Consider the following 57,671-nt stretch of genomic DNA (forward strand, 5'->3'; position numbering starts at 1 on the left):
TTCGGCATCGCGCCATATCATTATAATGAGGGCGGCAACGCCGATGTCGTATTCGAAGCCGCCGGTATTGCGCTCACCATCAGGCAATCGCTGGAGATGGTTCGTCCCGGCGGCACGATCTGCATCGTCGGCTTGCCCGAACATGCGGCGGAAATCGATACCACCAAAATCGTCCACAAAATGCCCAAGATCGTCGGCTCGCTGGGTGGGGATTTCGTACCTGCCATTGCCAAGCTGGCTTCGGGAGCGATCAAGGTGAAGCATCTCATGACGCACAGCTTTCCGCTTGAGGAGGCGGCCGAGGCGTTCGCCGTTCAGCTCAGGGCAGGCGAAGCGGTGAAGGTTATGATCACTGCCGGGGAGGAGCAGGCAACGCCCCGCGCGGCCTGATCATTTCCAATCAGATTATTGTTCTGGCGAAGGGGTTCAGAGTCATGGGGCTCTGAACGCCCCGAGTGATCCTTATCATCGCGAACGGCAGCGGAATGGCGGGCAAGGGTTTGCGATGACGCCGCGAAGTACCGGCTGGGGCCGTGCCTGGCGCCTTGGGCCGATCGCTACCTTTCCTTCATTCCGTACGGCGATGCCGGCCACGCATGGGCCGCACCCAAAAACGCAAACATCCTTCAAGATTGCGCTACAATATTGTTGTGTAAAAGCTTGACAGCGCCGCTGCTTCGGTGCGAAAAGATCGGCACAGAAGATGAGCGTCTCGAGCGAAAGTCGAGCAGCGGGCGAGGGAATGATGGCAAGATTGCATATTGATCGCGATCGTTATGGAGGAGCGCCGGCCTCGTTGCTCGTCGAGGCGGTGCACAATGCAGTGCAGGATCTGGTTCGCACGCGATTGCGCGAGGGCGGCGAAAGCTGGTCCGACTTCGTGTTCGGTTCGTCCGACAAGCTGGTGACGAAAGCCGATATTGAAGCCATCGAAAAAAGGATTCTCGATACCGGCTATCGTTTCGCCTGGTCCTCCACGCTTTCCCTGCGGGACAGGCCGGATATCTATGTCGCCGGCAACGGCGCCGCCGACGATCCCGATTTCAGCTTCGAGCATCCGGACGCGATCGTCGCGTCGGCCGATGCCGAAGGCCGCGAACAGCGTGGCATAGGCGATAATGTCGTCCGCTGCCCAGGCGATACCAGCGGGATCGCCCGCTACATTCGCACCAGCGAGCGCGTGATCGACTTCATGAAGAATGGCGTTCCCGAAGATACAATTGCCATCATCGACGACAGCGGCGGAACGCTCACCGCTCCGATCATCGAGGGTTTCAAGGGCGTGATCTGCGCCGGCGGAACGGTTCGGTCGCACCTTGGCATCCTGACCCGCGAATATGGCATTCCTTGCCTGATGAATGCCAGGATCAGCGGCATTCGCGAAGGCGATCGCGTTCTGATCGAGACCAGCGCCGCGGCGCGCACCGCTGAATCCTACCAGAGCGGTGTAGAGATGCACGCGCGGGTGTGGAGGCTCTCATGACGGCCCATTCCAAACCGCTTTCCTATGTCCAGTTGCTCGAGGCGAACAACCTCATGCAGAATGTGGGCGACGAAACCTATTGGCTGTGCGTGACGCGAACGGTGCAGGGGTCGAAGCTCTTCCCGGTCTCGGCCTATATCATGTTCTCCTATTTGAATGCGTTCTATCGCTATCCGGCGCTGCTCAGGAAGATCGAAGCGCGGATGCCGGCGGAAGAAATCGCCGATCGCAGCCGCAACATGGGCATCAAGATCCAGAATTCCCATATGGGCTGGTGCCTTCCCGCCTTTTACCTGCTTGGTCGCGAATGGCTGATCTCGCTGGGCATGCTGCGGCCGCAGGATGCGGCCGAGGACATCGTCTATGTGCTGGACTTCTGGAAGCGTTTCCAACTCGCGTGGCATCGCAACGACGGGCATATCACCAACCGCGAATATAAGCATCGCGCGCAAATCCTGCCCGACCGCAGGCTCGAGATATTCAAGGGGGATATGTTCGAGTGCGAGCCCGGCGATGCGTTGCACGGCGCAGCGCAGGCGTTCATGGCAACCGCCTCGCAATATGGCTTCCTCGTTTCTTGCGAGAGCCGGATCAGCCTGACGAATTCGGGGCCGTACCGGCTCGACGACAGGCACCAGCTGCTGGTCCGCGACTTCATGGATCTTGCCGAATGCTCGCTGCCCTGGCTGGACGGCGTCGCCGCCGATGTGCCGCATAATAATTTCACCGTCACGATGTCGGTCCGCGATTGCCACTTTCATCTGGTCGATGACTGGGGGAGCTTCGAATCGACCCCTGAGTTCACCGCCGACAAGCTCGCCGGCGTTGGTCTCTACACCTCCGATCCGCTTACCGAGGGCTATGTGCCCCTTGGCATGGCCTCGCGCGAAGAACTCACCGCCACCTTTCGCGAACTCAACGAGGTGATGAAGGATGCGACCAACAAATTGTGGGTCCGCATGGCCGAATGGACACGCGATCAGCTCCTCGACGCCGGTGCTCTCACCTATTTTGCGGTGATCAAGGATCTGGCCCATGTCGCCGGCGTATTCGAGGTCGAAGATTGGCTCGAGATCGATCCGCGCGCCGAACGCTTCCGGCCGCTGCTCAATGACGAATATGGCAATAGCGTGCTGGGCGAACTGGTCGGCGGCCTTACTCTTCCCAGCCAGCAGATTTCTCCCTTTGCGATGATGCAGCACAGCGATGCTGCAACACGCATGTTCACGCCGCTGCCTCTCTCGATCCTGAACGGCGAGGATTATGTGCCGAGCGCGGGGCCGCCCCAGCCCGGTACCAGCAACCTCGACCCGAAGGTCGATCGCTATCAGACCAGCCGCGGCAGGCTGACGCTGGCCGAATACAACCGGCTCGCGCGCGAGCACACGCCGGAAATCTGCTCCGATCGTTACCGTTTCCTCTGCGAGACCTGGGTCAAATACAACGCCGGGACCCCCTTGGCCGAGGAACTTTACAAGGTGGAGCAGCGCCAGTCGCGGACGCGGCAAGACCGCGGCACGCGAAGCGGAGAAAATTGATGCAGATCGGTTCCATCATTCGGCGCGCCGCGCTTCACTACAAGGATGCGCCTTGCCTCGTCGAGGACGACCGGATCGTCAGCTTCCGCGAGTTTGATGCCCTGACCGACCGGCTCGGCAATGCGTTGCTCGCGACCGGGCTCCAGCCCGGCGACCGCATCGGCGTTCTGCTTCCCAACGGCATCGACTGCCTCGTCGCTTATTATGCGCTCGCCAAATCGGGCTTGGTTCGCGTTTCGCTCAACACCCGGGAGACGCCGGATAATCACGCTTACAAGCTCGCCGACAGCGGCAGCCGGGCCGTGATCTGCGGCGTCGACGACATCGTCCCCGACACGCTCGATTTCTGCTTGCGTCCCGATGTCATCGCCGAAATGACCGATGATGGGGCCTCGACCGCCTGTGCGGTCGACCGTGATCTCGATGCGCCCTATCGTCTCGGCTACACCGGCGGCACGACCGGGAAGCCCAAGGGCGTGACTTTGACAATGCGCGGCGAGACGGCCGAGCTGTCCGCGTTCCTCATCGACCTGATGCCGGAGATGCACGAGGGCGACACCTTCCTTCATGCCGCGCCAATCGCGCATGCGTCGGGCGCCTTCTTCCTGCCCGCGCTCGTGCGCGGGGTGCGCTCGGTGGTGATGAAGAAGTTCGATCCGGGAGCGTTTCTTGCCCTCGCCGAGTCAGAGAAGGCCTCGATGACCTTCCTCGTGCCGACAATGCTCGCGATGATACTCGAGCAGCCCGGCTGCGCCGAAGCGCGGCTCGATCTGCGTCGGATCGCTTATGGCGCGTCGCCGATCGCGGACAGTCTGCTCCGGCGCGGCGAGGCTCGCTTCGGCAAGATCTTCGCCCAGACCTATGGCCAGGCCGAAAGCCCGATGGTGATTACCTGTCTGAAGCCCGAGGACCATGATCGTGTCGGCTCGTGCGGGCGGCCCTTTTCCACCGCTGAAGTCGCCATCGTCGACGAGCAGGACAATTTCCTGGCGGCGGGCGAGGTCGGCGAGATCGTGTGTCGCGGCACCCAGCTCATGGCCTATTACTGGAACCGGCCGGAAGCGACCGCGGAGGCATTTCGCAACGGCTGGCTGCACACCGGCGATATCGGCCGGATGGATGAGGATGGTTTCTTCTACATCCTCGATCGCAAGAACGACATGCTGATTTCGGGCGGCTACAACGTTTATCCGCGCGAAATCGAGGATGTGCTGCTGGGCTATGACGGCGTTGTCGAAGCGGCCGTCGTCGGTCTGCCCGACGAGAAATGGGGCGACCGTGTCCATGCGGTGATTGCCGGGCGCGCCGGTCTTGATGATCAGGCCGTGCTTGCTTTCGCCAAGGAGCGGTTGGCCAACTACAAACAGCCCAAGTCGATCGAGATCTGGCCCGAATTGCCGAAGAGCGGGGCGAACAAGATTTTGCGCCGCGAGGTCCGCGATACGGTGACGGCGCGGCTTCCCGGAGAAGTGGCATGAGCCCCATGCACCTGGTTCTCCACGGACTTGCCATCAAGAAGCATGCAGGGCCGGACGAGATTGCCGGCCTCATCGGGCTGGCCCCGGAGGATACGGCCCGATATCTGCTGACGGCCACGGCGGGCGGCCGCGCGGTCGAAGCGAACGGCAAATATTTGCTCAGCCCGCTCGCCCGCGTCGCGCTCGAAAGCGACTATTCGCGGCACTATGGCGAACTGCGCGAAAATGCCGACTTCTTTGCCGCCTACGAGGCGTTCGAACGGATCAACGTCCAGCTCAAGGCGCTGATCACCGATTGGCAGACGATGGAAGTCGGCGGCGAACGGGTCGCCAACGACCATGGCAATGCGGAATATGACGCGAAGCTGATCGATCGCCTGGGCGACATGCACGAGCGTGCCGATGCAATATTGAAGCGGCTGGCGGCCGGCCTGCCGCGGCTCGATTATTATCGCAGGCATCTGCTCGCCGCGCTTGAGCGGGCGGAGGACGGCGCCATCGAATGGGTCAGCGACGCCAAGATCGAGAGCTATCATACGCTGTGGTTTGAACTGCACGAGGATCTGTTGCGGATCGTCGGCCGGACGAGGGTCGAGTAATCGTGGCGCTTCCTCTCGGAGAATGGACCCTCGCGCTCGACGGATCGAGTCTGCCGGACAAAGCGCTGATCGGCGGCAAGGCATGGTCGGTAGCGCGGATGAGCGCGCTGGGTCTCAGCGTGCCGCCGGCGTTCGTGATCACCACCCGTGCCTGCGCGCATTTCCTGGCGGAAGGCACCGAGCCGCCAAGCCTGGCCGATGAGATCGATGCCGGGATTACCTGGCTCGAAACTCACACGGGCCGGACGTTCGGCAAGGGGCCGCGCCCGCTGCTCGTCTCGGTGCGTTCGGGCGCGCCGATCTCGATGCCGGGCATGATGGACACCGTGCTCAACCTCGGCATCAACGACGCCGCGGAGATCGAGCTGGCCGCCGATTTCGGCGACGCCGACTTCGCGCGCGATACCCACCGCCGTTTCCTCGATCTCTATGCGCATATCGTCCTGAAGGGCGAACTCGAAATCGATGCCGGCGCCGAACCTCGCGCGTGGCGCGCTGCAATCGAGCGCGAGACCGGCGAGAGCGTCCCCGCCGATGTCCGCATCCAGCTCCGTTCCGCCGTCCGCGCTGTGTTCGAATCGTGGAACTCGCGTCGGGCGCGGCGGTATCGCGAGCATCACGGCATCGCCCATGATCTCGGCACGGCGGTCGCGGTGCAGGCCATGGTGTTCGGCAACGAAGGCGAGCGTTCGGGGACCGGCGTGCTGTTCAGCCGCAATCCGCTATCCGGTACTCCGGAAGCCTATGGCGAATATCTCGGCGGCGCACAGGGCGAAGATATTGTGTCGGGCAAGCATACTCCGAAGCCCCTCGCGGCGATGCGGGAAACCATGCCCGAGGTGCACGACGAACTTCTCGCGGCGGCGCGAAGGCTCGAGCAGGAGCACCGCGAGGTTCAGGATATCGAGTTCACCGTCCAGCGCGGCAAACTCTATCTCCTGCAGACCCGCGCCGCGAAGCGATCGCCGCGCGCGGCCGCCCGGATCGCGGTTGACATGGTCGCTGAAGGCATGATCGATGCCGACGAGGCGCTGTCGCGCGTGTCGAGCGAGCAGGTGCGGATCCTCCTGAGCCCGCAACTTGCCGAGGGATCGGTCGACATGATCAGCCCGGCGCTGACCGGCGAAGCCGCTTCGCCCGGGGTCGGCGTTGGCGTCGTCGTCATGGATTCGGACGAGGCCGAGCAACGCGCCAAACAGGGCGAAAAGGTGGTTCTCGCCCGCGCGACAACGAGCCCCAACGATCTGCACGGCATGATTGCCGCCTGTGCGATACTGACCGAACATGGCGGATCGACCAGCCACGCCGCGGTTGTCGGCCGTGCGCTCGGGCGGCCCTGTGTCGTCGGATGCGGCGAGGGCACATTGGCGGCGCTCGAAGGCAAGACGGTCACCGTCGACGGCCAAACCGGCAGAATCTATTCGGGACATCTTCCCGTGGTCACACCGAGCGAGCTCGACGACGCGACCCTGCGTCAATTGTCGGCCTGGGCCAGCGAGAGAGCATCGATTGTCATCACCTCCGCTCCGGCGACGGAGAGTGTGGTCGATTTCGACGAAAATATCGAGGACGCCGACGCTTTGTTCGCATCGCTCCCCAGCGGCGCGACGGTATCGGGCGCCTTGTTCGCCAACGACGCGAACGCCGTTCGCGCAGCAATCGCCGCAGGGGCCGCGACCATCATAACAAAGCCGGTCTTGCCCGCGCTGCTGATTGCAGCCGAGTGCGCCAGTGAAGCTTGAAAGGACAAGCGTGAGCGGAATTTCGACCCAGGATATCGAAGCGCTGATGGCGCTGTTCGAACGCACGGAGTGGAAGGCGATGCACCTGACGCTCGGTGATTTCGACCTCTTCCTCAGCAAGGACGGCAGCAGTCCGGATCGAGCCGTCGCTCCTTTCGCTCACGCTCTCCCGGTCGCTTCCGCTCCGGTTCCCCCGGCCGACGCGCCCGCCCCCGCGACGCCGTCTTCGGGCAGAGCGGACGCACCTGTCGTGCCTGCCGGATGGACGCTGGTCACGGCAACCAGCCTCGGCACCTTCTACCGGGCGCCGAAGCCCGGCGCGCCCGTTTTCACCGAACTGGGCGCGAGTGTCGCGGAAGATTCGGAACTCTGTCTGATCGAGGTGATGAAGCTGTTCACGACATTGCGTGCAACCACGACCGGCACCGTGCGCGAAATCTATGCCGAGGATGGCCAGTTGGTTGAATTCGGCCAGCCGCTGTTCCTCATCGAACCCCATGGTTGATCAGGTCATCTCGAACGGACGGCTGTTTGTGGCCAATCGCGGCGAGATCGCGCTGCGAGCGATCCGCGCCGCGCAGGCGCTCGGCATGGAGGCGGTGCTCGGCGTCTCGGCGGCCGATCGCGACGGCCTCGGTGCGCGGACGGCCGATCGCGTCGTGGTGCTCGGCCCGGCACCGGCGCGCGATTCCTATCTCAATGCGGACCTGATCGTCCATGCCGCCAGGGCGACAGGCTGCACAGCGCTGCATCCCGGTTACGGCTTCCTCTCGGAACGTGCGGAACTTGCCCAGCTTTGTGCCGACGAAGGCATCGCCTTCGTGGGTCCCACGCCGGAGTCGATCCGGCAGGTCGGCGACAAGCTGTCTGCCAGGGCAATGGCCAAGCAGGCGAGGGTGCCAATGACCAGCGGCAGCGATGCCGTCGACGACGTGGCCCATGCCCTCCGTATCGCAGAGCAAATCGGCTATCCTGTCATCACCAAGGCATCGGCCGGCGGCGGCGGGCGGGGCATGGTCGTCGCCCGCTCGGCCGAAGAGCTTGCCGCGGCTTTCGATCAGGCTGTGACGACCGCCCGCGAGGCGTTCGGTGACGGCACCTTGTTCATCGAGCGCTATGTCGAGGTGGCTCGGCATATCGAAGTTCAGGTCGTCGGCGACGGCAAGGGCGGCGTGGTCCATTTCGGCGAACGCGACTGCTCGATCCAGCGTCGCTATCAGAAGATGATCGAGGAGGCACCCGCCGCCATCCTTTCGCCCGATGTCCGCAAGCGGCTACACGCCGCGGCGGTCGAGCTGCTCTCGTCGATCGACTATCGCAACGCCGGTACGGTCGAATTTCTTTACGACAGCGCGAGCGAGGAATTCTTCTTCATGGAGGTGAACGCCCGTATCCAGGTCGAACACCCCGTCTCCGAAGCGATCACCGGAACCGATCTGGTCCAGGCGCAGATCCGCCTTGCGACCGGCGCCATGGACGGTTTCGAGCAGGATGATATCGAGACGCAAGGTCATGCGATCGAGGCGCGCATCATCGCCGAGGATTCGGACCGCGACTTCATGCCCTGTCCGGGGCGCGTCACCTGCTGGTCGCCGCCCGTCGGCCCCGGAGTCCGCGTCGACAGCGCGATGGAATCGGGTGCGATGGTCCCGCCCTATTATGACAGCATGATCGCCAAGTTGATCGTGCACGGCGCCAACCGGGAAGAAGCGGTCGATAAGCTCGCCAAGGCACTTGACGACTTTGAGATTGAAGGCATCGCCACGAATATTCCGCTGCTTAAATGCATCGTTGCGCATCCGGATTTCCGCACCAACTCCATCAATACGCGCTGGCTGGAGACAGTGTTGCTCCCCGCCTTTCGCGCGCGACAAGGACGCTGACCTCATGGCGCATGTGGAATTTCTCGACCAGACCATCCGGGACGGACAGCAGAGCCTGTGGGGCATGCGGTTGCAGGCGGGCATGGCGCTGCCGGCCGCATCGTGGCTCGACCGCTCAGGCTTCCGCGTCATCGATCTGACCGGTTCGAACCATTTCGAGGTGCTGATCCGCCATTGCCGGGAAAATCCCTGGGCGATGATGGATGCGCTTGTCGAGGCGATGCCCAATTCGGTGCTTCGCTCGGGCATGCGCTCCAACGCCAGCGTCACCTTTCGCACGACCCCCGACGCGCTGATGGATGCCTGGATGCGGCAGCTCAACCGGCACGGTGCGCGCAGCTTCTGGATTTACGATGTGCTGTTCAACATCGACAAGATGTTACGGCTTGCCAAGGTCGCGAAGGAATTCGGTTCGGAGGTCGCGGGCGCGATCATGTTCACGCTCTCTCCCGTTCATGACGACGCCTATTATGCCGACAAGGTCGACAAGCTTGCGGCATCGGACGATATCGATACGATCCTCCTCTACGATACGGCCGGCGTGCTTGAGAAGGAGCGGCTGACGACGCTGCTCCCCGCGATCGTGTCGAAGGCGCGCGGCAAGCCGATCGAGTTCCATGCGAACAACATCCTCGGCCAGTCGGGCAAGGCCTATCTCGACTCGATCCCGCTCGGCGTCACCATTCTGCACACCGCGAGCCGGCCGATGTCCAACGGCCCCTCGGTGCCGTCGACCGAAAGCGTGGTCGATAATATCGAACTGCTGGGTCACACCCACAGCCTCGACAAGAGCCTGTTCGCACCGGTCGCCAATCATTTCGAAAAGGTCGGCAAGACGGCGGGCTTCCTGGTCAACCAGCATCATGAATATAATGTGCTCTCGACCCTGCATCAGATTCCCGGCGGCATGATCGGAACGCTCAAGGCGCAGTTGGCCCAGCACAGGATGTCCGAGCGTTTCGAAGAGGTGCTCAAGGAAGTCGCGGTCGTGCGCCGTGAGCTGGGCTATCCGGGCATGGCGACGCCCTTCAGCCAGCTGGTCGGCATCCAGGCGGTGCTGAATGTGGTGAAGGGTGAGCGCTATGCCATCATCCCTGATGAAATCGTCGAATATGCGGCGGGCTATTATGGCGAGCCCGTTGCGCCGATCGACGCCAATGTGCTCGACCGGATCATGGCGAGTGCGCGCGCGAAGCATGTCCTCGATCATCCGCCCGAACAGCCGACCATCGAGGAATTGCGCAAGCGTTACGGCACTGAAGACGATGACGAACTTATTCTGCGCGCGCTGATGCCGGAGTCGGATCTGCAGAAAATGCGCGAGGCAGGGCCGCTCAAGCGATCCTATCCGACGCTGTCGTCGCCCGAATTGGATCAGGCGGCCAAGCTGATGAAAACCGCGACTTCGCCCTATGTGCAGTTCCGCAGCGCCGGCCTGTCATTGAAGCTGAGCCGTTGACCATGCGCCGGGCCGTCATTGTCGATGCCGTGCGGTCGCCCTTTAGCCGCGGCCGCGCGGGAGGGGCGCTCGATGGCCTCCATCCGGTCGATCTCTATGCGCAGATACTGTGCGGCCTGGTCGAGCGCACGGGTATCGATCCGGCGCTGGTCGAGGAGGTCATCACCGGCTGCGTCATTCAGGTCGGAGAGCAGGCGGGCAATATCGGCCGGCAGGCGGCACTGGCGGCGGGCTTCCCGGAAAGCGTGCCTGCTGTGACCTTGGACCGCAAATGCGGATCCGCCCAGCAGGCGTTCGATTTCGCGGCGCAGGGCGTCATGGCGGGCGCCTATGACATCGTGATCGCGGGCGGCGTCGAGATGATGAGCCTTGTTCCGATGCGCGCCAACCGGCTTGGCAAGGACACCGATGGGGTGCGGCTCAAGGCGCGTTATCCGGACGGGTTCATACGCCAGGGCGTCTCCGCCGAACTCATCGCGGCACGCTGGAATGTTTCGCGGGCGGAGATGGACGCCTTCTCGTTGCGTTCGCATCAGCTTGCCGCGGCCGCGGAGGACAGCGGGCTTACGGCGCGCAGCATAGTTCCCGTCGAGGTTCCGGGCCCCGAAGGCGCTCGCTGGGTGACCCATGATGAAGGGCTGCGGCGCGAAACGTCGCTGGAACGGCTGGGCATGCTCCAACCAGCGTTCGAGGATGCGGCCATGTCCGCCCGCTTTCCCGAAATCCGCTGGAGCGTGACCGCGGGGAGTGCAAGCCAGGTCACTGACGGTGCCGCGGCCGCCCTCATCATGGAAGAAGGCATGGCCGCGCGGCTGGGGTTGAAGCCGCGCGCCGCGATCACGCATTTTGCGGTCGCGGGCGACGATCCGCTCCTCATGCTTACGGCGGTCATGCCCGCCACGCGTCGGCTGCTCGACCGTGCCGGGCTGTCGATCGGCGATATTGCGGCTTTCGAAGTCAACGAGGCCTTCGCCTCCGTTCCGCTCGCATGGATCAAGGATCTGGGCGTCTCACCGGACCGCGTCAATCGCTATGGCGGTGCGATTGCACTGGGCCATCCCGCCGGTGCGTCCGGTGGCCGTCTGCTCATCAACCTGCTCACTGCGCTCGAGGAAAGCGGCGGTCGGTTCGGTCTTCAGACAATGTGCGAATCCGGCGGCATGGCCAATGCCACGCTCATCGAGAAGGTGTAGGGGGCTATTGAAATGACCGCGATGAATGACGCGATCCATAAAGCGCTTTCGTTCGAGGAGGCTGCCGGAGCAGCCGACGCGACGATAAGGACCGACTGCACCCGCGCCGAAATCTCTGCGCTGTTCGATCTCCCGTTCAACGATCTACTCTGGCAGGCGCAGAATGTGCATCGCGCACATCATGATCCGAACGCAGTCCAGCTTTCCACGCTACTTTCAATCAAGACTGGCGGTTGTGCCGAGAATTGCGGCTATTGCAGCCAGTCGGCGTCTTTTGAAACCGGCGTAAAGGCCGAAAAGCTGCTGCCCGTGGACAAGGTGTTGGAAGCGGCGCGAGCGGCCAAGGCAAGCGGTTCCGAGCGCTTCTGCATGGGCGCGGCGTGGCGCAGCCCAAAGGATCGCGACATGAATGCCATCGTCGCGATGATCGCGGGCGTCCGGGCGATGGGGCTGGAGACCTGCATGACTCTCGGTATGCTCTCTGACGAGCAGACCGAGCGGCTGGCGGAAGCGGGACTCGATTATTATAACCACAACATCGACAGCTCGCCCGAATATTATGAGCAAGTGGTTTCGACGCGGACCTTCGACGACCGGCTCCATACGCTGGCGCGGGTCCGCAAAAACGGCATCAATGTCTGTTCGGGCGGCATCGTCGGCATGGGCGAGAGCCGGGCCGATCGGATCGGTTTCATCCATGCGCTGGCGACCTTGCCCGAGCATCCGGCCAGCGTGCCGATAAATGCCTTGGTGCCGATAGAGGGTACGCCGCTGGGCGACATGTTGAAGGATGTTCCCGCCTCCATCGACGACATCGAATTCATCCGCATTGTCGCCGTCGCGCGGATCACGATGCCCGGCGCGGTCGTGCGCTTGTCGGCGGGGCGTGAAAGCATGAGCGAGACCACGCAGGCGCTCTGCTTCCTGGCCGGGGCAAATTCCATTTTCACTGGGGATCGGCTGTTGACGACCGGCAATGCCGGGACAGATGCCGATGCCGGTCTTTTTCGTAAATTGGGCCTCGTGACGTCGGTGAACGGGTCGAAGGGCAGGGGCTGACTCTTCTGCCGCGCTGGCGAGAGAGGCGAGGGGATATTCCCGCCGGATCCCGGATTTCATGGGTCACGAAGCGCTGGCCGCGATGCGGAATGCAAGTCCGCCATGTAAGTAGGGAGACGGGCATGTCCACGATCAAGGCTATCGGCAGATTGGGCGCGGTGATCGTCCTGATCGCCGTTTTTTTCGCGCTCGCCGGTGCGGTCGGGCTGCGTGAACCGTGGGCGGCTCTACTGTTCCTGTTCCAGTGGAGCATGATGGAGGAGATGAAGCTCGATCGATTGCCGCGATCCGTGTTGGGGGCCGCGACGGGGGTGGCCATCGCGTCGCTGCCGGCCTGGCTGACACCGTCGATCGGCGCCGGAGCTGGGCTGGCCGTGATGCTTATGGCGGTGCTCGTCGCTGTCTTCCTGCTGATCCGCGGCATGGCCGGGGTTGTCATCAACCCGGCGACGATGGCCTTCCTCACGGTCGCCACCATTCCGCACATCACGCAGGCGGCCAGGCCGGTCGACCTTTTTCTGGGGATTGTCGCGGGCGTCATTTATTTCGGCGGGCTGGCGGCGATCCCGGCGGCGCTTGCGAAGCGGCGGGCGGGAGTCAGCGAGGGTGCTGCGCCATAGGGCCGAAGTCCCGGCGAGGGATAGGGGCTGACCGGTGCATCGGACCATCTCTCCTGATCCGATGCACCTCACATTAGCCTTGCACGGATTTCATCATGAGCCGGGGTTCAGCGTCGATTGTGCCAGTGCCGTGTCGAAATAGGAACGAACGGACGAAATCTTGTCGCCGTCGATCGAAAAAACATAGTGATATTGATTGAAATATTCCTTGCCGGATTTCAGCTTTGCGCGCGTCTCGGCTTCCACCGCCACCCGGTCGTTTTCCGAAGTCGTGCCTATGATCTTGAGGGTTTCGCTTCCCTTTTCGATCAGGGATTGAAAATAGGCATTTGCCGCTTCGGCATGTTCCTGGATTTCTCCGGTCCCTGTCATCCAATATGTGAAATCAGCGCCACAATGTCTCTCCATCGCGACAGGAAGTCCCTCGCTGGCCATCGTCGCCAGGAATGAATGCGCCAATTGCGTGTTCTTGTTCATATATATATCTCCGGGTTGTTGTCATATCAGCCATGCCCTCGCTGCGACGAAAAGGCGGAGCAAAGGGGTGAAGTCATGCCGTGACGATGGAATATCCCGGCATCAGCGCCCCACCCATAGGGGCGGGCGTTTCTCGATAAAGGCGCGCGGTCCTTCCGCGAAATCGTCGGTGTTCATGATGACCGCCTGAGCCCTGAGGCTCAATTGGTTGAGATCGGAATCGCTCCTGTCGAAGGCGAGCCGCGCGACTTTCAGGCTCTCTCGCACGGCGATCGGCGCATTTTCGCGGATCTGTCGAGCCAGAGTGAGGGTCGCGTCGAACAGCTCGGCCTTCGGGACCATCCGATTGATCAATCCCATCTCCAGCGCCCGGCTGGCGGGCAGGGCTTCTCCGGTCGCGACGAGCTCAAGCGCGATCGCGCGCGGAAGCGCTCGCGGAAGGCGATAAATGCCGCCCGCCGCGGCAACCAGGCCCCGCTTGACTTCGGGCAGGGCGAAGCGTGCGTCGTCGGAGGCGACGATCAGGTCGCAGGCCAGTGCGAGTTCAAATCCTCCGGCCATCGCGACCCCATCGACAGCGGCAATCCATGCCTTTGCCCGGTCCGCGTGGACGAAGGCAGCGAAGCCGGCCACAGGATCGATCAGATCGTTCATTCCGCCCGCCGACACTTCTTTGAGATCGGCGCCCGCGCAAAAGGCCTTGCCCCCTTCGCCAGTCAGAATCGCCACCCAGATATCGGGGTCCTTTTCCACCTTGTCGACAATTCGGCGTAGCGCGCGGGTGGCCGCGCCGTTGATTGCGTTGCGTGCTTCGGGCCGGCGCAGCGTAACAAGTGCGATATGATCTTCGATCATCTCAAAGCCAACGACGTCCGCGTCGATATCGGTCATTTGATCCCTCCTTCTCGCGCATTTCCGGCTTTCGCCAGAATCAACTTGCATCGTCATCTGTCGCAATAGTACATAGCGCGATATTGTAACACAATATGGTAGTATAATTATGCAAGATAAAAATAGGGTGAGCGGCGTCGTCGGCGCTGGCCTGATGGGAGCCGAAATCGCTCTGGTGCAGGCGCTGGCGGGCTATGACGTACTCCTTCTGGATCGCGACCAGGCCGCTCTGGACCGCGCGATGGCGCGTCTGAATGCGCTGTTGGACAAGGGGGTCGGGCGAGGATTTTACGAGGCGGCCGCGGCTTCCCAAGCGCTTTCCCGTATCCGCCCGACCATCGATATCGCCGACTTCTCCGCTTGCGGCGTCGCGACGGAGGCGGTGTTTGAGGACGCTGGCGTCAAGGCCCTTGTGCTGCGTCAGCTCGACGAGGTGCTGCCCCCGGGCGCGATGATTGCGACCAATACGTCGACGATTCCGATTTCGGTGCTGGCCTCGCACGTCGCAGAGGCGCGGCGACCGGATTTTATCGGCATGCATTACTTCTCGCCGGTGAGCCGGATGAAGCTGGTGGAAGTGGTTCCCGCGATCTTTACCAGCGAGGCATGTGTGGCGCGGGCTTATGCGCTTGCCGAAGTCACGGGCAAGGTCCCGATCCGGGTGAAGGATGTGCCGGGCTTCGCGATAAACCGCGTGCTGCACATGTTCATGATCGAGGCCGTCCGCCTGATCGAGGAGGATGTGGTCAGTGTCGAGGATCTCGATACCGCCTGCCGTCTGGGTCTGGGCCATCCCATGGGTCCCTTCGAGTTGATGGACGCGACCACATCCAGCCTTTGCCTGTCGGCGCAGCAGATCATGTTTGAGGCCTATGGCGAGCGTTTCCGTCCCCGCCCCCTGCTCAAGCAACGGGTCGCGGCAGGCCTTGCCGGTGGCAAGGGGCGCAAGGGCTGGCGATGACAGGTTCACGATAGCGGTGGGAAAAGGTCGGAAATATCGTGACCATCATCGGCGCGAAATGTGGGTGGCAGCCTCTGCGCAGGCCGTTTCATAGCGGCATGTGATTTTCCCCCACGCCATGGGGACGCTGCTGAATTATAGATACCCGCCGGATGATTCCTATTGTGGTCCTATAAGATTATAGTACAATCTTCTGCAGAAACAAAAATGGAGTTGGAGAGAAGCATGAACGATAATGCCCTTGAGCTCGACGATCTCACTGTCCGGCATCGCGACGATCTGATCGCGAATGGATATTCGATCATGCCGAATGCGATCGATTCCGCTCTCTGTGACGAACTGGTGACTGAGTTCGGGCGCATGAAGGGAAAGTGGCGGCGCGCTCATGTCCAGGATTTCCATGGCCACAGGACAGCCCGCTATTTTGACCTTCTGAACGCGGCGCCAATTTTCCAGCAGATCCCCATCGCCTCAAAGATGCTGCCCGTGGTGCGTGCGACCATAGGCGAAGACTGCCTTTTGAGCAGCTACGGCTCGGTATCGATCGGACCGGGTGAACCGGCCCAGATCATTCACACTGACGATTATACCCACTTGTTGCCGCGGGATCATCCGACCTACTTCGTCAATATAATCCTGGCGTTGAGCGATTTTACCGAAGAAAATGGCGCCACCAGGCTCGTTCCCGGCAGCCATCTGTTCGATCAATATCCCGACTTTGCGAAGTCTGCTTCCTATGAAACCATAGCAGCCGAAATGTCCAAGGGGAGTGCGCTCTTCACCTTGGGTTCCATTTATCACGGCGGCGGAGCGAATAGGACGGCGGATGAGGTCCGTCACGGCATGACCATCGCTTATGTTGCGAACTGGGCGCGACCGCAGGAGAATTTCACGGTCGCGGTGTCGCAAGAGCGGGCCGCCACCTTCGACCCGGAACTGCAGGCTTTGATGGGTTGGCGTCCAAGCAAGATCCCGGTCGGCCGCATCTATACCGCGCCCGAACATTATAGTGGCCCCATGGCTGACAAGATCGCGCTGAAGGACGAATTCCAACTGTAGCGCGCGCGGTCCGCGCCCGCGATCGGATGCCCTTCGACCGATTTCGACGGGGCGAGCGCGGATCAGGACAGTACTCGGTCGGCTAGCGGTTCCAGTCGAGTGGAGTCCAGCCCGGCCGGGCCGATGCCGCATTGAGAAGTTGCGGCTGTATGGGAATTTTCCGCCTGTGGCCGTTCATTCGGCTTGCGAGGTTTCGTGGGTGGCGTCGCCTCCAGTGGGCGTGCGGCCAAGGCCGGGCATTTCGATTTGCTATTGTGATCCTATAAAATTATAGTACAATATTATCCGATAAAACGGTAAAAATCTCTGGGAGGGATTCTGACATGGCTACTCATTTATTCTCCACGACTTCCATCGCAGCGGCGATGTTGCTGGCGGCCGAACCCGCGTCGGCGGCCGAGCCCGCGCCCCCAGCCGAGTCTGCTACGTCTGACGCTCAGGCCGCAGGGCAGGGCGATGATGGCATCAGCGACATCATCGTTACCGCACGGCGTAAAGAGGAGAGAATGCAGACCGTTCCGGTCGCGGTCAGCGCGGTTACGCAGGAGCAAATCGCCGGCCGCGGCAACTTCGAGGTGACGGACCTCAAATATACGGTGCCGGGCCTCAATGCTTCCGAGGGCTTCGGCGGCTCTCGCAACCAGTTTATTTTCACCCTGAGGGGGCAGAGCCAGGCCGGCGGGACCCTCTTTCCCGCAGTAGTAACCTATTTTGCGGAAGTCCCCGTCCTCAAGTTGAACCGCGGGCAATTCTTCGACCTGGAGAGCGTCCAGGTGCTGCGAGGCCCTCAGGGGACGTTGTTCGGCCGCGTCACCGATGGCGGCAACGTCATGGTTGCGCCGCAGCGGCCCGTCGATCGCTTCGAGGGCTATGTCGAGGCAAAGACCGGTAGCTATGATCTGCGAGGCGTTGCCGGCGCGATCAACATACCACTTGTTCCTGAGAAATTGCTGTTGCGCGGAGCCTTTGACGTCAACAGGCGCGATGGCTACACGAGAAATGTGGGCTCCGGGCAGAAGCTCGACGACGTGCATTATGACTCTGCCCGTATCAGCTTGCTCTTCAAGCCGACGGACGAGTTCGAGAACACGCTCATCTACAATTACAACTCTGTCGATGAGAATGGGACCTCGAATAAGCTTAACGGCTTTAACCCGTTGGGCCTTCTCGCGATTCTTAACGGCCCGGCGTTCTCCGCTCAGATGCAGGCAGACCTCGCGGCGCAGCAGGCCCTGGGGCCGCGCGCTGTAAATATTGGGTCACCTGTGTGGGGTGATAATTATGGCCTATATTCAAAGGCAAAAAATCATTACGTAATAAATAAAACCATATTTAATATAAATGACAATCTTCAGATTAAAAATGTCTTGGCATATGTTTATTTCAAAAATCACTATGGATCGGACTTTGACGGAAGCTCCCTTGTAGTTGTAGATGTTCCTAATCTGTACCATCCTGATCCGGAATTTTATAAAGAGCAGTGGAGCGAGGATTTACAAATCCAAGGTACCGCTTTCGATGGTACGCTGAACTATACCCTGGGAACCTATTGGGATTGGCAGAAGGTGCCAGGAGAAGCGGAAAACTTCAGCGTCAGCCAACTGGGCATACCGCTGCAAAGACTTGTCATCAGCTATCCCAAGACGCGCAGCAGAGCGGTTTATGGACAAATCGGCTATGATCTCTCCAGCCTCCTGCCGGGTCTGAAGCTCGACGCCGGGCTGCGCTATACCAAGGATTCAGTGAAGGCATCGTTCGCGAACTATTTGGGTTTTGCATTCACCGACGCAGATCTCAGTGCGGATGCCATGCCGCACGGGCAGTGCGTCACCAATCTTGCCGACTATCCGACCATGATCGCCGTGGCGAGTGTGCCCTGCACCAGGGCCGAACAGAGTTCGAGTGCGGTGACGGGCACGTTCGGTTTCAGCTATCAGATCGATCCGCGAAAGCTCATCTATGCGAAGGTCAGCCGCGGCTATCGGCCCGGAGGCATCAACACGGTCTCGACCGGGGGTGTGGTTCCCACCTACAGCCCGGAGTATGATTTGAGCTTCGAAGTCGGCGCCAAGCTTGACTATAACATCGGCTCCATGCGGGCGCGCACCAACATCGCTGCCTACACCGATCGCTTCACCGACATTCAGGCGAATGTTAATCAGATCGGTCCCGGCGGCGTGGCGGCCGTGATCATAACCAATGCCGCTGAAGCCCGGATCAAGGGTATCGAGCTCGAGCAAACGCTCGTGCCATTTGAAGGCATGACGCTCAACGCAACCTGGGCCTATACGAATGCTCGCTACCTGAACAAGCTCAGTCCGAGTGAATTGGAAACGGCATGTCCGAGCAATCCTCTGACAAATCCGATTGCCGGAATCGGGTTCTGCCCGCTCAACCCGCTGCCGAGCACGCCCAAGCACATGGTCAATCTGGCCGCGCAATATAGCTTGCCGCTGCCGGAGAGCGTCGGTGAGGTGACCATCGGCGGAAGCTTGTATTACCGTTCTGAATTTCCTGAATTTTTTACGCTGCCTGGCCAGCGGGTCGCGCCTCTGACGTTGCTCAACCTCGACGTGACATGGAAGCGGGTTTTCGGGTCCAGGGTCGATGCGACGCTTTTCGCCACCAATGTCACGAACAAGACGTATATCGTGCAGCCAAGCGCGCTTTTGGCGGCATCCTCCTATGGCATTTCCACCGCAACCTATGGCGAACCGCGGATGTGGGGCCTGAAACTTCGCTACAGCTTCGGGGCGGAATAGACTCAAGGGGGCGGTTGTCATTGTCCAGGAAATCACGAGTTTCTTGAGACGGCCCTGACTTCCGCCCCACCCTGTATAGGCCCGGGTGGTTCACTCGGCCTCGCCATCTAAACGTCAGGAATAGGATTGAGATATGGATCGAGAGGCATTTGACGGTTTGGAGATCGAAGTAGATCCCGATGCTCTCCGTCGAAAATACCGGGAGGAGCGCGACAAGCGCCTCCGGCCAGACGGCGCCACTCAATATCTCAGCGCAGAAGGTGACCTGGCGCATTTCAAAGACGATATTTATGCTGAACCCGTAGCGCGCGCTCCGGTCTCGGTCGATGTTGGCGTGGTCATCATTGGCGGCGGCTTCTCGGGATTGCTCGCCAGCGCGGATCTTGAAAAGCGGGGTGTCGAGGACTTCTGCATCATCGAGGAAGCGAGCGATTTCGGCGGCACCTGGTATTGGAATCGTTATCCGGGCCTCGCGTGCGACGTCGAATCCTATTGCTATATGCCGTTGCTGGAAGAGGTCGGCTATATCCCGACCCGCAAATATGCGAGCGGCCAGGAGATTTTCGAACATTGCCAGCGCCTCGGCCACCATTATGATCTTTATCGTCGCGCCTATTTCCAGACGACCGTGACGAGCGTCGCGTGGGATGATGAAAGTGCCCGCTGGATCATCAGGACCAATCGCGACGACGTCTTCAGGGCCAGGTTCCTCATTCGCGCGGGCGGCGGGTTGAACAAGCCCAAGCTTCCGGGCGTGCCGGGGATTGCCCGGTTCAAGGGCCATTCGTTTCATACGGTCCGCTGGGACTATGACTATACAGGCGGTGGGCCGACGGCGGATCTTGTCGGGCTGAAGGACAAGAAAGTCGCGATCATCGGCACGGGCGCGACGGCAATCCAGTGCATTCCGCATCTCGGGGCGTGGGCCAAACAGCTCTATGTTTTCCAGCGCACGCCATCCTCGATCAATGTTCGCGCCAACCGGCCGACCGATCACGAGTGGGCCGGCTCTCTCTCGCATGGCTGGCAGAAGCAGCGCATGACGAATTTCGAGTCCACGGTCAGCGGAATCTACCAGGAAGAGGATTTGGTCGCCGATGGGTGGACCGATATCTTCACGACGGTGTTCAACTTCGCGTCGCCGGACAAGAGCAAGCTTACGCCGGGGGACGTCCTTCAGATGGCGGACTTCAAGAAGATGGAGGCCAATCGAAGGAGAATAGACGAGATCGTCAAGGATCCCGAAACGGCCGAAGCGCTCAAGCCATGGTATAATATGATGTGCAAGAGACCCTGCTTCAGCGATGAATATCTGCAGACATTCAACAGAGAGAATGTGAAGCTGGTCGACACAAAAGGCAAGGGCGTGTCGGAAATCACCGAGAATGCGGTGGTCGTCGATGGTCAGGCCTATGAAGTCGACTGCATCGTCTATGCGACGGGATTCGGCTTCGGCGTCTCAAGCGAAGACCAGATGGGTTATGAAATCTATGGTCGCAATGGTCTGTCGATAACGGAATATTGGGCGAAGGGGCTGAAGACGCTACACGGGATTCACACCAACCAGTTTCCCAACTATTTTGTTACCTTCGGGCCGCAGGGGCCGCTTTCCATCAACATTCCGTTCGCCCTCCAGGCGCAAACCGAGGTGATTGCGGAGATCATTGCGGATTGCGTCAGAAACAAGGTCCGCACGTTCGAAGCGACGCCCGAGGCAGAGACGCGTTGGCAGGAGAAACTCCAGGACAAGGCATTTTCCAGAGCGAAATTCTACGAAGAATGCACACCGTCCTATTATAATGCCGAGGGAACATCGATCGGATTTCTGGATCTGTTCTACTTTGGCGGACCGGTGGATTACACCGAAGTCGTGCGCGATTGGCTGAAGACCGGCGGAATTGAACGGGACATCGAGCGGACATATCTGGAATGACATGCCGTCCGGGCTGCGTCTATCCATTTTGGGATCGTGTGATCCCGCTACGGAATCGCACGGCACATTCCTGAAATCGGGCTTGGTATCCCGGGTTTGTGGTGTCGGCGGGTGATCGGAAGGAAGACATTGAGATGGCGAGATACAGGCTGATCGCATTCACCGATCCGGTCGCAGGCGGGGATCAGGACTATAATGACTGGTATAACGAGGTGCATCTGTCGGATGTCGTCGCGATCCCCGGATTCATCTCCGCCCAGCGCTTCGTTCTGAAAGCCGCCACCGCCGGTGAGATCAGGAACCGGTATGTCGCGATCTACGATATGGAGACCGACGATCCCATGGCGGTGATGGCCGAAATCGGCCGCCGTGCCGGGACCGAACAGATGTTTGTATCCCCGGCGCTGGATGCCGCGTCCGAAAACAGCGGTATCTTTGAGCCCTGTTCGGAAATCGTCCATGCCCCCGGCCATTCGCCGGGCGTGTCGGGTTGATGGCGCCAGTCATGACCGGGCGGGTTTCAGGCAGCCGGTTTCATGGCCAGCGCCTGCTTCTGCGCGGAAGCGAACAAGGCGGGGAGAATATATCATGACCGGGTCCGTTACGACGCCGTCCGCCGACGTGGCGCTCGCGCGGAAGTTCTTCGACGCCATCGAGACGGGCGATATCCAGGCTGTGGTCGACTGTTATGTCGATGATCCAGTGATCTGGCACAACACGGATGGCAAGGAGATGGCGTTGGCCGATCAACTCGCCGCTCTGGGCTTCCTGGATACGCAATATCCCGAGCGTCGTTTCCGGAACCGCCGGGTGAGCGCGTTCGAGGGCGGATTCGTGCAGCAACACATCTTCTGGGGTCGCCATCTGGATGGCCACGACATCGAGTTTCCCGCTTGTGTTGTCTGTCGGACACGGGACGGCCGGATTGAACGTCTGGACGAATATCTGGATTCCGCGCCGTTCAGGGCGCCGGGAGAAAGTCAAAATTGACCGATGCAGCGGCCGGACGAGGTGGCTGTGTCATCGGCAAGAGAGAAATGACGCGCTTTTGACGGCGCCTGCATTGGAGAGGTGAGGTCATGGCAAGGGTAGCCAACAAAGTCGCGATTATTACCGGGGCTGGAACCGGTGTCGGCCGCGCGTGCATGATGTTGCTCGCCGCCGAAGGCGCTCGGGTCGTGGGCGTAGGCCGCACCCGCGCAAGCCTGGATGAGACTATGGCTCACGTGACGGAGGCAGGCGGTGAGGGTCGTGTCGTCGCGGCGGACCTTAGCCTCGATCATGGCGCGCAGGAGGTGGTCGATGCGACGCTCGAGGCTTATGGCCGGATCGACATCCTCATCCATGCCGCAGGCGTGGGCTATAGCTGGCAAGAGAAAAGCCCGGGCAGCATGAACGATGTGGTGAACACGACGCCCGACAAGTGGCGCGAGGTGATCGGCATCAATCTTGACGCATGCTATCTGATGAATCGCGCCGTGCTGACGCACATGATCGGGAATGGCGGGGGCGCGATCGTCAATGTCGCGAGTATCTCCGGTTCTCAGGGTCTGGCCGCGGCACATGCCTATACGGCCGCCAAAGCGGGGATGATCAACCTGACGCGCTCGCTGTGCGTCACCTATGCGAAGCACAATATCCGCGCCAACTGTGTCGCGCCGGGCTTCATCGACACCCCCATGGTCGCCTCGGTGATGAATGTTTTCGAGGATGAGGCCGCCGCCGAGCAGATCGCCCCCATGCGCCGCGCCGCCCGGCCTGAGGAAATCGCCTATGGATGCCTGTATCTCGCATCCGATGAAGCTTCCTATTGTAACGGCTCGGTGCTGGTCATCGACGGGGGCACTTCGGCCCGGCAGTAGGTTCGTGTGGCCAATTGTCGGGGCGCCGCAAGGCCGCGGTCCCGTCGCTGGTCGGCAAGATGGAACATAATCCACGGGAGAGGAGAGGGCATGGCTATCGATTTGACGGGGCCGTCAGGTTTTTCAATGCCGATGGGGGCGTCGCTTTATCCGCCGCCGCCGCATCACTTCCACGGCGCCAAGCTGGCATGGGCAACCTATGAAGCCGATGCTGAGGCGGTCGCGCGGATGCTTCCTCCTGGCGTCAAGCCCGACAGCAGCCCGCCCGTCTGCGAGCTTTGGGTCTGCGACTATCCCTCGACCACCTTCGGACCCTATCTGGAAGCCTATGTCCATGTTCGCGTGGAGCTCGACGGGGTGCGTTATTGGTATCAACCGGTGATCTTCACCAATCGCGAGCCTGCTCTGGCCGCCGGCCGGGAGATCTGGGGCTACGCCAAGAAGCTTGCGACGATGGCATGGCGCGAAGAAGCCGAGCAGATCATCTTCACCATTGAACGGCCGGTGGGCAAACGGCTGGTTACCTTCTCCCTTTCGCGCGACCGGCTCGCCAGCCCGGACGAAGTGGAGGCGCTGCCCATCCTGTCGCTGCGCTATATTCCGCCATCCGATCCGGAGCGTAGTCCGGCCGCCGCCGAACTCGTCAGGTTGGATGTCGAGGCCGGGCTGCATCAGACGCCGGTGCTGGGCGACGTGCTCTGGGCGGGACGCGCCTCGGTCGCATTCGATTCTCCGAGCGAGGTGGACCCCTGGCACCTGTTCAAACCGACGCGGATGCTCGCCGGTCATGTCCAGACCGCCAATTTCTCACTTCCCCTTGGCAAGGTCGTGAAGGATTATCTTGCCGAGGGATTGGCCGATGGAAAAAATGGCTGAAATCAACCGCCAATGGCTGCTGCGTCGCCGTCCGACGAGCAATGTCACCGCGGATGATTTCGAATATTCCGAGACGTCGATACCTGACAGTTCATCGCTGCGGCCGGGGGAACTGATCTTGCGCAACCTGCTGTTCCTCTGTGCGCCGACGATGCGGAACTGGATGGAGCCGCCAGGGAACAGTCTCTACCCCTCCATTGCCATCGGAGACCCCGTCATGGCGCCCGCCGCCTGCGAGGTCGTGGCTTCGGCGCGGGAGGGCGTGCCGGTCGGGATGCGCGTCACCGCCTTTACGAGCTGGCAGGACTATCAGCGCATCGCCGCCGACCATCCCGTGACGCCCGTTCCCGATGGGTTGAGCGTCACCGATATCATGACGACCTATGGGCTCAACGCCCGCACGGCCTATTTCGGGCTCCTCAAAGTGGGCAAGCCGAGGGCGGGCGACACTCTGGTCGTGTCGGGTGCAGCGGGATCGACGGGCTCGGTCGCGGCCCAGATCGGCAAAATCATGGGATGCCGGGTGATCGGCATTGCCGGCGGCGCGCGGAAATGCGCGTGGTTGACCGGGGAATGCGGGCTGGACGCGGCCGTGGATTATCGAAGCGGCGATTTTGAGGGGAAGCTGCGCGAACTGTGCCCGGACGGAATAGACATTTTCTATGACAATGTCGGCGGCGACATATTGCAGGCGGCAATCGAAAATATGGCGAAGTTCGGGCGCATCATACTCTGCGGTCAGATCGCGACCTATACCGAAGGCGGGCCGGCCCGCGGCCCCAACAATATGATGCGGCTGATCTATGGAAGCGTGACGATGCAGGGCTTCCTGCAAGCTGACTATGCAGACGAGACGGACGCCGCGCTCAAGCAATTGCGCCAATGGGTGGATCAGGGACTGATCGTTCACCGCGCCGACATAAGGCCCGGCTTCGAGCGCATTCCGCAAACCTTCGCGGCGTTGTTCGAAGGGGGGAATGAGGGCACCCTGCTGGCGGCGGTCAACTGAGGGAATATTGCCCGGTGGCGCATCCATGGCCATGGGCCGTCCGCGACGCTTCACCGGAATGCTTAGAGTATAGAAGATCGATTGGAGCCGAAACGTCATGCCGTCCCGCCATCTCGTCGACCCCCAAATCCTGCCCATGGTCGAGCAGGCGCCCGCTGTGGTGCTCGATGCCGAACATCTCGCGGAATCCCGAGCCGCGTTGGTGGCCATGGCCGAGATGCTTCCGCAGCCCGCACCGCTGGCGGCCGATCTGACGATGTATGAGGAGCGTGTGCCGGGTCTCGACGGTGCGCCGGATGTGCGTCTGATCATCACCGCTCCCAAAGCGAGCGGTTCCGGAAGGCCCGGGATCCTGCACATCCATGGGGGCGGCTATATCATGGGTTCGGCGGATATGACCGCGCAGATCGACGCGGCCTATGCCGGGGCGTTCGGGGCGGTGTGCGTTTCGGTCGACTATCGGCTCGCGCCGGAAACGCCGCATCCGGGACCCGTCAACGACTGCTATGCGGCGCTCAAATGGCTGCACGAAAATGCCCCGGCGCTTGGCGTCAATCCCGATACCATCGCTGTCACCGGCGAGAGTGCAGGCGGCGGACTGGCCGCCGCGCTTGTACTTTTGGCACGCGACCGTGCTGAGGTGCCCGTCGCCTTCCAGCATCTTATATATCCCATGTTGGACGACCGCACCGCGACCCGCGACGATCCCTCGCCTTTCATCGGCCAGTTCATCTGGACAGAGGATAATAACCGTTTCGGCTGGCGTTCGCTGATCGGCGGGGAACCGGGCGGGGCGGATGTTTCACCCTATGCCGCGCCTGCAAGGGCGGAAGACCTTTCCAGCCTGCCACCGACTTTCATCGCCTGTGGCGCGCTCGATCTCTTTCTGGAGGAGAATCTGGAATATGCGCGGCGGCTGATCCTCGCAGGTGTCTCGACCGAACTGCACATCTATCCCGGCGGGCCGCATGCTTTCAATCTCGTGCCGGATGCGGACATCACCATCGCCCTCGATCGTGACTCCATGGGCGCATTGAAGCGTGCCCTCACGAAGCCATAGGTCGGCGACTGCCAGAAAAAGGATAATCCGATCGATCGGATCGGGACATTGGAAGAAGTGGAAACATGAGCATGTTTGATCTCACGGGCAGGGTCGCGCTCGTCACGGGTGCGGGCCAGAATGTTGGCGCGGGAATCGCCAAGGCGCTCGCCAGCAGGGGCGCTGTGGTGGCTGTAAACGATTATCACGCCGACCGCGCCGAGCGGGTCGTGCAAGAGATAACGGATGCAGGCGGGCGTTCCGTTCCGGCCATATTCGACGTGACCGACCTCGAAGCCGCGACGCGGGTGGTGCAGTCCGTCGCAGAGACTGAGGGGCCGATTGGCATTCTTGTCAACAATGCGGGCAATGCCGGTGCGGCGGCGGTCAAGATGGAACAATTCGTCGATATGGACCCCAAGGACTGGCATGCCACATTCGATGTCAACATCTTCGGCGTGCTCAATTGTTGCAAGGCGACGCTGCCCGCCATGATCGATCAGGGTTGGGGGCGGATCATTACAATCTCGTCGGCTTCCGGGTTAAGGGGAACTGACATCGGGGTGTCGGTTTATTCGGCGGCAAAGGCAGGGGCTCTGGGCTTCACCCGGGCGCTCGCCGCCGAAGTCGGCAAATCGGGAGTTACGGTCAACGCGATCGCCTTGGGCATGATCCCTCCCTACGAGATCAAGGCGTCCGATCCGGTGCTTGGAGAACGCATCGCATCGATCGTCGTCGGCCGGGCCGGGACGCCGGACGATCCGGCGGCGCTCGCCGTCTATCTTGCCTCCTCCGAAGCGTCGTGGATGACCGGCGATACCATCCTTCTGAATGGTGGCAGTTATATGCGGTAAGCGCGGCGCCGCGCCTGTCGATGCGGATCAGGTCCGGCGGCTGCGCCGGTCCTGTGAGGCTCGGTCGGGAGCAATGCCTCCTCAGGAGAGGGGTTGGAAAGCGCCATAGGATCCGCGCAAGAACAGAAGCGGCTGGTCGGCACGCTCGATCTCCAGCGCGGCGATCCGCCCCAGAACCAGTTTATGATCTCCTGTCGCAACCTCATCGTGAAGCGCACAGTCGATCCACATGACGCAGTCGTCGAGGATAGGATGCCCCGCCGGGGAAAGGCGATGTGTCACGCCCTCGAACTTGTTGCCGCCGCGCGCGGCAAATTGGCGGCAAAGATTCAATTGGTGGCTGCCGATGACATTCACGCAAAAGCTGCCACAGGCGCGGATCCTGGGCCAGCTTGTCGAACCATTGTCGGGAAAGAAACCGACCAGGGCCGGATTCAGCGATACCGAAGTGAATGATCCGACGGCTAGGCCGAACAGCTCGCCTTCGGCGTTACGCGCCGTAACAATGCAAACGCCCGTCGGATAATGTCCAAGCACGTGCCGAAAATGTGCCGCATCTATCGTTACTTCGTTTGCAATCATTTCATTCTCCTGTCGATTGCTTCCGCGCTCGGGCGACAGCCTTTTTAGAGGTCCGGTAAATTCCCGCTTTGATATCAGCGGTCCGCCGGGCCATGTTGCGATAGGGGTCAGGTCTTTTGCAGGGAGCCGAAGAAGTTCGGCGCGCGCTTTTCGCGAAATGCTTCGACGCCCTCTTTGTAATCGGGTGACATGAAGGCCATCGTTTGCGCATATCCTTCATATTCGAGCATTTGCTCCAGTGAAGAACTGCTGGACATATTGAGCAAGGTCTTGGTCATGGCGTTGGCCGTCGGCGAGGCATTCGCAATTTCAAGCGCAAGCTGGCGTGCGACAGGAAGAACGTCGTCATGCGGCACCACACGATTGGCCAGCCCGATACGGCTGGCTTCCTCTGCATCGACTTTCCGACCCGTGAGACACAGTTCCTTTGCCATGTTGGGCCCGACCGCTCGCGTCAGGAAATAAAGCCCGCCGAGGTCCGGTACCAGTCCAAGCCTGGTAAAGGACTGGTGGAACGATGCCCTTTCGCTCGCCACGATGAAGTCGCATGCGAGGGCAAGGTTGCACCCGGCGCCGACCGCGACTCCATTGACCGCGGCGATGACGGGTTTTTCGAGTCTGTGCAGCGGTTCGAGAACCTCCTTCAGGATCCATCGATGTCGTGTCCTCCGGTCGACGGGCGTCATGTGGTCGCGCGGCACCTTCAGGTCGGCGCCGGCGCAAAACGCCCGCCCGGCACCGGACAGGATCATGCATGCGGCTTCCTTGTCTGACCGGATACGATCCAGCGCGTCACTCAACTCGCGATATAGCTCGTCCGTCAGCGCGTTCATCGCGGCGGGCCGATTGAGGGTCACGGTGACGATCCGATCCTCGACATCATAGGTGATGAAATGATAATCCATTCGTTCCTCCAAGCTCGAAAACCCGCCAGGCTGCTGGTTTGAAATCAGGTGCCTGGGACATAGGGCTGTATTTGGCCTAGCGTCCCTTCCATTGCGGATTGCGCTTTTCGGCGAAGGCGCGCGGCCCTTCTTTGGCATCGTCGCTTGCCATCACGACCTGCATGCGTTCGCGCGACAGACGCCTTAGTTCCGCGTCGGAGCGATCGCCCGCCAGACGTCCGATGGAGAGCGATTCGCGAACGGACAGCGGAGCATTGGCCTGGATAGTGCGCGCCAGCTCCAGTGCCGCTTCAATGACATCGCTAGAGTCGACCAAGCGATTGACCATGCCATGCCGTTCCGCGAATTCCGCGCCGAACTTTTCTCCGGTCGCCAGCAATTCCAGCGCGATATTGCGCGGCAGGGTGCGGACCAGACGCGAGGCTCCACCGCCATTCGCCATAAGCCCCCGCCTGACCTCGGGCAGTCCGAATGCGGAACCTCGACTGGCGACGATCATGTCGCAAGCGAGGCAAAGTTCCGTCCCGCCCCCCAAGGCGGCTCCATCGACTGCGGCGATCCATGGTTTTTGCCTGATGGCATCAACGAATCCGCCAAAGCCACTGTCGTTCGGCCGCAGTTCAGCCACCCGGCCCGCCGCCACGACCTTGAGGTCGGCGCCGGCGCAGAACATCCCGGGGGTCGAGGACGCGAGGATCGCCACTCTGAGGGCCGGTTCCGCTTCGATGCGTGCCGTCGCCGCCGAAAGGGCGAGGGCGGTCGCGCCATCGATGGCATTGCGTACCTGCGGACGGTTGAACCGCACGAGCGCGATGTGGTCGTCGATGACGTCGAAAAGCAACGGCTCGTCTGTCTCTATATCGCTCATATCAGCCTCATTGGGGTGTGTATGCCGACAGGCCGAGAATGGCGCGGCGTCGGAGCCATAGGCTGGGACGATAGCGGTCGGAGCCGGTGATCGCCTGCAACTGGACAAGAATGGCGTGACATGTGGCCACGCCGAGCTTCTCCGCCCATTCCAGCGGGCCGAGGGGATAGTTCTGGGCCAGCTTCATGGCGGTGTCGATATCGGCGGGACTGCCGACGCCGATCTGCGCCAGTTCGCAACCGAGATTGGCCACCATCGCCAGGACGCGCTGGAGCACAAATCCTGGCGAGTCCTGAATGATTTCGACCGTGAAACCATGTTCGCGCAGCCATTGCGCAACCTGTTGGGCTTTCGGTGGGCCTCCAATGGCGTTCATGACGGTCAGATGCTTTCGCTCGACCGCGGTAAAATCCACCGCGACAGTGTTCGCGGGATCGAGGTCGAGCCGATGGCAGACTGTCGCGCAATCCTCGCCCACCGGCGCGACAAGGTCGACGTCGACGCCTTCGACAAGCTTCGTCGCCGCGCGCAAGGCTTCCCAGGCAGGCTCAGGTCCGATCAGCCGGGGGCGAAGTATTCCCCCGCCAGCGGCACCCGGGACCGGCGTTTCCATGCGGCCTTCGCCATAGTCGAAAAAGCCCTGCCCGCTCTTGCGGCCGAAATTTCCGGCTGCGGCGAGAAGGGCATGCTGCGTTGTCGTCCGCAGCCGTTGATCGTGCTGATAGCCTTCGTAGATGAACTGTGTCACCGGATAGTTGACGTCGATTCCCGTCAGGTCCATCAACTCGAAGGGCCCCATACGAAAGCCTGCGCCGTCGCGCATGATGCGGTCTATCGTAGCAAAGTCGGCGACCCCTTCCTGGGCGATGGCAAGCGCTTCCGTCGTATAGGCCCGTCCTTGCAGGTTCACCAGAAAGCCTGGGCCGTCCTTCACGGTAACGGGCACCTTGCCGAGCCTGAGCGAAAGGCGGTGGGCCGCTTCGCCCACCTCGCTGCTTGTCCCCGGGGCGATGACCACTTCCACCAGTTTCATCAGCGGCACGGGATTGAAGAAATGCATGCCGCAAACCCGTTCCCTGTTGCGGCATTTCGCGGCAATCGCCGCAACCGAAAGCGACGAGGTGTTGGTCGCCAATATGCATTGCGCACTGACGATGTCTTCGAGATCGCTGAACAGGGCCTGCTTGGGCTCGAGGCGCTCGATGATGGCTTCGATCACCACCTCGCAGGAGGCGAGATCGGCGATATCGGTCGATGTGCTGAGGCGGCCGCGGATGGTATCAAGCCGTTCGCCCGGAATGGCGCCCTTTTCGACCATCCGCGCGAGCCGGCCGTGTATGTCCTGCACGGCGCGGTCCAGCGCGCTCTGGTCCTTGTCGATCAGAACGACCGACATGTCGCTTGTCAGGCCGACTTGGGCGATGCCCGACCCCATCGGACCGGCTCCAACAACGCCCATCGAGCTTATATCATTCATTGATTTAACCCTTCTTCGCGATCTTTAACTGACCGCCGTTGCCAGTGCTGCCGCGTTGCCGTGGCGGCCACGATCTGTCGCAGTGGCGATCTGTCTTCGCGAAGTTCTTTCCGGCCCAGCGAGGCAGCCCATTCGGTCATGGTTCAGTTCCTCCCGCCGATGAGGCCCCTGGCGATGACCTGCGCCTGAATCTCGGCGGCGCCCTCGAAAATGTTGAGGATGCGGGCGTCGCACAGCACGCGGCTGATCTCGAACTCCGTGGCGTAGCCGTTGCCGCCGTGGATCTGGAGCGCCGCGTCGGCGTTCGACCATGCCGCGCGCGCGCCAAGCAGCTTGGCCATGCCCGCCTCGATGTCGCAGCGCTTGCCCGAATCCTTGGCGCGCGCGGCCTCGTAAGTCAGCTCGCGTGCTAGCACCATGTCGACCGCGCTCATCGCCAGCTTGTCGGCAACGCGCGGGAAATGGACAATCGCCTTGCCGAACTGCTTGCGGTTCAACGCATAGTCGAGTCCCAGCTCGAGCGCGCGCCGGGCCACGCCGACGGCGCGGGCGGCGGTCTGGATACGCGCGCCCTCGAAGGTGCGCATGAGCTGCTTGAAGCCCTGTCCTTCCTCGCCGCCCAGCAGGGCATCGGCAGGCGCGCGCATGCCGTCGAACGACAGCGCATATTCGCGCATGCCGCGATAGCCGAGCACCTCGATCTCGCTGCCGGCCATGCCCTCGGCCGGGAAGGGGGCATCGTCGGTGCCGCGCGGCTTGGGAACCAGCAGCATCGACAGGCCGGCATAGCCTTTGGCGTCGGGCAGGGTGCGCGTCAGCATGGTCATCAGGTCCGACCGGCTGGCGTGGGTGATCCATGTCTTGGCCCCCTCGATCACCCATTCGCCGTTCCCATCCTGCCGCGCGCGTGTGGTCAGGCTGCCAAGGTCGGAGCCGACATCGGGCTCGGTGAACACCGCGGTGGGTAAAATTTCGCCGCTGGCGATCAGGGGCAGCCAATGCGCCTTCTGGGCGTCTGTTCCGCCCAGCACGATCAGTTCGCCCGCGATTTCCGAACGCGTACCAAGCGAGCCGGTGCCGATCCAGCCGCGCGACAGTTCCTCGGTGATGAGGCACATCACCAACTTGCCGAGGCCCAGCCCGCCGAACTCCTCCGGGATGCAGACGCCGAAGGTGCCGAGTTCGGCCATGTGCCGTACGGTCTCGTCGGGGATCAGCGCATTGGCCAGATGCCATTGGTGGGCATTGGGGATGATCTCGGCATCGGTGAACCGGCGATACTGGTCGCGGATCGCGTCAAGATCGCCGTCGTGGAAGGTCTCGGACGGCCAATGGCCCGCAGCCAGCATGGCCGCGACTTCAGCGCGCAGCGTCGCAAGATCGCCGTGGATCACGCCGAGCGAAGCCTCGCGCAGCGCGGACGCCGCCTCGCCAAGGTCCAGATCGCCGGGACGGAAAATCTCGTTCTGGCCCATCGGCAGGCCGCCGATCAGTTGCGCGACGGTTTCGGCGAAAGCGAGATGCGCGATCTTTTCGTCGAGTGGGTTAGCTTTGCCATTGGCTGCGAGCCAGCCATGGACCGCCTCCAGGGCGGCGACCGATGTCGCGACCCAGGCGAAGCCATGCGCGGCGCGCTGCTCGACATCGATGCTGCGGGCCTCAAGTCGTTTGCGCAATGCGGAGAGGGCCGCTTCGCGATAGGAGTGTGCGCCCTCCAGAGCCTTTGCCAGTTTCGGCATTATGCTGCCCTAACAAGGCGGCCGATGACGCCTGAGGGAAGGTTGAGGCGCCGGCTGATTATTTCCGCGCCATGCCGGCGATTGCGCGGGGCGGGGCGGGGCGCCCCGCGTTCCCGCTGCGGCGCTGAAGCGATCGAGCGCCCGCAGCGGAATAGCGGCGCTTGCCGGGCCTGGGGGCTGCGCAGAGGATGGCCGTCGATTCTGTCGTAAGCGAACGTCTGCTGCAGTATGAGGATGGCGTCTGTACGAATCGATGAAGGGGTTTTGGGTTCAGCGTTATATTGAAGCATCGCTCATCCTATTGTGCATGCGGTGGCCTGGTCCGGCTGTTTGGCATCTGGAGGAGAAACCGCGGGAACTGGCGCCTGGGCCCGTGGCAGGGCGAGAAGGGCACCGAAGGTCGAGCGCTTGATAAATTCCTCTGGACGGCCTAAGATGTACCATATATAAGACACGTATTCTGTATATAATACCATGTCAGACGCATCGGGAGCTGTCAATTTGATTGTCCAACCTACACCTCCTTCGCCGGCTCCGGCGGTGACGAGTGTCGTCAAGATTTTGGGGCTTTTGCTTGAGGAATCTCCTCGCTGGCTGAACGCTTCGGAAATCGCGCGCCGGTGCAATCTGTCGAAAGCGAGCACGCACAGATTCCTGCTCGCCCTTCTGACGGGCCACTTTGTCATGCGTAATCCGGAAGACCTGACCTACACGCTGGGATCGGCGCTGATCGCGCTGGGCGCGGCTTCGGCTGGCGAGGGGCCTGTGCTTCAATTGGTGCGCAATGCTCTGAGCGAGTTGGCTACTGAAACCGGAATGAACGCCGAGGCATTTCAGGTGATGCCCGATGCTCAGATCATCTGCATTGCCACTTGTGCGGGCCCGGGGCCGGTCGCAATCAACCGTTCCGTCGGATCGCGACTGCCCCATTTTCCGCTGGTCAACCTTCTCCAGATCGCATGGAGCAGTGAAGCGGGATTGCAGCGCCTCCAGGGGGCCGCCCTCAGGGATGGAGACAGGGGTTCCGTGGAACTCACGCCTGAGCTGGAGGAAGATATCCGATGGGTTCGGTCCCACGGATATACATGGGCAGTATCCGCGGGTGACAATGCAAGCGGGAATCTCGACCAGATCAAGGGTTGGCTGAAGGAAGCCGGCTCGCTCGGTATAGGACGATCATCGGAACAGGGACGGGAAGCGCAGCTCAACGAGATTCTGAGATTCACCGAAGCGAGAAAGACGACCACCGCCACGCGCGTATATCAAGTCCCGACCTTGGGCATTGCAGCGCCGATCTTCGACGTCAACGGCGAGACCCAACTGCAACTGTGCGTCATATCCCTGCTTGCTCAGGTTCAGCCCGACGGCTTGCCCATGATCGGAGAAATCGTGAAGAAAAAGGCCGACAAGCTTACGGCGGTCCTGGGCGGAACAATGCCCAGAGCGCTCTAACCTGGGCTCGCGCAAACTCTTGATCATTCCGGGCGTTCCAAACCGCGCGTAAGCGAGGTCTGATATGCCGCCGCGCGACGCCCGTCATGCTTGTCTCGGGCAGGAAGCTCTCCGCGAGATCGCCTTGGCAGAATGATAATCACATATCCGGGGCCAGTTGACCGACCGGTTCAAGGCAGCGAGTCAGGGGCGGCGCGCTGACCGCAGCCATCACCTCTGAGAAGGCCTCGCGCCCCAGCTTCTTTCCAGAAGCCTCATGGTCGGCGAGAGACCGCCAATGTTCAATGAAGATGAATGTATCGGGCGCTTTTTGATCCTGAAAAAGCTGCAGGTCCACACATCCTTCCATCGCGATCACCTTTTGCGCCAGCAAGATAAGCGCCGATTTCAGCTCATCTTCTCGACCGTTGATGGCGGTCATCTGGTAATGCCGAATTACCGTCATCGCTTTCTCCTTATCGCTGGAAGCCGCAGGGCGACAGCCGACCGCGCTGCTCATCCTCCCTGCCATTTTCGCGCTTTTCATGCATAATCCGCCGTGCCGCCCGATGTCCGCGTTTGTTGCAGGGCCTCGCCGTTTCTAGCGGGGCCGGCGCAGATCGAACTCCAAAATTCTCCGAAGATTAGGCAGCCATTTTTTTCGCGAAAGAGGGATGCCCACATGCCGCCATGTCTTTCGCGCCTTTGCCAATTGGAGGATGGCAGGCGAGCCTAGCTCGGTTAGGGCAGCTATCTTGCCTCGAGAGTGGAGTTGCTCGAGAGTCGGGATGTTCGGCACTTTTGGAGAGCATTCGGTGGATAAAAGAAAGATGCAGATGAAATTTGGCGCGATGATGCCGCCGTGGCATGCGCCGGGTCAGAATCCGACCCGTGCCCTGCATCATGATCTCGAACTGATCCAGCATATGGACCGTCTTGGTTATGATGAGGTCTGGATCGGAGAGCATCATTCGGGCGGGTATGAAATTATCGGTTCGCCGGAAGTTTTTATCGCCACGGCAGCCGAGCGTACGCAGCATATCAAGCTTGGCGCCGGGGTGGCGTCGCTCCCTTATCATCACCCCCTGATCCTGGCCGACAGAATGGTTTTGCTTGACCATCTGACGCGCGGTCGCGCCATGTTGGGGATGGGGCCGGGCTCGCTCGTGACCGACTCGCGCATGATGGGCATGGACTATTCGCAGCAGCGTCGGCGAATGGAGGAGGGCGTTGCGGCGATCACCCACCTTCTGCGCAACGACGAACCGCTGACGATGGAAACCGACTGGTTCAAGCTCCAGGATGCGCGGCTGCAGCTCTCGCCCTATACCAAGCCTTGCTTCGAGCTGGCGGTCGCCGCCGTGCGCTCGCCGACCGGTCCGCGCCTGGCCGGCCAATATGGAACCGGCCTGCTGGGCGTTTCCGCCACCGACGATCTGGGAGGCTTCGACTATTTGAGCGACACGTGGAGCGTCGTCGAAGAGTCCGCCGCCGTGTCGGGGCAGAAGGTGGATCGCAGTTCGTGGCGTCTGGTGGCGCCGATGCATCTGGCGCCGACCGTCGATCAGGCGATCGAGGAAATGAAATATGGCTACGCGAATGAATTGCGTTTTTCCTCGACCGGGCCGTTCCGGGTGCCCGGTGCAAAGGATATCGAAGAAGTCCTGGCAACCACGGATCACGAAACCCTGTGCCGGCAGGCCAACGACAGCGGCTATGCGGTGTACGGAACGCCGGATATGGCCAAGGCCCAGATCGAGCGGCTTTGGAACAAGTCCGGAGGATTTGGGACATTGTGCCTCCTGTTGACCGAGGTGGCCGATCCGGCTGCGACCGTTCGCTCGCTCGAATTGTTCGCGCGGCAAGTCATGCCGGAGTTCCAAGGTTCTATGCACCGTCCCCAGGCCGCTTGGGACGATCTCTACGGCGACAGGGCGAACGTTTCCGCGGAGTTTCGTGGAGCGCAGGACAAAATGATCCAGAAATATCGCAAATAAGGCAGTGGGATAGGAAAATATTCGGCCAGCGAATAGGCAAATGGCCGCGCCCGGGCGGGTCATAGCTGAACTCACACCCTGGGCGGACAAGTCGATAGGCCGATCGATCTTCGGCGATGTGCCGCCTGTATCGACCTGTGAGCGTTTGGAACCGGATCGGCTGCCTGCCCTTGGCGTGTACGAGCGATGCAGTGCGATCTTGACGACGACAGGCCTTGCAAACGCTCGTCCTCGACCTCCCGCGTAGAGAAGAAATGATGCCGTCATGGGGGGATGCCCGCCATGACGGCTTTTTTCTGTTGAACCATCCACGACTCCTCCAGATGGAAATATAGTTCCGTCAGAACGAAGTATCGTTCGGAGCCGCGCGAAGAGCCATAAATGCATATGCCGATGTCGGCCACGCATTGGCTGCCCGGAACATTATGGCTGAACATCCTCGTTGTTATTCGAACCCCTTCAATACGGGGCGCTTGGGCATGGAGCCTCGGAGAGTGATTTGCGCGGCGAAAGCACCAGGCAGGACGCGATAGCAAGATAACAACGAGGGGACTCAATATGCAGGTTTCTAAAGGTGCGAAGCTCCCGGGCGTCAGCGTTTTGCCGTTCGTCTTGATCTTTACGGTGGCGGCGCCGGCTTTTGCGGAGGAAAACCGGCAGGGGTCTGCGACGGCAGAGGAAGGATCTCCCGCTCCTGACCCGAACAAGGCTTCGATCGAGTTGGAAGACATCGTGGTGACGGCGCGCAGGCAGACAGAATCCCTGCAGTCCGTTCCAGTGTCGGTCACGGCGATTTCAGGTGAAGCGCTTGCCGCCGAAGGCGTGAGGAACGTGATCGACCTGCAATTTCACACGCCGGGGCTGACAACCGTTGGCGCGGGAGGAAGCCGTACCCAGACAAACTTCGCGATGCGCGGCCAAACACAAACCTATGGGGGCGCTTTCGCCGGCGTGGCTTCCTATTTCGCCGATATACCGATCATCAGCCAGGCGACCGCATCGTTTCTGGATCTTCAAAACGTCCAGGTATTGAAGGGGCCGCAGGGAACGCTGTTCGGCCGCAATACCACCGGAGGGGCGGTCCTCTTCGCCCCGCAGCGTCCCACCCTCGAATTGGGCGGCTACGTCATGGCGAAATTGGGAAATTACCAGCTTAGGCAGGCCGAAGCCGCGCTGAACCTGCCGGTGGTTTCCGATGTGCTGGCGGTGCGCCTCAACGCGCAGAGGATCAAGCGTGACGGCTACACGCTCAATCTCACGGATGGCACCTATCGCGACAACGTCAACAGTCAAGCCTATCGCGGCAGCGTGCTTTTCACGCCCTCCGATGGCTTTTCGAATTATCTGGTCGCGGAATATTCGAGAGTTAATGATAGCGGCGGGTCGTTCATGATGAATGCGGTGCGGCCGAATTCATTGGTCGCCCAGATTTACCCGGACACATTGCAATATGTCGAAACGCAGAATGCGCGCGGCCCGCGCGTAATCGAGTCCGATGTCGGTACATTCAACAAGAGCAAGCAGCTCGTAATCGTCAATGAAACATCTTATGAGGTGTCTCCGGATTTTTCCTTGAAGAATATTTTCGGATACCAACGGTTCGATCAGAATTTCGTTACCGATCAAGACGGAAGCTCGTTCAATATTCTGTGGTTCCCGCAATCGGTCCATATCAAGCTCGTGACGGATGAGTTGCAACTGTCCGGAAAGGCGCTGAATGGCAATCTCTCCTTCATTGGCGGCCTATATTACGAGCAACTGTCGCCGACCGGGATCACCGCCATCCGTGCGCAGATATTCGGCAACCCGAACGGCATCGCGTCGAACCAGCGCAGCGATGGCAGCAAGGCCGTATACGGACAGGCAACCTATGACCTGAGGGATATCCTCCCCGACCTCAAGTTTACCGCGGGTGCCCGCTATACATGGGATACCCGAAAGCTTGACCTGCTTGACGGAACGCCGGACCTGATCGCGAAATTCAAGGCTCTCACCTATAATTTCAGCCTGGATTATCGTATCAACCCCGGTGTTCTGGTCTATGTCGCGACGCGTCGCGGGTATAAGAGCGGGGGCTTCAACGCCCATGCGCCCACGCCGGAACTGACCGCTTTTCAGCCGGAATATATAACGGACTATGAAGCCGGCTTGAAAGCGGATTGGCATCTGCAGGGCATGGCAGGCCGAACGAATATCAGCATATATACCGGAAACTACAGCGATATTCAGAAAAACGAGGCTATTCCGGTCAATGGTCAGCTTTTGACGGCGACGTTGAACGCGGCGAGCGGTACGATCAGGGGCGCGGATTTCGAAACGAGCATTCGTCCCGCATCCTGGCTGAATCTGTCGGCCTTCTATTCCTATACCGACGCCTTCTATAAATCCTTTCCGTCGCCGGAAGGCGATGCGACGGCCTCAGAATTCGCGAATACGCCCAAGACCAAGCTTGGAGCGACGGCCGAGATCACGGCTCCTCTGCCTGACGATCATGGCAGCCTGAGTTTCCGCGCGAGCTATTATCATCAGAGCCATCAGTATTTTTGGGACCTGAATTTCAACAATCCCGAATCGCGCGCGCCCGGTTACAACCTGGTGAACTTGCGGGCTGAATGGTCGAATATCGGCGGCAAGCCGTTGTCGGTCGCCATCTTTGGGACCAATATATTCAACACAAAATATATGCAGCAGGGTAATCCGCTGGCGGTTGCCCTGGGGTTCAACAGCGTCGCATATGGAGATCCGCGCATGTATGGTGCCGAACTGCGGTTCGACTTTTGACCGGAGACCGAGGGGCGCCCGGAAGGTCGAGGGCGGCGATGCGAGCGGGCGAGCCGCGCGACGGCGAAGGACGCCGCCGTGGCGATAGGGCGCGGCGACCAAAGTCAGGGGAGTTCAAACTGGTCCGATGCGGGTTGCGCATTGGGACGCGCGGATTGGTTATGGAAGCATCGGCGTGGCGGCAGTAGCTTGCCCGCCGGCGGACGATGATCGGGACGTTCCCGGCGATCCGCCTCATCCACCGATGACAAAAAGCCCAGAGGGACAATGAATACCGGCCATGCCTAAAGACGTTCTCGATCCACGGCCGCGCGCCTCGAAGGAGGTTAAGCTCACGCAAATCCGCGAGGACCGGGAACGGCTTCGGTTGCGCTGGCATGCCGAAGGCTTCTATGGACAGGAAACCATCGGCGATATTCTGCGGATCGGCGCGCAAACCTATCCTGACGCGAAACGGCACTTCTACTCCGCCGAAAGGCCGGAGCGCGTGTTCACCTTACACGAAAGCTATCATCTGAGCCTGACCTACGCCGCGCGCTTGCAGGCGTTGGGAATCGGGCCGGGGGACGTCGTCGCGGTCCAGATGCCCAATTGGTGGGAAGCCGTGATCCTGAGCCAGGCGATCATCATGGTGGGCGCGGTTCTATTGCCCATCATACCCATTTATGGGACGGGAGACCTGCAATATATTCTGGCGACCGCCAAGGCGAAGATGCTGATCGTACCCCAGCGGACGCGCAATATCGACTTTCTGGAGCGCCTGGAATCGCTCGGTTCCCTGCCTGATCTGGAACATATCCTGATTGTTGGCGAGGAAGTCCGTCGCGGGGCCATGAACTGGGATCAGTTCCTCGCTATTGCGCCGCCGCCACTGAAAACGGTCGATATTTCCCCCGACAGCATCTGCCTGTTGATGTTCACATCGGGAACGACATCCGCGCCCAAGGGCGTCAGACATACCCACAATACGCTGATCGCTGAGACGAAGACCTTCCCCCTTTACCGTCCCGCCGATCCGGAGAATCCGCTATTTCTGTCGGCGGGGCCTTTCGGTCATATCGGCAGCGCTCTGGAACTGATCAGGGGATCGCTGACGGGAAACAGCAATATTACGCGCGACCGATGGGACGCAGAGGCATGTCTGGACCTGATCACGCGGCTCAAACCATGCACCAGCAACGGCGTGCCGTTTTTCATGCTCACGCTGTTCGACCTTGTGGACAAGGGCCTGGGAGACATCAGCAGCCTGAAATATTTCACAATGGGCGGGACATCGATCAGCCCGTCGCAAATCCTGCGGCTTGAAGAAGCGGGAATTACGGGCCTGCGGACCTATGGGGCCACGGAAATGCCGACGATCTGCGCGGGTCGCAAGGAAGATCCGATCGGGAAGCGGGCTTATACCGAAGGCCGGCTTCTGCCGGGCGTCGAGGTCCGGATCGTCGATGACGAAGACAATGACGTCGCCGATGGAACATCCGGCGAGTTGCTGGTGCGCGGGCCAGATCTCTTCGTGGGCTATCTCGATGAGACGCTTGATCTCGACGCATTCCTGCCCGGCGGATGGTTCCGCACCGGCGACATTGTCGTGCGGGACGCAGAGGGATATCTCACCATCGTCGACCGGAAGAAGGACATCATCATCAGGGGGGGCGAAAATCTTTCCTCGAAGGAGATTGAAGACGCCCTGTGCGGCCATCCCGCGATCTCGGAAGCCGCCGCGATCGGCGTGCCGGATCCCCTATATGGCGAAAAGGTCTGCGCCTTTGTCTCTCTGCGCCATGGCCAATCGATAAGCCTCGCGGCGGTACAGGCTCATTTCGTCGAACTCGGACTGGCCAAGCAGAAAATTCCGGAACAAATCGAAATCGTTCAGGATTTTCCCCGAACGCCGCGAGGCAAAGTGAAAAAGACCGATTTGCGGGCTTTGCTGCAGCCGCACCCGGCTTGAGATATTTCGCCTGATAGGCCCGAATTTCCGCATCAATGAGCGCGTTCCTGACGGATTTGGCCCGACAGATTTGGAGAATGATCCCGTGACACCCAAGCTTCGTTTCGAAAACAAGGTCGCCGTCGTGACTGGCGCCGGCCGCGGGATCGGTCGTGCCGAAGCCATACTGCTTGCGGCCAATGGCGCGAAGGTGGTCGTCAACGATCTGGGCGGCGCGCCGACCGGTGGAGGCGGCGACAGGTCGTTCGCAGAAAACGTCGTAAGCGAAATCATTGCCGCGGGCGGCGTGGCGGTAGCCGAAACGTCCAGCATCTCCAGCATGCAGGGGGGGCAAGCGGTGATCGACGCCGCGCTCGACAATTTTGGGCGACTGGATATTCTGATCAACAATGCCGGAATTCTGCGGCCGTCCAAGGTGCAGGACCTCTCCGAAGAAGATTGGGACGTTGTTCATGACGTCAATCTGAAGGGCTATTTCGCGACGATCCGTGCGGCGGCTCGTATATTCATCGAACAGCGCACCGGCGGCGCCATCGTCAATACGAGTTCGGCGTCAGGTCTCGGGCATTATGGCATGTCGGCATACAGCGCCGCCAAGGAGGGGGTTGTCGGTCTGACGCGCTCGGTCGCCCGGGATCTTGGGCAATTCGGCGTTCGCTGCAACGCCGTTCGCCCCTCTTCTGCGATCACCAATATGAAGATACCGCTGTTGGAGCAGCTGATGGCCGAATCCGTCGAATTGGGAATGACGGGAATCTGGAATCGCACGGCTCGGTCGATGATCCCGTCCCGGCCGGAACATGCGGCCGCCTTGGCGGTCTGGCTGTGTACCGACGCCACGGCGCATGTGAGCGGACGCGAATTCTATGTGCAGGGCGGCGAAATCGGACTTTTTCCCGAGGTCGAAGTGATGCGGTCGACATTCAACCCAGCCGGGTGGGATCTTGAGAGTCTCGACGATCCAGGCGTTACCGAGCAGTTGGTCGGCGACGTCAAGAACAGCTGTGTGCGGATGCCGTAGGGATTAAGCCCGCCGGTCGAGGCGATCATTGTGTTGCTCGAGCAGCGCAGGGATCAGCCTGACGAATTTCCATAACTTCTGGAACGCGCTGCATTCAATCGGGCGCAGGGATAGGTACCGCTTGGTGTGCCATCGGTCCGCCTGCCCAATTACGAAAGCCGCCCTTGCCGGCGGAGGTGGACACCGGGCGGGGATTGCAAACTGCACACCGTGATCCGCGGCGTTCAAGACTGTCCCGACAAGCGCTTCATCGAGCGCTCGTTGAGCATCTGCGCGTCCATTGGAGCGGCGCTCCACGAGCAACGCCAAGGACGAGTTGACACCCGCCCATATCTCTGCGACATAGGACCAATAGCGGAACATAGATTCCGTATATGAGACAAGGAAGAGGAGCATGGCATATGCACATGAATTTTCATGCCTTTCCCTCGCCCCGTCGCCGGAACGGAGGCAAGTCGGTTTGCTCGACCTTCGCAGGCGATCGCGCCTCCATCTTCCGGATAGAGCCTGATATTCTCGGCCTCGGCAAAGCCCGGCGGACATCACTCGGGCTGATGGGGCCGAAGAGGGCGACGATCGAGCCTTTCGGAGCAAGGCGAGGGAAGAAGATGTCTCGGCCTTTGAAAGGATTGAGCTGCATCCAGGGGAGGCGGGCAGTGTCGCCGCGCTCTTCCCAGGCTCGGAACAATGGAATGGTGCTGTCATGAGATTGGATTTTGATCGCGTCCTCAAATTCGCCGTGGTCGCGCAGGAATTGTCGTTCACGCGGGCTGCCGACCGCTTGTGTACGGACCAGCCGTGGTTATCGCGACAGATCATGCAGCTGGAAGGTCGGCTTGGGTTTGCGCTGTTCAAGCGGGAAGCCAGCCGGATCTATCTGACGCCGGATGGCGAGGAATTCTTGGCCTATGCTGAAAAACTGGCCGAGATCAGCGAGTCAACCACACGCAAGGCAGAGGAGATGCAACGCCGGCGGAGGCTGAATCTGCGGATCGGTGTGGCGCGTTTTACATACTGGTTTCAGGCGAGAAACATGCTTCTCGAGGAATATAAGGCCGTCCGGTCGGGGGTGAACCTGGATCTCACCGCCACGGAGACGACCGAGGGCGTGCTGGAAATGTTGCGCAACTGGACCGTCGACGTCGGACTTGTAATGGGTCCCGTCGGCGAGCCGGATATGGAGGAATTGTGTCTTGAACGCGGCCACACGACATTGTCGATCCCGGAAGAGGATCCTCTCGCGGCGGCTGAATCGGTAGCGCTCTCGGATCTGCGTGGTCGCAGGGTTGTCGTCACCCCGGTGTCGAATACCGCCCGGCGCGACTTCATCTACGGATGGGTCGACAAGGTGGGCGCCATACCGGTGATGGTTCCTGAAGGGCATGCCTTCATGGCCGACGCTGCCGAGCGCGAAAGACTATTCTTCATCAATCTGGCTCCCGGCGAGAAGAACCTCCCGCGCTTTGTGAGACGCCCGATTCACGGCCCGAAGCCGCGCGCCCATCTCTATCTGGTCAAACGCAAGGGGATAACGTCGCCGGCGATGGATCGCCTTTGGCGCCTCGGAGAGGAACTGGCGATGCAACAGGAGGAAGCGCAAGGTGCAGCCGATCGGGTGCTTCAGCCGGCATTGTGATCTGGAGGTGCGTCGCCGATATTCATGATGTCGCCGCCTCCGCAACGGGAGATCGCTGAAGCCACCCAACCGGGGATGGGCGGCATCGGGACTTCGGCCGGGTCGTCGCAGGACACGCCCCTGCGACGCAGGGAAGACTATGTTCGACCAGAGCTGTGTCATCGCCGCAGTGGCTCATTGCGTCCCGAGGACGATTCCGCGGCGTTTTTCCTCACGTTGGCGAACCTGATGCCTGCCTTGGGCAGCGGCTGAAGGACAGTCTCACATTCCGCCATGACTTCCTACCCTTGGCCAGCGGCCTCGTGGAACGCTGAAATCGGGCCATATGGCCAGTTTCAGGGAATATCAGAGCCTATGAGCACCGATTCATATCATTCGCGAGAAAATCCGGCAGATGGAGATGGCATAGATTCGGCGTGCTTCGATGGTCCGGGAGACAGCTCGATCACCGACTTGCGTCACGATCTTCAGGCATTCCGCGAGGGTGTGCGGGCATGGGTCAGAAAGGTGGCCCCTCCCGAACAGGCGCATCGCTGGCAGCAGGCAAAGGGGGCTGCTCAGGTCGAGGTCCAGAGATGGTGGATGCGCGAGCGCAACAAGGTCGGACTTGCGACGCCCCACTGGCCTAGGGAATATGGAGGCGCAGGCCTCAATCTCGAGCATCAGATCATCATCGCCGATGAATTCGCCAGAGCCGATGCGCCGGAAACATCGGCCTTCACGGTGGCGATGAACCACATACCGGCGACACTCATCCCCTATGGTACCGAGCATCAAAAGCGAAAATATCTGCCCACCGTCGCCCAAGGCACGGTCTGGTGTCAGGGCTTCTCGGAACCGGGCGCGGGATCGGATCTGGCGGCGCTGCAAACGCGCGCGGTCAGGGACGGCGATCACTATGTCATCAACGGCCAGAAAATCTGGTCGTCGCATTCCATGTATGCAAGTTGGGCCATTCTGTTGGCGCGCACCGATCCGGAGGCGCGCAAGCAGGCCGGGATCAGCTATTTCATTCTCGATATGAAGGCGCCGGGGGTAGAGGTGCGCCCCATTCGCAAGTCGACCGGCGCGTCCAATTTCGCGGAGTTGTTCCTGACCGATGTGCGTATCCCGATCGAGGATCGTGTCGGCGAGGAAAATGAAGGCTGGGCGGTGGCGCAGGCGACGCTTTCGGCGGAGCGCGGCGTGCTCGCGTTCGACCGGCTGGAGCGCGAACGCGCCACCTTGCAGAGATATTATGAGCGGGAGCTTGTCAGCAATGCGGCCTGGCTGAAAGACGATCAGCTTCGGCGGGAGTTCATGCGCCTTTTTGCCGAGCAGCATGCGGTGCGCCGGCAGATCCGGGCGCTGCTGCGCGAAACGAGGGAGCCGGGTGTCTGGTCGATGACTCCCTCGCTCGTGAAGCTCCTGAGTTCATCGTTGCGCACGCGACTTGCCGAACTGCAACTGCGCATCGCGGGCATGGAGGGGCAGAAGATTGGCCCGCAGGACACGGTGCTGCCCGTTCCCATGTATGACTATCTGGACTCCTATGGCTCTACGATTTCGGCGGGTGCGAACGAGATCCAGCGGAACCTGATCGCTGAGCGTGGGCTGGCCATGCCGCGGGGATAATCCCCTGGGAAATGTGCCGCTCCTTGCCGTCAATGCGTCATTGACCTGTCCGGATGCCATACTCTCCTTGGATTTGGTCCTCGCGCTCGCGAAGGATGAAGGTGGAGCTTTAACGGGTTTCGCCCGGCGTTTCGATGGGGTCTGCTGTTGGAGGAAAGCTTTGTCCGTCCCTGGTCGGAGCGCGACATGGCAATCTTCATCCAGAAGCGCCGGGACGGCAATTCAGGACATCTCCGTCAGGTCTCATTGAGGTAACGATGCAACTCGCCAAGCGTCTACAAACTATCTTCGCCATAAGCCCCGAATCCTGGGCGCTGGAGTTCGAGGGGCATCGATGGTCCTGGGGCGAACTGAACGGCGTTGCCCTGACGATTGCGGCGGCCTTGCGGACGGCGGGTCTGAAGGAGCACGACGTCGTTGGATGGGCGGCGCAGAACGTACCTTCCTCGGTGGCGTCCCTGACGGGGCTTGTGCTTACCGGGCATTGCGCCTGTGTCCTGAACCCTCATATGGCCCCGCAGGTTCTGGCGGACGAGATACGAACGCAGCGTTTCCCGCTGATCATCGGCGACCCGCAATTCTGGGCGATTCCCGGCGTGGTCGAAGCCGCCCGGGCGTCGGGCAGCGCGGGGATCGTCGCGAGCTGGTTAGGCCTCACGACCGCGATCGAACCTTATCCGGGACTGGAGCTCGTCGGTCCGGGGGCCCACCGCGATCCTATGCCGGGCTTTGTGATCGAACGGGTGAGCAGCGGCACCACGGGGCCGCCGAAGCGGACCCCCCAGCGCGAGGACGCGGTCCTTGCCTCCCTGTCGCTCGGCCAGCGGAAGGAAGCGGGAGTTGACGAAGGACCGCCCAGGCTGAGCCAGTCTCCGGCGCTCGTCATTCGTCCGCTCGCGCACTCCGGCTCGTTCGCGGTGCTGCTTGCCCTCTATTCCGGCCGGCCGATCTCGCTGCACGAGAAGTTCGACATCGAACGGACGGTCGACGCGATCGGACGATACCGTCCCAAGGTGCTCTCGCTGGTCCCGGCGATGATCAGGATGATCTGGGATGCGCAGGTTCCCCCGGAGCTTCTCTCCAGCCTCATTGCGATAAGAACCGGAACCGCGCCGCTCGATACCGATCTCCAGGAAGCGTTTGAGGACAAATATGGCGTTCCCATTCTCTGCGATTATGGCGCCACGGAATTCGGTGGCGTCGCCGGTTGGTCGTTGGCGGACCACAAACGCTATTCCCGGGAAAAACGCGGCAGCGCCGGCCGGCCGATAGTTGGCGCCCAGATTCGCGTGATGGACCCGGTGACGGGCAAGGAAATCCGCGACGGCGGCATCGGCTTGCTGGAGGTGCAGGTCGACAAGAAGACAAGCGGCTGGGTCGGCACCAACGACCTTGCCCGCATCGATGAGGACGGCTTCCTCTTCATCCATGGCAGGGCGGACGACGCCATTGTCCGGGGCGGATTCAAGGTCCTGCCGGAAGAGGTTGCGAACGTGCTTCGCCGCTATCCCGGCGTCGAGGACGCCGCTGTTGTCGGCGTTCCCGATGCCCGTCTGGGCCATGTGCCGGTGGCGGTGATCGAGCTTCGGGATGGAGAGCATGCCCCGGATGAGGGCGCGGTGAAGACATTCGCGAGGGAGCATCTCACCCCCTATCAGGTCCCGGTGGCCTTCAAGTTCGTGGACAAGCTTCCAAGGACCGTTTCGATGAAGATCATCCGGTCCGAATTGCTTGCACTGGCGATGAGTTAGCCGATCCGCCGCCAGGGTTGGCGAGAATGATAGAAGAGAACGGCGATCCCCTGACGCCGCTCAACGACCAGGCATGGAGGAAATCGTGTCAGACACAGCAGAGCAGGCAGCGGCCAAGGCCATCGATGCCCGGATCAAGGACGAAGATATCGAACGCCAGCGGCGCCAGATGGGCGTGCCTCAATCGACGCACGGCATGGCCTATAACCGGATCGTCTCCGAAGACGGGATCAGGCACTTCGCCTTCGGTTTCATCGGCGATGACAATCCGCTGTGGCATGAGCCCGAATACGCTCGCACAACCCGTTGGCGCGGCCAGATCGCGCCGCCCCTGTTCGCCACCACCACGGGCCTGAATGAAACCCCGTCTCCCGCGACGCCTGAGATGAAGGCGCTGTTCAAAGGGCTCTACAAGGGGGTCGGCCGCTACAATGTCGGGACGCGGTGGCTGCTGTTCAGGCCAATGCGACCGGGCGACCAGCTTTATCACGACCTGAGTGTCGATGACGTTCAGGTCAAGGAGACATCGTCCTTTTCAGGCGCGCGTACCGTGCTTGAAACCTATCGGCACCTCTATGTGAACATGGATGGCGAGCCTGTGGCCGTGCGCTACGAAAGCTTCGTCAATGCCGAAAGGGGTGGATCGAAAAAGGTCAGCCGCCACGCCGACATCAAACGGCACGCCTACACGAAGGAAGAAATCGAAGCGATCGACCGCTTGTACGCAGCGGAGGAAAGGCGCGGTGCAGAGCCGAGATGGTGGGACGACGTCTCGGTCGGGGACCAGATCGTGCCGGTGGCCAAGGGACCGCTGGGCATGGTGGAGGTTATCGGGGCGCATATGGGCTGGGGCCTGGGCGCGACGTACGGCGGCGGCCCCTTGCGCTATGGCTGGAAGATCCGCCAGAAAATCCCGGCTTTCTACAGCGAGGATCGATATGGGGTTCCGGCATCCATGATGCGCGTGCACTGGGACGCGGAGCGCGCGCAGGATCTCGGGCTACCAGCGCCCTATGACTACGGCCAGATGCGCTCCAACTGGCTTACCCACGCTCTTACCAACTGGATGGGCGATGAAGCCTGGATCATGTCGATGCAGACCGACGTTCGGATGTTCAATTTCCATGGCGACACGACGGTCATCACCGGAAGCGTGGCGGACAAGCGCATCGATGGTATCCATCATGTTGTGGAACTCGACCTGAAGGGGACGAACCAGCGCGAGGAAACCTCCTGCACCGGCAGGGCCGTGGTCATTCTGCCGTCGAAAGCCGGCGGGCCGGTGATCCTTCCCGCGCCGGACGTGGCGCTCGCGGAGCGGGGCGCGACGATGATGGCCGACGCCGCGGCCCGCATCAGGGAGCGGTCGAAATAACTGCCAGGGCAGCGTTTTTCGCCGCTGCGGCTGCATGGAAGAAGGGTTGACCGTAGTGCGATTCGACATGGCTGAGCTCGACCGCGGCGCGCGCTACAAGATCGTCAATTCGACCATCACGCCGCGGCCCATCGCCTGGGTCACGACGGTGGGAGAGTGTGGGCTGGTTAACGCCGCGCCCTATAGCTTCTTCAACGCCTGCGGGATTGAGCCGCCGCTGGTGATGCTCGGCCTGCTCAGGGATATGAAGACCGGCGGGTACAAGGACACGGCGACCAATATTGCCGCGAGCGGAGAGTTTGTGGTCAATCTTGTCGGGGAACCGGACATTGAAGTGATGAACCTTTCGAGCGTCGACGCGCCGCGCGACATCGGCGAGATCGACTATGCCGGGATCGAAACCGCGCCATCGGAGGCTGTCACACCGCCGAGAATCGTCACGGCGCCGGTCAGCTTTGAGTGCCGCAAGGTCGAAATGCTCGACATCGGCAGGTCGCAGACCGTGGTGATCGGGGAGATACTGGTCGCGCACGTCAAGGACGAGTTCATCACCGATCCCGCGAAGCTCTATTTCGACACGCCGGCGATGAAGCTTGTCGGGCGCACGCATGGCGCGGGCTGGTATGCGCGGACCAGCGACCAGTTCAGCATCGACCGCCCGCGCTTCGACCCCGATCGCGCCGAAAGGACCCGAGGCAAGAGCCGGCTATAAGCGAAGAGGTCGCGGTCGGAGCCACCCGGCTCAACGCCGAGGGCCGCTCGCCCAGCGATTCCTGGCCGCTATCGAGGTAGAAGTCATATCAATGGTGAATGCCGGCGCGGCGTGTCCAACCTCTCCAACTCGCATCCGGCCGGACAGGCGCTTCATTCAAGGCCGCCGCCTTTCACGAGTTCGACGCCGCAGGATGATGAAACTGCGAGGTTCGTCGCAAAAACTGGGGATGTGGGAAATCCCGTAAGCCCCGAGGTTAGGGTCTGTGTCTATGGTTTCATCATCACCTTCAGCACGTCACCGCTCCGCTTGAGGCAACGTTCATAAGTATCGAGACCGTCGCGCAGCGCTGCGGTCGTCGTGATGAGTCTTTCAGGACGGATGCGTCCCGATTGCATCATTGGCACCAGATCTCCCCAATAGCGACTGACTTCGGTCATCATACTGGCGCGGATCGTGATGCCCCGGACGCAGGCCATTATCGGGACGCGGAAATCCAGATTGCTGTCGACCCCAAGCACGTTGAGGTTGCGCCCGGTCCCCACCAGCGACAAGGCAAGGTTCACGGTATTTGTGCCGCCCACGGCCTCGATCACGCTATCTATCATGCGGCCCGAGGTCATTTCGGCGATGATGTCGACGAGATTATCGGGTGGTAGCGCCACCGCGCCCAATTTGCTTGCGCGTTCCCGACGGTCCTCGATCGGATCGATAGCATAGACGACGGACGCGCCCATCACGAGCGCGAGTTCGACGGCCATGAGGCCGATTGGGCCGAGGCCGACCACCGCCACGCTGCGGCCGGGCCCCACCTGTGCGCCAACACAGCCGGCATAGGCCGTCGGCACATTGTCGGTTAGAAGAACTGCCTGCTCGTCGCTCAATCCTTCAGGAATTCGAGTGGCATTGAACTCGCCGGCCGGTACGCGGATGGCTTCGGCCTGGCATCCTTCGAGCAGGCCGCCGATGCCATAGACTTCCGCCGGCGCCTTTTCGCAACGCTTTATCTCCCCGGCAAGGCAGGATCGACAGGCGCCGCACCCTGTGGCAGCGGAGAGCATGACCCGGTCGCCAACCCGTAGGGAGGATATTGTGCGTCCGGTTTCCACCACCTCGCCAACTGCCTCGTGCCCGATGCAATAGACGGGCCGTGCAGAAGGCGTTTTGCCTTGGAAAAGATGCAGGTCGCTGCCGCAAATTCCGCAGAGGTTCATCTTGACGAGGATGTCCCCGTCCTGCTCGATCCTGGCGTCCGGCATATCTTCATAACGAAAATCGCCTTTGCCGTGCATCACCAAGGCCTTCATCTTTCCCCTCCTTCTTTGCCAGATTTTTTCGGGCGTTCGTCTGTTTCATCTTTCTTCAGCCGCTAGGCGTTTGAGAGCCTCACGAACGAACCACGGCTACCATCCTCTGCGCTGGTGGGGGCCGCTTCGATCTGCTTCTGGCAGGGCATATATCGAGCGGACCATATGCCACGGATGACTGGCGGCTATGCGATCACACAGCCGCCAGCGCGGATCTTGCGGAACTCGTCTCAGAGCGGGCGCTCCGCGACAATGTTCAGGCCATAGCCGTCAAGCGCCACCAGCGTATGGTGGGAGTTGGTCAGCAGGATCATGTCGTGGATGCCGAGTTCGGCGAGAATTTGCGCACCGACGCCATAGTCCCGCAACTGCTGGACTTCGGCGAATTTTTCGGTCGCGATGGCATTGGCTTCCTGCGATAACTTCATTTGTGGGTTCAGCAGGATGACGACACCGACTTTTTCCGCTGCGATCGTCTCCATCGCCTTTCTGAGCAGACCCTTGCGCTCGCCCGTCAGGGCGAGAGTGTCGGCGAAAAGCCCCAGAGAATGCATGCGGACCAGTGTCGGCTTGGCAGGATCGATCTTGCCCTTGATAATCGCTATGGTTTCGGTGTCGATCGACTTGTTGCGGAAGGTGACTGCCGTCCAGTCGCCGCCCCAGTCGCTTTCGAACTTTGTCTCGGCGACCCGCTCGAAATTGTGGTCATGGCGCCGGCGGTAGGCGATGAGGTCCCGGATCGTGCCGATCTTGAGGCCGTGAAGCTCCGCGAAGCAGACGAGATCGTCGAGCCGTGCCATCGACCCGTCGGCTTTCATGATCTCGCAAATCACCCCTGACGGATTGAGGCCGGCAAGGCGCGCGACGTCCACCGCCGCCTCGGTATGTCCGGCGCGCACGAGCACACCGCCAGGCTTGGCGATCAGCGGAAATACATGTCCCGGCGTCACGATATGCTCGGGTCCCATGGCCCCGTTGATCGCGACTGCGATCGTTCGGGCGCGGTCGCCCGCCGAGATGCCCGTGGACACACCATCCCGCGCCTCGATCGAAACAGTGAAGGCCGTTTCGTGGCGCGTGCCGTTTTCCGGGCTCATCAACGGGAGGTCCAACTGATCAACGCGGGTCTTGGTCATGGCCAGACAAATCAGCCCCTTGCCGTGGGTGGCCATGAAGTTGATCGCCATTGGCGTCGCCATCTGTGCGGGGATGACGAGATCACCCTCATTCTCACGATCCTCATCGTCGACGAGGATGAACATGCGGCCGTTCTTCGCTTCGTCGATGATCTCCTCGATCGGGGACAGGAATGCGTGCCGCGGCGCGCGAAGAGGGACGATCATGGGTCGTATGGCTCCAGAAAGGTTGAGAGGAATCGCGCTCGGCGTTCCGGCGTCGCACGGCGTCGCAGCGCCTTGTTCGTCCAGGGCTGCCATCACCACCCCGCGAGGTCGGCCGCTTTGGCGAACAGACGGTCTGGCCGGCCTCCCCACGCGAAGTCGAACATCGCCCGTTTCAGCCAGATCTGGGAATCATATTCCCACGTAAAGCCGATGCCCCCGTGAAGCTCGGTGCCCAGACGGGCGGTCTGCAAAAACAGGTCGGCGGCATGCGCCTTTGCCAGACAGGCGGCATGGCTGGACCGTTCGCGATAATTTTCGAAGGCATAGGCCGCGAACCAGTAGAGGCCCCTTGTCGGGATCACTTCGACGGCGAGGTTGGCGAGTTGATGTTTATAAGCCTGGAACTGGGCAAGCTTGGCGCCGAACGCCTCGCGCACCAACGAATAGTCCTTGGTCATGTCGAGAATGCGGGAGGCTCCGCCAAACGCGTCCGCTGACAGTAGTACCAGCGCGGCGTCGTGCATTCGCGTGGCGCCGGCCGGGCCATTCTCCAGCAGCTCCGCCTCCGCGTCCGAAAATTCGACGGCGGCGAGGGGCCGGGTCACATCGATGCCGTCCATCGCTTCCGCCGTCGCCGTCGGAGTACGAGCCTCCACCACAGCCAGCTGGCCGCCCGCGAGCCCCACGACGAACATGTCGACGATCTGACCGGCGGGGACATTGATCTTGCGGCCGCTGATACGCGATCCATTCGGCGCGAGACTCCAGTCGTCCGGGCCCCAGCTCTCATTTCGATCGGATAGGGCGACCGAGGCGATCTTCTCGCCGCTCGCGAGCAGGGGAAGCCATTTCTCCCGCTGTTGCTCACTGCCGCCTTCGGCAATCGCGATCGTCGCCAGGACATGCCCCAGGAACGGCGTCGCCGCCCCGGCATAGCCAAGCGCCTCGGCTACCAGCGCAAGCTCGATCATCGTCAGTCCGATGCCGCCAAATTGTTCCGATACGGCGATGCCCGGCACCCCGAATTCGACCAGGTCGCGCCATGATCCTTCATCCCATGATGCCTGACCATCGACCACGGCCCTGAGGCGTTCGTGATAGCCGGCAGCTGAAACGATGCGCGCCACCGCGTCCTGCAACTGATGTTGCTCTTCCGAAAGTTTGAAATTCATTGTTCCATCCCAGCGGCTTCGCGCCCGCCGACATTGTCCCGCGGCAGGCCGAGAACACGCTCACCGACGACGTTGCGCTGGATATTCGATGAGCCTCCTGCGATGGCGATCTTCAGGCTGTGAAACGAATTGTAGATCCACTTGGCGTTGCCTTTCAGACCATCCCTTCCTTCACCGGGGCTCATAAGAAGGTAATCGTCCGCCAGCAGGTCGCGTGTCAGTCGCTCGACCAGGTGGATCGTGTCCGTCAGGTAAAGTTTCTGGGTGAGCAGATAATCGCCTGAAGGCTCTCCGGCCGCTTCCATGGAAAGATCGCGGTAGGTCGAATAGCGCATGGCATAGAGCCGGGCCTGGACACGCGCGATCTCCCGGCGCAGATGCGGCTCCTCGATAGCGGGCTTTCCGTCGCGTATCGTCTCGCGGGCGAGCTTCACGATACGGCGCAGGATGGTGTCCAGCCAGTTCACGCTGCGGAAGCCAGATCGCTCGTGTCGCAGGGTCGTGCGCGATACGGCCCATCCGTTGCCGCGCTCTCCCACAACCCACTCGGCTGGCGCCTCGGCATTGTTGAAGAAGACCTCGCAGAATTCCGATTCCCCCGTGATTTGCTTGATCCGGCGGATCTCAATGCCGGGCTGATGGAGGTCGATCAGAAGATAGGAGATTCCCAGATGCCGCGGAGCGTCTTCGGTCCGCACCAGCGCATTCATATATTGGCACTTGTGCGCGTTGGAACTCCAGACCTTCTGGCCATTGATGATCCACTTGTCGCCGACCAGTTCGGCGCGCGTGCGCAGGGCCGCCAGATCGCTGCCCGCATTGGGTTCGCTATAGCCCTGGGACCAGAGAAATTCCCGGCTCATCGTCCGCGGGATGAAGAAGTCCTTCTGCTCCTCGGTGCCCCACTGCAACAGGACCGGGATGACCCTGTTGATGCCGATGACCTCGGGCTCCCTCGGCGCGCCCGCCTTGCGGAACTCTTCCTTGATGATTTCGCTTTGCAGGAAGTCGAGCGGCCGCTCTCCGCCGCCATATCTCGCGGGGATATGACGGAAGATGTACCCAGCTTTCGCGGCGCGGCGATGGAATTCGGCGGTCCGTTCCCGGAGGTCGCCAAGAGAGTCCGGAAGGGGCCAGTTCGCCGCCAGAAAGGCGCGAAGCTCCTCCCGATAATCATCGTATTCCTTCGAGTACGACAAATTCATCTGGTCCTGTGTCCCTTCACCTGTGCCTCGGGATCGGCGTTGCCGATCAAATCCCGAGTTCCGTCGTACTGTGTCCCTGTCGCGTGATGGCGGCGAGGGCGGTCGCCGCGAAATCGCGAAGGGCGCGGTTGTCGGCGGCCAACGCCTCGTTCAGCCTCGCCCGCTTCGCATAAATGTGCGGATCGAACTCCCAGGTATGACCGACGCCGCCATGCAGCTGGATGCAGTCACCCGATACGAACGCGAACGCTTCCGTCGCGCCTGCCTTGGCCAGCGCGGCCCACATGTCAGCATCAAGGGAGTCGGCAGCGGCGCTTTCGACCCCTTGCGCAAGCAGGTGCCGTTGCACAGCAATGCTCGCGATCATGTCGACCGCGCGATGCTTGATCGCCTGGAACGAGGCGATCGGCCGGCCGAACTGCACCCGCGTCTTGAGATAATCGATGGTCTGCGCCGATATGTTCGACGCCGCGCCCAGGCTATCGGCCGCTAGCGCCAGCGCCACATGGCGCTGAAGCCGCCGCCCGATATTTCCGTCCGGATCGGGCAAGAGTGCGATTGTGGGCGCTTGAGCGCAATCCAGCGCGCAAATCTCGCGCGTGGGGTCCCAGATGTCCCGGGGACTGAGTGTCACACGGCCTGTCGCGGGTTTCAGCAGAGCCCAAGCATCGACCGTTGGTCCCGATCCGACAGGTGCGACGATCAGTCCCGTGTCGGCCGAGCCCAGCACATCCAGTTGCCCCGACAGGGTTGAGCCGGTGCGGCTCAACATCGGCCCGGAGCCAACCGCGACCGGTATGGCCACCTTGAGTTCCCCGCTGGCGATCAGGGGCAGATGCTCTGCCTGAAGCTCTTCCGATCCAATCTCGGCAAGCCACTGGGCCGCGCTCAACGTCGCGACGAAGGGGCCGGGCGCGGCGCGGCTCCCCAATGCCGTGTGCAGCGCTTCCAGCCCATAAGGCCCTACGTTCATGCCGCCAAATCTTTCCGGCAACGCCGCGGCCATCCAGCCGAGTTCCGACGCCCGCTTCCAGACCTGTTCGTCGAGATCGGATTTGCCGTCCATAAAGGAATGCAGGGTGAGGCTGTCGCATTCATCCGTCAGTACACGGGCCATGCTGTCGCTCAGGGCCTCGATCTCTTCCTGGTACATCAATTCGTCATCGCCCCCTGAAGCCGGCAGCCTGATATTCGCAATGTTCACTGGCCGCATTCCACGGACCTGAGCGAAACCAATTGCTCACCGGATTTTCGGAGTTTTGGCGCCCTTGTCGCCAGGGGGAGTAACGCATGACGCTATGCCAGCCCCTATGGCGTGGCCGATCTTTACCGGATTTGAGAGAGCCGGCTCTGCCGAACGGGCCGATAACCGGTTTGACACCCGTCGCGCGCTGTTTAATGTATTACAAATGGGATAATTATCTCATATATGAGATAGGTGGGACGAATGTATCAGGAAAATTCGCTCGAGGTTGACCTTCGGAAATCCGCGCTTTGGATCAAGCTGGTCGACACGCCGCAACTTAATGCGGACCTCATCGATATCTTTCGTGAGGCCAGCGCGGACCCCGATGTCCGGGTTTTGGTGTTAACGGGGGCGGTCGAACGGATATTCTGCGTTGGCGGCGGCGGATCGGCGGCGCCCAAGGATCAGCGGAAGCGCAACGCCTATTGGGTCAAGGGTATGCGGCAGGCCCGGGAGCTGATCCTCACCATCCTGGACTGCGACAAACCGGTGATCGGCAGGATCAACGGGCACGCGGTCGGCAAAGGCTGTTCCATCGCACTGTGTTGCGACATCACCATCATGGCGGAGGGCGCCAAAATCGGGGACACGCATGTCCAGGTGGGGCTGGCCGCCGGCGATGGGGGGTCGCTCCTGTGGCCCAATCTGGTCGGCTTGATGCGGTCGAAACGCTTCCTGCTGACGGGCGACCTCCTGACCGGCCGGGAGGCGGCCGAGATCGGCCTCATAACCGAGGCGGTGCCGGAAACCGATCTCGATGCGCGCACGGATCATTGGGTGGAGCGGATGATCGGCGCGGCCTCTTCCGCCGTGGCGATGACCAAGCGGGCGCTTAACGCCTCCCTGCGGCAGCAGGCCTCCACGCACATGGACATGTCGCTCGGCCTTGAGACCCTGACCTTCCTGACCGACGACCATGAGGAAGGTGTCGCTGCCCTGAAGGAAAAAAGAAGACCGAAGTTCGATCGATCATGAATCCTGGCGGGCGAGGGGGAGCAGGGTGAACAATCAATTGACAGTTCCCGGTGTGTCTGACAGGATATTATATGCAGAACACATGTCTTATATATGATACGTTCGGGATCGAGACCATCTAAGGAAAATCATTATGCGCATGAATTTCGGCGTCTTTCTTTCGCCCTATCACGGGCCTGGACAAAATCCGACCTTGGCGATCCAGCGCGACTTGCAAATGATGGAGGCGTTGGATGCGCTCGGTTTCGAGGAAGCCTGGATCGGTGAACACCATTCTGGCGGGTTCGAACTCATCAGTTCGCCGGAAGTGTTCATCGCCGCAGCTTCCCAGCGTACGCAGCGATTGAGGTTCGGCACGGGGGTCGCGTCCGTGCCCTATCATCATCCGCTCATCCTCGCCGACCGGATGGTTCTGCTCGACCATATTACCCGGGGCCGTGTCATGTTCGGCATGGGGCCGGGGTCGCTTGTGACCGACGCGCGCATGTTGGGCATGGATTACAACATTCAGCGGCGGCGGCTTGAGGAGGGCGTGGAAGCGATCGCGCATCTGCTCAACAATGACGAACCCCTCACGATGGAAACCGATTGGTTCAAGCTTTGCGACGCGCGGTTGCAGCTTTCTCCCTTCAACCCCTCCGGCATCGAACTTGCCGTGGCGGCGGTGCGGTCGCCGACCGGGCCGCGTCTTGCGGGCCGTTATGGCGCCGGTCTCCTCGGCGTCGCCGCAACCGATGACCGGGGCGGCTTCGAGTATCTGGCCAATACCTGGCAAGAGGTGGAATCTGCGGCCGCCGAATATGGACAATCCGCGGATCGCCGTAGCTGGCGTCTCATCGCCCCGATGCATATCGCTCCCACGCTAGAGCAGGCGATCGAGGACGTCAGATATGGATATGCCAATCAGCGCCGCTTCGAATCGACCGGTCCCTTCCGGATCGAAGGCGCGCCCGACATTGAGGATATCCTTGCCAATACCGATCATGAGACGTTGATCCATGAATCGAACGCTCGCGGCTATTCGGTCATCGGCACACCGGAAATGGCCCGCAAGCAAATCCAGCGTCTGTGGGACAAGTCAGGCGGCTTCGGGTGCCTTCTGGTCCGTATGACGGATATCGCCGATCCGGCGGCGACATTACGGTCGCTGGAATTGTTCGCCCGCCAGGTCATGCCTGAGTTTCAGGGTTCGATGCGGCGCCCCCTTGCTTCGTGGCTGAATATGTATGGCGACCGGGATGCCGTAGGCAGTCAATTCCGTCATGCCCAGGATATGGCCATCGCGAAATACGCTGAAAAGGTGACCTAAGGGCAAATTATGCCGACAGCACATATCGACATGATCCAGGCCGGGAAGCGAAATCGACAGGTTACGACGTGATGCGCAGCCGGATAGGGGAGAGATGGGGTGATTGACCTCAACGGAAAATGCGTCGTGATTACCGGGGCTGCGGCGGGAATTGGCCGCGCCTGCGCCATGGCGATAGCGTCGCGCGGCGCAAAAATAATAGTCAATGACATCAACGGCGACGAACTGGACACGCTCGTCTCGGAAATCGGCGCGAGCGGTGGAATTGTCATCGCTCACGAAGCGAACATCGGCAACTGGGACACTGCGGGCGGTTTGATCGGGCGCTGCGTGAAGGAATTCGGTTCGATAAGCGGATTGATCAATAATGCCGGCATTTTTCGTATGGCAATGGTTGAGGACCTCAATCCGCGCGATCTCGCCACCTTGTGGGAGGTAAACGTCCTAGGAACCATTGCGTGCAGTCATCATGCCCTGCGCTTCATGCGCGCGGCGGG

50 protein-coding genes (2 of these 50 only partly in view) are annotated in these 57,671 nt (G+C 61.1%); 36 read left to right on the plus strand and 14 right to left on the minus strand.

All coding sequences use genetic code 11. The annotated features are described in order from the left end of the window. From V6U71_RS04980 to V6U71_RS05035, 12 genes are all read left to right on the plus strand, one after another. Positions 1 to 390: the end of a zinc-dependent alcohol dehydrogenase gene (locus V6U71_RS04980; RefSeq protein ID WP_411341205.1), read on the plus strand. 699 nt of this gene lie to the left of the window's left edge; 390 of the gene's 1,089 nt are visible here — the last part of the coding sequence; its start codon lies beyond the left edge, outside the window; its stop codon occupies positions 388 to 390. Positions 391 to 703: 313 nt separating this feature from the next. Continuing rightward, complete coding sequence (locus V6U71_RS04985) at positions 704 to 1,483, plus strand: PEP-utilizing enzyme (RefSeq protein WP_411341206.1); 780 nt, start codon at positions 704 to 706, stop codon at positions 1,481 to 1,483. Next, the gene (locus V6U71_RS04990) at positions 1,480 to 3,021 is read left to right on the plus strand and encodes a hypothetical protein (RefSeq protein WP_411341207.1); all 1,542 of its coding nucleotides are present in this window, start codon (positions 1,480 to 1,482) and stop codon (positions 3,019 to 3,021) included. The genes V6U71_RS04985 and V6U71_RS04990 overlap by 4 nt, the downstream gene beginning before the upstream one ends. Beyond that, the gene (locus V6U71_RS04995) at positions 3,021 to 4,499 is read left to right on the plus strand and encodes an AMP-binding protein (RefSeq protein WP_411341208.1); all 1,479 of its coding nucleotides are present in this window, start codon (positions 3,021 to 3,023) and stop codon (positions 4,497 to 4,499) included. Before V6U71_RS04990 ends, V6U71_RS04995 begins: the two co-directional genes overlap by 1 nt. Then, positions 4,496 to 5,098: a hypothetical protein gene (locus V6U71_RS05000; RefSeq protein WP_411341209.1), complete on the plus strand. Its 603-nt coding sequence runs from the start codon at positions 4,496 to 4,498 to the stop codon at positions 5,096 to 5,098. Before V6U71_RS04995 ends, V6U71_RS05000 begins: the two co-directional genes overlap by 4 nt. A gap of 2 nt (positions 5,099 to 5,100) precedes the next feature. After that, positions 5,101 to 6,840 carry a pyruvate, phosphate dikinase gene (locus V6U71_RS05005; protein ID WP_411341210.1) on the plus strand — a complete coding sequence of 580 codons (1,740 nt, stop codon included), beginning with the start codon at positions 5,101 to 5,103 and terminating at the stop codon, positions 6,838 to 6,840. Between the two features lie 10 nt (positions 6,841 to 6,850). After that, positions 6,851 to 7,345, plus strand: a complete 495-nt coding sequence (locus V6U71_RS05010; protein WP_411341211.1) for an acetyl-CoA carboxylase biotin carboxyl carrier protein — start codon at positions 6,851 to 6,853, stop codon at positions 7,343 to 7,345. After that, positions 7,338 to 8,723 (plus strand): acetyl-CoA carboxylase biotin carboxylase subunit, encoded by a 1,386-nt coding sequence (locus V6U71_RS05015; protein ID WP_411341212.1) that lies wholly within the window; start codon positions 7,338 to 7,340, stop codon positions 8,721 to 8,723. Before V6U71_RS05010 ends, V6U71_RS05015 begins: the two co-directional genes overlap by 8 nt. 4 nt (positions 8,724 to 8,727) lie before the next feature. Then, the gene (locus V6U71_RS05020; protein ID WP_411341213.1) at positions 8,728 to 10,182 is read left to right on the plus strand and encodes a pyruvate carboxylase; all 1,455 of its coding nucleotides are present in this window, start codon (positions 8,728 to 8,730) and stop codon (positions 10,180 to 10,182) included. A 2-nt stretch (positions 10,183 to 10,184) separates the two neighbouring features. After that, entirely contained in the window at positions 10,185 to 11,375 is a 1,191-nt protein-coding gene (locus V6U71_RS05025; protein ID WP_411341214.1) for a thiolase family protein, read from the plus strand. Between the two features lie 21 nt (positions 11,376 to 11,396). Continuing rightward, positions 11,397 to 12,434 carry a biotin synthase BioB gene (bioB, locus tag V6U71_RS05030; protein WP_411342314.1) on the plus strand — a complete coding sequence of 346 codons (1,038 nt, stop codon included), beginning with the start codon at positions 11,397 to 11,399 and terminating at the stop codon, positions 12,432 to 12,434. Between the two features lie 122 nt (positions 12,435 to 12,556). Then, positions 12,557 to 13,054, plus strand: coding sequence for a hypothetical protein (locus V6U71_RS05035; RefSeq protein WP_411341215.1), 498 nt, complete (start codon positions 12,557 to 12,559; stop codon positions 13,052 to 13,054). 93 nt (positions 13,055 to 13,147) lie between these two features. Here V6U71_RS05035 and V6U71_RS05040 read toward each other — a convergent pair whose 3' ends face one another. Further along, positions 13,148 to 13,531, minus strand: coding sequence for a nuclear transport factor 2 family protein (locus V6U71_RS05040; RefSeq protein ID WP_411341216.1), 384 nt, complete (start codon positions 13,529 to 13,531; stop codon positions 13,148 to 13,150). Positions 13,532 to 13,633: 102 nt separating this feature from the next. Then, the gene (locus V6U71_RS05045) at positions 13,634 to 14,422 is read right to left on the minus strand and encodes an enoyl-CoA hydratase-related protein (RefSeq protein ID WP_411341217.1); all 789 of its coding nucleotides are present in this window, start codon (positions 14,420 to 14,422) and stop codon (positions 13,634 to 13,636) included. A 109-nt stretch (positions 14,423 to 14,531) separates the two neighbouring features. Here V6U71_RS05045 and V6U71_RS05050 point away from each other — a divergent pair, with 109 nt between their 5' ends. From V6U71_RS05050 to V6U71_RS05100, 11 genes are all read left to right on the plus strand, one after another. Next, positions 14,532 to 15,383: a 3-hydroxyacyl-CoA dehydrogenase family protein gene (locus V6U71_RS05050; protein ID WP_411341218.1), complete on the plus strand. Its 852-nt coding sequence runs from the start codon at positions 14,532 to 14,534 to the stop codon at positions 15,381 to 15,383. Between the two features lie 225 nt (positions 15,384 to 15,608). After that, a complete protein-coding gene (locus V6U71_RS05055; RefSeq protein ID WP_411341219.1) occupies positions 15,609 to 16,442 on the plus strand; it encodes a phytanoyl-CoA dioxygenase family protein in 834 nt (277 codons plus the stop codon). A gap of 323 nt (positions 16,443 to 16,765) precedes the next feature. After that, positions 16,766 to 19,204, plus strand: a complete 2,439-nt coding sequence (locus tag V6U71_RS05060) for a TonB-dependent receptor (RefSeq protein ID WP_411341220.1) — start codon at positions 16,766 to 16,768, stop codon at positions 19,202 to 19,204. A 133-nt stretch (positions 19,205 to 19,337) separates the two neighbouring features. Next, positions 19,338 to 21,137, plus strand: coding sequence for a flavin-containing monooxygenase (locus V6U71_RS05065; RefSeq protein WP_411341221.1), 1,800 nt, complete (start codon positions 19,338 to 19,340; stop codon positions 21,135 to 21,137). 134 nt (positions 21,138 to 21,271) lie between these two features. Continuing rightward, on the plus strand, positions 21,272 to 21,631 hold the full coding sequence (locus V6U71_RS05070; RefSeq protein WP_411341222.1) for a hypothetical protein: 360 nt from the start codon (positions 21,272 to 21,274) through the stop codon (positions 21,629 to 21,631). Between the two features lie 94 nt (positions 21,632 to 21,725). Continuing rightward, positions 21,726 to 22,127 carry a nuclear transport factor 2 family protein gene (locus V6U71_RS05075; protein ID WP_411341223.1) on the plus strand — a complete coding sequence of 134 codons (402 nt, stop codon included), beginning with the start codon at positions 21,726 to 21,728 and terminating at the stop codon, positions 22,125 to 22,127. Positions 22,128 to 22,216: 89 nt separating this feature from the next. Then, positions 22,217 to 22,999, plus strand: a complete 783-nt coding sequence (locus V6U71_RS05080) for an SDR family NAD(P)-dependent oxidoreductase (protein WP_411341224.1) — start codon at positions 22,217 to 22,219, stop codon at positions 22,997 to 22,999. A gap of 90 nt (positions 23,000 to 23,089) precedes the next feature. Beyond that, positions 23,090 to 23,875 (plus strand): acetoacetate decarboxylase family protein, encoded by a 786-nt coding sequence (locus V6U71_RS05085; protein WP_411341225.1) that lies wholly within the window; start codon positions 23,090 to 23,092, stop codon positions 23,873 to 23,875. Continuing rightward, entirely contained in the window at positions 23,859 to 24,884 is a 1,026-nt protein-coding gene (locus V6U71_RS05090) for an NADP-dependent oxidoreductase (protein WP_411341226.1), read from the plus strand. The genes V6U71_RS05085 and V6U71_RS05090 overlap by 17 nt, the downstream gene beginning before the upstream one ends. 97 nt (positions 24,885 to 24,981) lie before the next feature. Further along, positions 24,982 to 25,944 carry an alpha/beta hydrolase gene (locus tag V6U71_RS05095; protein ID WP_411341227.1) on the plus strand — a complete coding sequence of 321 codons (963 nt, stop codon included), beginning with the start codon at positions 24,982 to 24,984 and terminating at the stop codon, positions 25,942 to 25,944. Between the two features lie 71 nt (positions 25,945 to 26,015). After that, positions 26,016 to 26,777: an SDR family NAD(P)-dependent oxidoreductase gene (locus tag V6U71_RS05100; RefSeq protein WP_411341228.1), complete on the plus strand. Its 762-nt coding sequence runs from the start codon at positions 26,016 to 26,018 to the stop codon at positions 26,775 to 26,777. 81 nt (positions 26,778 to 26,858) lie between these two features. Here V6U71_RS05100 and V6U71_RS05105 read toward each other — a convergent pair whose 3' ends face one another. The 6 genes from V6U71_RS05105 to V6U71_RS05130 all read right to left on the minus strand — a co-directional run bounded on the left by V6U71_RS05105 (position 26,859) and on the right by V6U71_RS05130 (position 32,348). Further along, positions 26,859 to 27,356 carry a flavin reductase family protein gene (locus V6U71_RS05105; protein ID WP_411342315.1) on the minus strand — a complete coding sequence of 166 codons (498 nt, stop codon included), beginning with the start codon at positions 27,354 to 27,356 and terminating at the stop codon, positions 26,859 to 26,861. 110 nt (positions 27,357 to 27,466) lie between these two features. Next, complete coding sequence (locus V6U71_RS05110; protein WP_411341229.1) at positions 27,467 to 28,264, minus strand: enoyl-CoA hydratase/isomerase family protein; 798 nt, start codon at positions 28,262 to 28,264, stop codon at positions 27,467 to 27,469. A 76-nt stretch (positions 28,265 to 28,340) separates the two neighbouring features. Next, positions 28,341 to 29,132, minus strand: coding sequence for an enoyl-CoA hydratase-related protein (locus V6U71_RS05115; protein WP_411341230.1), 792 nt, complete (start codon positions 29,130 to 29,132; stop codon positions 28,341 to 28,343). 7 nt (positions 29,133 to 29,139) lie between these two features. Continuing rightward, entirely contained in the window at positions 29,140 to 30,567 is a 1,428-nt protein-coding gene (locus V6U71_RS05120) for a 3-hydroxyacyl-CoA dehydrogenase (RefSeq protein ID WP_411341231.1), read from the minus strand. Between the two features lie 38 nt (positions 30,568 to 30,605). Then, a complete protein-coding gene (locus V6U71_RS05125; protein ID WP_411341232.1) occupies positions 30,606 to 30,749 on the minus strand; it encodes a hypothetical protein in 144 nt (47 codons plus the stop codon). A 3-nt stretch (positions 30,750 to 30,752) separates the two neighbouring features. Then, positions 30,753 to 32,348, minus strand: coding sequence for an acyl-CoA dehydrogenase family protein (locus tag V6U71_RS05130; RefSeq protein WP_411341233.1), 1,596 nt, complete (start codon positions 32,346 to 32,348; stop codon positions 30,753 to 30,755). Positions 32,349 to 32,888: 540 nt separating this feature from the next. Between V6U71_RS05130 and V6U71_RS05135 the strand changes: the two genes are divergently transcribed. Continuing rightward, positions 32,889 to 33,800, plus strand: coding sequence for an IclR family transcriptional regulator (locus tag V6U71_RS05135; protein WP_411341234.1), 912 nt, complete (start codon positions 32,889 to 32,891; stop codon positions 33,798 to 33,800). Between the two features lie 139 nt (positions 33,801 to 33,939). On the opposite strand, the gene V6U71_RS05140 is transcribed toward V6U71_RS05135, so the two are convergent. Beyond that, entirely contained in the window at positions 33,940 to 34,299 is a 360-nt protein-coding gene (locus V6U71_RS05140) for a putative quinol monooxygenase (protein WP_411341235.1), read from the minus strand. Between the two features lie 268 nt (positions 34,300 to 34,567). On the opposite strand from V6U71_RS05140, the gene V6U71_RS05145 reads away from it, so the two are divergent. The 9 genes from V6U71_RS05145 (at position 34,568) to V6U71_RS05185 (ending at position 48,617) form a co-directional block, all read left to right on the plus strand. Next, positions 34,568 to 35,776, plus strand: a complete 1,209-nt coding sequence (locus V6U71_RS05145) for an LLM class flavin-dependent oxidoreductase (protein ID WP_411341236.1) — start codon at positions 34,568 to 34,570, stop codon at positions 35,774 to 35,776. Positions 35,777 to 36,334: 558 nt separating this feature from the next. Continuing rightward, a complete protein-coding gene (locus tag V6U71_RS05150) occupies positions 36,335 to 38,557 on the plus strand; it encodes a TonB-dependent receptor (protein ID WP_411341237.1) in 2,223 nt (740 codons plus the stop codon). Between the two features lie 280 nt (positions 38,558 to 38,837). After that, positions 38,838 to 40,508: an AMP-binding protein gene (locus tag V6U71_RS05155; RefSeq protein ID WP_411341238.1), complete on the plus strand. Its 1,671-nt coding sequence runs from the start codon at positions 38,838 to 38,840 to the stop codon at positions 40,506 to 40,508. 85 nt (positions 40,509 to 40,593) lie between these two features. Continuing rightward, on the plus strand, positions 40,594 to 41,529 hold the full coding sequence (locus V6U71_RS05160; protein ID WP_411341239.1) for an SDR family NAD(P)-dependent oxidoreductase: 936 nt from the start codon (positions 40,594 to 40,596) through the stop codon (positions 41,527 to 41,529). A 703-nt stretch (positions 41,530 to 42,232) separates the two neighbouring features. Continuing rightward, positions 42,233 to 43,165, plus strand: coding sequence for a LysR family transcriptional regulator (locus V6U71_RS05165; protein ID WP_411341240.1), 933 nt, complete (start codon positions 42,233 to 42,235; stop codon positions 43,163 to 43,165). A 354-nt stretch (positions 43,166 to 43,519) separates the two neighbouring features. Then, on the plus strand, positions 43,520 to 44,779 hold the full coding sequence (locus V6U71_RS05170; RefSeq protein WP_411341241.1) for an acyl-CoA dehydrogenase family protein: 1,260 nt from the start codon (positions 43,520 to 43,522) through the stop codon (positions 44,777 to 44,779). Between the two features lie 257 nt (positions 44,780 to 45,036). After that, positions 45,037 to 46,530 carry a class I adenylate-forming enzyme family protein gene (locus V6U71_RS05175; protein ID WP_411341242.1) on the plus strand — a complete coding sequence of 498 codons (1,494 nt, stop codon included), beginning with the start codon at positions 45,037 to 45,039 and terminating at the stop codon, positions 46,528 to 46,530. A gap of 73 nt (positions 46,531 to 46,603) precedes the next feature. Further along, positions 46,604 to 47,905, plus strand: a complete 1,302-nt coding sequence (locus V6U71_RS05180) for an FAS1-like dehydratase domain-containing protein (protein ID WP_411341243.1) — start codon at positions 46,604 to 46,606, stop codon at positions 47,903 to 47,905. A 55-nt stretch (positions 47,906 to 47,960) separates the two neighbouring features. After that, complete coding sequence (locus V6U71_RS05185) at positions 47,961 to 48,617, plus strand: flavin reductase family protein (protein WP_411341244.1); 657 nt, start codon at positions 47,961 to 47,963, stop codon at positions 48,615 to 48,617. Positions 48,618 to 48,886: 269 nt separating this feature from the next. Here V6U71_RS05185 and V6U71_RS05190 read toward each other — a convergent pair whose 3' ends face one another. The 5 genes from V6U71_RS05190 to V6U71_RS05210 all read right to left on the minus strand — a co-directional run bounded on the left by V6U71_RS05190 (position 48,887) and on the right by V6U71_RS05210 (position 54,848). Then, positions 48,887 to 49,924 (minus strand): alcohol dehydrogenase catalytic domain-containing protein, encoded by a 1,038-nt coding sequence (locus tag V6U71_RS05190; protein WP_411341245.1) that lies wholly within the window; start codon positions 49,922 to 49,924, stop codon positions 48,887 to 48,889. Positions 49,925 to 50,154: 230 nt separating this feature from the next. Further along, positions 50,155 to 51,267, minus strand: a complete 1,113-nt coding sequence (gene ribB, locus V6U71_RS05195) for a 3,4-dihydroxy-2-butanone-4-phosphate synthase (protein ID WP_411342316.1) — start codon at positions 51,265 to 51,267, stop codon at positions 50,155 to 50,157. A gap of 92 nt (positions 51,268 to 51,359) precedes the next feature. Next, a complete protein-coding gene (locus V6U71_RS05200; protein ID WP_411341246.1) occupies positions 51,360 to 52,439 on the minus strand; it encodes an acyl-CoA dehydrogenase family protein in 1,080 nt (359 codons plus the stop codon). Then, positions 52,436 to 53,644 carry an acyl-CoA dehydrogenase family protein gene (locus V6U71_RS05205; RefSeq protein WP_411341247.1) on the minus strand — a complete coding sequence of 403 codons (1,209 nt, stop codon included), beginning with the start codon at positions 53,642 to 53,644 and terminating at the stop codon, positions 52,436 to 52,438. Before V6U71_RS05205 ends, V6U71_RS05200 begins: the two co-directional genes overlap by 4 nt. 46 nt (positions 53,645 to 53,690) lie before the next feature. Beyond that, positions 53,691 to 54,848 carry an acyl-CoA dehydrogenase family protein gene (locus V6U71_RS05210; protein WP_411341248.1) on the minus strand — a complete coding sequence of 386 codons (1,158 nt, stop codon included), beginning with the start codon at positions 54,846 to 54,848 and terminating at the stop codon, positions 53,691 to 53,693. Positions 54,849 to 55,091: 243 nt separating this feature from the next. Here V6U71_RS05210 and V6U71_RS05215 point away from each other — a divergent pair, with 243 nt between their 5' ends. The 3 genes from V6U71_RS05215 to V6U71_RS05225 all read left to right on the plus strand — a co-directional run. Next, entirely contained in the window at positions 55,092 to 55,865 is a 774-nt protein-coding gene (locus tag V6U71_RS05215; RefSeq protein ID WP_411341249.1) for an enoyl-CoA hydratase/isomerase family protein, read from the plus strand. A gap of 133 nt (positions 55,866 to 55,998) precedes the next feature. Then, positions 55,999 to 57,174: an LLM class flavin-dependent oxidoreductase gene (locus V6U71_RS05220; RefSeq protein WP_411341250.1), complete on the plus strand. Its 1,176-nt coding sequence runs from the start codon at positions 55,999 to 56,001 to the stop codon at positions 57,172 to 57,174. A 99-nt stretch (positions 57,175 to 57,273) separates the two neighbouring features. Further along, a protein-coding gene (locus V6U71_RS05225; RefSeq protein ID WP_411341251.1) for an SDR family NAD(P)-dependent oxidoreductase crosses the window boundary here: on the plus strand, positions 57,274 to 57,671 show its start. The gene runs 484 nt beyond the window's last position; 398 of the gene's 882 nt are visible here — the first part of the coding sequence; its start codon is at positions 57,274 to 57,276; the stop codon falls past the right edge of the window.

It is taken from the genome of Sphingopyxis sp. J-6 (assembly GCF_046603995.1).
Lineage (GTDB): Bacteria > Pseudomonadota > Alphaproteobacteria > Sphingomonadales > Sphingomonadaceae > Sphingopyxis.

Bases quoted from the DNA above. Each gene is read 5' to 3' on its own strand.
- V6U71_RS04985 (WP_411341206.1), top strand. From the start codon at position 704: ATGAGCGTCTCGAGCGAAAGTCGAGCAGCGGGCGAGGGAATGATGGCA.
- V6U71_RS04990 (WP_411341207.1), top strand. From the start codon at position 1,480: ATGACGGCCCATTCCAAACCGCTTTCCTATGTCCAGTTGCTCGAGGCG.
- V6U71_RS04995 (WP_411341208.1), top strand. From the start codon at position 3,021: ATGCAGATCGGTTCCATCATTCGGCGCGCCGCGCTTCACTACAAGGAT.
- V6U71_RS05000 (WP_411341209.1), top strand. From the start codon at position 4,496: ATGAGCCCCATGCACCTGGTTCTCCACGGACTTGCCATCAAGAAGCAT.
- V6U71_RS05015 (WP_411341212.1), top strand. From the start codon at position 7,338: ATGGTTGATCAGGTCATCTCGAACGGACGGCTGTTTGTGGCCAATCGC.
- V6U71_RS05020 (WP_411341213.1), top strand. From the start codon at position 8,728: ATGGCGCATGTGGAATTTCTCGACCAGACCATCCGGGACGGACAGCAG.
- V6U71_RS05025 (WP_411341214.1), top strand. From the start codon at position 10,185: ATGCGCCGGGCCGTCATTGTCGATGCCGTGCGGTCGCCCTTTAGCCGC.
- bioB (WP_411342314.1), top strand. From the start codon at position 11,397: ATGAATGACGCGATCCATAAAGCGCTTTCGTTCGAGGAGGCTGCCGGA.
- V6U71_RS05035 (WP_411341215.1), top strand. From the start codon at position 12,557: ATGTCCACGATCAAGGCTATCGGCAGATTGGGCGCGGTGATCGTCCTG.
- V6U71_RS05040 (WP_411341216.1), bottom strand. From the start codon at position 13,531: ATGAACAAGAACACGCAATTGGCGCATTCATTCCTGGCGACGATGGCC.
- V6U71_RS05045 (WP_411341217.1), bottom strand. From the start codon at position 14,422: ATGACCGATATCGACGCGGACGTCGTTGGCTTTGAGATGATCGAAGAT.
- V6U71_RS05050 (WP_411341218.1), top strand. From the start codon at position 14,532: ATGCAAGATAAAAATAGGGTGAGCGGCGTCGTCGGCGCTGGCCTGATG.
- V6U71_RS05055 (WP_411341219.1), top strand. From the start codon at position 15,609: ATGAACGATAATGCCCTTGAGCTCGACGATCTCACTGTCCGGCATCGC.
- V6U71_RS05060 (WP_411341220.1), top strand. From the start codon at position 16,766: ATGGCTACTCATTTATTCTCCACGACTTCCATCGCAGCGGCGATGTTG.
- V6U71_RS05065 (WP_411341221.1), top strand. From the start codon at position 19,338: ATGGATCGAGAGGCATTTGACGGTTTGGAGATCGAAGTAGATCCCGAT.
- V6U71_RS05070 (WP_411341222.1), top strand. From the start codon at position 21,272: ATGGCGAGATACAGGCTGATCGCATTCACCGATCCGGTCGCAGGCGGG.
- V6U71_RS05075 (WP_411341223.1), top strand. From the start codon at position 21,726: ATGACCGGGTCCGTTACGACGCCGTCCGCCGACGTGGCGCTCGCGCGG.
- V6U71_RS05080 (WP_411341224.1), top strand. From the start codon at position 22,217: ATGGCAAGGGTAGCCAACAAAGTCGCGATTATTACCGGGGCTGGAACC.
- V6U71_RS05085 (WP_411341225.1), top strand. From the start codon at position 23,090: ATGGCTATCGATTTGACGGGGCCGTCAGGTTTTTCAATGCCGATGGGG.
- V6U71_RS05090 (WP_411341226.1), top strand. From the start codon at position 23,859: ATGGAAAAAATGGCTGAAATCAACCGCCAATGGCTGCTGCGTCGCCGT.
- V6U71_RS05095 (WP_411341227.1), top strand. From the start codon at position 24,982: ATGCCGTCCCGCCATCTCGTCGACCCCCAAATCCTGCCCATGGTCGAG.
- V6U71_RS05100 (WP_411341228.1), top strand. From the start codon at position 26,016: ATGTTTGATCTCACGGGCAGGGTCGCGCTCGTCACGGGTGCGGGCCAG.
- V6U71_RS05110 (WP_411341229.1), bottom strand. From the start codon at position 28,264: ATGGATTATCATTTCATCACCTATGATGTCGAGGATCGGATCGTCACC.
- V6U71_RS05115 (WP_411341230.1), bottom strand. From the start codon at position 29,132: ATGAGCGATATAGAGACAGACGAGCCGTTGCTTTTCGACGTCATCGAC.
- V6U71_RS05120 (WP_411341231.1), bottom strand. From the start codon at position 30,567: ATGGGGTCGGGCATCGCCCAAGTCGGCCTGACAAGCGACATGTCGGTC.
- V6U71_RS05125 (WP_411341232.1), bottom strand. From the start codon at position 30,749: ATGACCGAATGGGCTGCCTCGCTGGGCCGGAAAGAACTTCGCGAAGAC.
- V6U71_RS05130 (WP_411341233.1), bottom strand. From the start codon at position 32,348: ATGCCGAAACTGGCAAAGGCTCTGGAGGGCGCACACTCCTATCGCGAA.
- V6U71_RS05140 (WP_411341235.1), bottom strand. From the start codon at position 34,299: ATGAGCAGCGCGGTCGGCTGTCGCCCTGCGGCTTCCAGCGATAAGGAG.
- V6U71_RS05145 (WP_411341236.1), top strand. From the start codon at position 34,568: ATGTTCGGCACTTTTGGAGAGCATTCGGTGGATAAAAGAAAGATGCAG.
- V6U71_RS05150 (WP_411341237.1), top strand. From the start codon at position 36,335: ATGCAGGTTTCTAAAGGTGCGAAGCTCCCGGGCGTCAGCGTTTTGCCG.
- V6U71_RS05155 (WP_411341238.1), top strand. From the start codon at position 38,838: ATGCCTAAAGACGTTCTCGATCCACGGCCGCGCGCCTCGAAGGAGGTT.
- V6U71_RS05165 (WP_411341240.1), top strand. From the start codon at position 42,233: ATGAGATTGGATTTTGATCGCGTCCTCAAATTCGCCGTGGTCGCGCAG.
- V6U71_RS05170 (WP_411341241.1), top strand. From the start codon at position 43,520: ATGAGCACCGATTCATATCATTCGCGAGAAAATCCGGCAGATGGAGAT.
- V6U71_RS05175 (WP_411341242.1), top strand. From the start codon at position 45,037: ATGCAACTCGCCAAGCGTCTACAAACTATCTTCGCCATAAGCCCCGAA.
- V6U71_RS05180 (WP_411341243.1), top strand. From the start codon at position 46,604: ATGGAGGAAATCGTGTCAGACACAGCAGAGCAGGCAGCGGCCAAGGCC.
- V6U71_RS05190 (WP_411341245.1), bottom strand. From the start codon at position 49,924: ATGAAGGCCTTGGTGATGCACGGCAAAGGCGATTTTCGTTATGAAGAT.
- ribB (WP_411342316.1), bottom strand. From the start codon at position 51,267: ATGATCGTCCCTCTTCGCGCGCCGCGGCACGCATTCCTGTCCCCGATC.
- V6U71_RS05200 (WP_411341246.1), bottom strand. From the start codon at position 52,439: ATGAATTTCAAACTTTCGGAAGAGCAACATCAGTTGCAGGACGCGGTG.
- V6U71_RS05205 (WP_411341247.1), bottom strand. From the start codon at position 53,644: ATGAATTTGTCGTACTCGAAGGAATACGATGATTATCGGGAGGAGCTT.
- V6U71_RS05215 (WP_411341249.1), top strand. From the start codon at position 55,092: ATGTATCAGGAAAATTCGCTCGAGGTTGACCTTCGGAAATCCGCGCTT.
- V6U71_RS05220 (WP_411341250.1), top strand. From the start codon at position 55,999: ATGCGCATGAATTTCGGCGTCTTTCTTTCGCCCTATCACGGGCCTGGA.